The organism is Collinsella aerofaciens (assembly GCF_019131995.1).
Classification (GTDB): Bacteria; Actinomycetota; Coriobacteriia; order Coriobacteriales; family Coriobacteriaceae; genus Collinsella; species Collinsella aerofaciens_S.
Genome location: NZ_JAHONA010000003.1, coordinates 1 through 57,671, shown reverse-complemented (window position 1 = coordinate 57,671; position 57,671 = coordinate 1). Strand labels below are relative to the sequence as shown.

Here is a 57,671-nt window from a genome sequence, read left to right as displayed (position 1 = left end):
GAGGTCCTTCTCGCCGCGCTTTTTCTTTTTGTAGGACTGCTTGGCTCCCTTGGCTGCCTTGGGCTTGTCCTCGCCCTTGGCAAGGGCGGCATCCCAAGCCTCGTTGGCGATGACGGTGGCATACAGGCGACCGCCCTTAAAGACGGTCAGCTTAATGCAGTCGTCGAGCTCCTCGAGCAGCTCACGCGTGGACTCAAAGCCCAGGTCATAAGCGGTCATGTCGCCGGCGGCGAGCGCCTCCTCGACCTGTGTCATAAACGTTTGCTTGCCGCACCCAATCGCGTCGCGCAGCAGGCGATACAGATAGATGTGGTTGCCCAGCGAAAGCGTGGGCCTAACTATTGTCTTGCTCATGGCAAATCTCCTCTTTACACATGTAAAGCATCTTACCATCGCATAGCGTTCGCCATGGCGGCGCCCAAGGCAAACGGGCGCGAACCGCTTTCGATTCGCGCCCGTTGTACAGGTCGGTTATCTATGAGAGGCAAATGTACTTAGTTGCCCGATGCCGTGCCTTGGCTCGAGTTGTCAGATGCCGTGCCGGACGCGGTTCCACTCGAGCTGTTCGAGCTGTTGGTGTTGTTGCTGTCTGCTGTGCCCGTTCCCGAAGTGGTGTCGCTCGTCTGGCCGCCCGTGCTCGGCTGCGAACCGCCAGTCGTTTGGCTTGAGTCGGTCGTGCCGGACGGCGTGCTGCTGTTGGCCGTAGAGGAATCGGTGCCCTGCGATTGGTTTTGGGTGTTCGAGGACGAATTGGCAGAGGTAGAACTGTCTTGCGTATCGTCCGTCTGCGCCTGCTGATCTTGCGACTGGGTGTTGCCATTTGCATCGCTCTCGGTCGTGCGCGACGAAAGGATTGGCTCGGGGCGCTCGCCCAGACCCTCACCGGCGGTGGTTATAAGGATGGCGCCGGTGCAGGCGATGACCGCGACGATGGCGATGGCGATCGAGAAGACGATGACCTTCTTTTGCGTCTGGCTGCGCTCTGCCGCGGCCTTGGCGCGCAGGCTGTTAGGGGCGACGCGCGCCGTGGTCGCACGCCCCGCAACCTGGCGCATCTCCTGCGTAGTCGCGGCGCCGCCCAGGTGCTCCTCGGCATTAAGCTCAACGGGCTCATAGGCGCCGGCGGGGTAGTCGACGTCGGCGTGCGTACCTTTGAGGGCTTTGGCGCTGGCAGAGATAAAGTGGCGGTAGACCTGCGAGGACACAACGGTGATGACCGAGCTCACGGCGGCGCCAATTACTGAACCAGCGATGCCAATCTTGGAAGCAAGCGCGACACTTGTGGCGGCGGCTGCGGCGCCAGCGATGATCTGAGGAATGGAAATGTCATCGAACAGGCCCTTTTTGGGCGCGATGGCCATGGTCTGTCCGATGGAATGGTTTTCGTGCACGCCGTTGTTGAGCGCGGCCGGTGTCATGACGCGCGTGCGCGGCGCGTCGGTGTACTTGGTTGTCATACGGGGTCCTCCCGGTGTAAATCTGCTTCGTTTCATGTAGCCATCAGGGTACCCACCAGATGTGAATCGTACGTGACATTTAACAGATACCATCAACTCATCAATAGCTCACCAAGTTGGTGGGATGCGGTTACACCCGGCGGTTGAACTACAATAGGGCTTGCTAATTGTTGTGAATGGCGTCTACGCACGGGAGCATTCTTATGAATCTTCACCTTTCTCAGTCTGATGGCTTTTTGCGTGTGGCGGCGGCGTCGCCGCGGATTCGCGTGGCCGATGTCGAGGGCAATGCCGAGGTTGCGCTGGCGGCTGTTCGCGATGCTGCCGAGCGCGGCGTTCGCGCGCTGGTGTTGCCCGAGCTTAATCTGACTGGCTATACCGCGGCTGATCTGTTCCATAACCGCACGCTGCTGCATGCCTGCGAGACGGCACTTGTGCACATTCTCGATGAAACCCGCGATCTGCCGATTGTCTTTACCATCGGTCTTCCCGTTGCAGTTGCCGAGAATATCTACAACTGCGCTGCCGTGTGCTGCGCGGGCGAGCTTTTGGGTCTTACGGCCAAGAAGTATCTGCCCAACTATGGTGAGTTCTATGAGCGTCGCTGGTTTGCTCCATCGCCTGCGGATCCCGTGTGGGTCGAGTTTGCCGGTCAGGGTCCGGTTCCGCTGGGTTCGGGGCTTGCCTACCGCTGCTGTGATGAAGGTGCCGAGGATATGGTGCTGGGCGTTGAGGTCTGCGAGGACCTGTGGGTGCCGGCGCCCCCTTCGACCGAGATGGCGCTTGCCGGTGCGACGGTGATCCTCAATCCGTCGGCTTCGGACGAGATTATCGGTAAGGCGGATTACCGCCGCAGCCTAATCTCCAACCAGAGCGCGCGCCTGTACTGCGCCTATGCCTACGCGGACGCGAGCGAGGGCGAGTCCACGACCGACATGGTCTTTGCGGGCGAGAACCTCGTCTACGAAAACGGCTCCAAGCTCGCCGCGACCAAACTGCTTACCTGCGATATGGCCATCGCCGACGTTGACCTTGACCGCCTGGTTGCCGAGCGCCGTCGCTCGACGACGTGGACGCGCACCGACGATGCGCCGGAGGCCACGGCCGTTGAGTTTTCGTTTGAGGGCGTGCTGGCCGAAGAACCTGTCCTGCGCGATGCCTGCGATATCGACCGCGTTTTCCCGCGCGCGCCCTTTGTGCCGGCCGACCACGGCGACTTGGCCGAGCGCTGCGAGACGATCCTCGGTCTGCAGACTGCGGGCCTCAAGACCCGCCTCGCCCACACAGGTACCAAGGCTGCGGTCATCGGCCTTTCGGGCGGCTTGGACTCCACGCTAGCGCTGCTTGTGACCGTGCGTGCCTTCGATGCGCTGGGGCTGTCGCGCACGGGTATCACGGCGGTTTCCATTCCCGGCTTTGGCACGACGCACCGCACTAAGTCCAATGCCGAGTCGCTCGCTCGTGACTTGGGTGTGAGCTTCCGCGAGGTCTCAATCCATGCTGCCGTGGAACAGCACTTTAAGGATATCGAGCATGATCCGGCCGTGCAGGACGTGACCTACGAGAACAGCCAGGCGCGCGAGCGTACGCAGATTCTGATGGATCTGGCCAACCAGGCTGGCGGTTTTGTCATCGGCACGGGCGACCTGTCGGAGCTGGCGCTCGGCTGGGCTACCTATAACGGCGACCACATGAGCATGTACGCCGTCAACGCGAGCGTGCCTAAGACGCTTGTGCGCCATCTGGTGCGCTATGCGGCCGATGTGTTTGGCGGGCGTATTGCCGAGACGCTGCTCGACATCCTCGATACGCCGGTGTCCCCCGAGCTTCTGCCGCCCACGGGCGACGGCGAGATTGCGCAGAAGACCGAGGATTTGGTGGGCCCGTATGAGCTGCACGACTACTTCCTCTACTACCTGCTGCGTTTTGGCTTTGAGCCGGGCAAGATCTACCGCATGGCGCTCAAGAGCTTTGAGGGCGTCTACGATGTCAAGACCGTCCACACGTGGCTACGTACGTTCTACCGCCGCTTCTTTGCCCAGCAGTTTAAGCGCAGCTGCCTGCCCGATGGTCCCAAGGTGGGATCGGTGACGCTCAGCCCGCGCGGCGATTGGCGTATGCCGAGTGACGCTAGCTCGTGTCTGTGGCTTGCGCAGATCGACGCGCTCAATCCAATTGACTGAGGTTGGCCAAATTGAACCAATGCGGGGGTTGCAAGCGTTACACTTTTGCAATCTGATGGCCCGTATCGCGCGGCGCTCTTGTCGGAGCGCCGCGTTTTTTATATCGAAAGGTGGCACCATGCAGGCATCGCAGCGTCTCGACCGCTTTGGCGCGGAGGTCTTCGCCTCGCTCAACAACAAACTGCTCGCGCTGAAGGCTCAGGGCAAGACCATTTACAACATGAGCGTGGGCACGCCCGACTTTAAGCCGTACAATCACGTGGTCGAGGCACTCACGCAAGCAGCCCAAGATCCCGAGATGTGGAAGTATGCCCTGCGCGACCTGCCCGAGCTCAAGCAGGCTGTGTGCGATTACTATGAGCGCCGCTTTGGCGTTTCGGGCATTACGCCGTCCATGGTGCAGTCGTGCAACGGCACGCAGGAAGGCGTGGGTCATTTGGGTCTGGCCCTGCTCGACCCGGGTGACACCATCCTGGTGCCCGATCCGTGCTACCCGGTCTTTGAGGCGGGTGCCAAGATCGCCGATGCCAAGCTCGAGTACTATCCGCTGATTGCCGAGCACAATTACCTGCCCTATGTGGCGGGTATCGATCCCGAGGTTGCCGATCGTGCCAAGTATATGATCGTGTCGCTGCCCGCCAACCCGGTGGGCTCGGTGGGCACGCCCGAGGTCTACGAGGAGATCATCGCTTTCGCCCGCGAGCACGACCTGCTCATCGTCCATGACAACGCGTACTCCGACATCGTGTTCGACGGCGAGCCGGGTGGCAGCTTCTTGCAGTATCCCGGTGCGCTCGAGGTGGGTGTGGAGTTCTTCTCGCTTTCCAAGTCGTTTAACGTCACCGGTGCCCGCATTGGCTTTTTGGTCGGTCGCGAGGACGTGGTCTCGGCCTTTGCCAAGCTGCGCAGCCAGATTGACTTCGGTATGTTCCTCCCGATCCAGAAGGCTGCTATCGCGTGCCTTAATGGCCCGCGCGATGAGGTCGAGGCACAGCGTCTGAAGTACCAGGAGCGCCGCGATGTCCTGTGCGACGGTCTTGAGGGCCTGGGCTGGGAGCGTCCCAACGCGCATGGCTCTATGTTTGTGTGGGCCAAGCTCCCCGGTGGCCGCACCGATTCGATGGCGTTTTGCGAGGAGCTCATGGAGAAGGCCGGCGTTGTGGTGACGCCGGGCGCGAGCTTTGGTCCTTCGGGCGAGGGACACGTGCGCATGGCGCTGGTCTTGCCGCCCGACCAGATCGCTTTGGCTGTCGAGGCCATTCGCGAGGCGGGCCTGTATTAGAAAGCTATTTCGCCTCGTCAATATATCGAAACCGATTTCGTACAGTTATTTTACGAATTCTGCAAACAATTTCGGTAAACGGTCGATTTTTGGCTGCGAATAGGAGCATAATCAAAGTCCCGATTGGATGTATTGGGATTACGGCAAGCCGCTCGGGTCGTTCCCGGGCGGCTTGTTTGTGGAGAGAGATGGGAGTTTCTAATGGTTAACGAGAAGAAGGTCGCTATTGTCGGCTGCGGCTTCGTCGGTTCGTCTTCGGCGTTCGCTCTGATGCAGAGCGGTCTGTTCTCCGAGATGGTCCTCATCGACGTGGACAAGAACCGCGCCGAGGGTGAGGCTCTGGATATCGCGCACGGCATGACGTTTGCCGAGCCGATGAAGATCTACGCCGGCGATTATTCCGATGTCGCCGACGCCGCCATGATCGTCGTCACCGCTGGCGCTGCCCAGAAGCCCGGTGAGACCCGCCTGGACCTGGTCAACAAGAACGTAAACATCTTTAAGTCCATTATCCCCGAGATTAAGAAGTCCGGCTTTGACGGTATTCTGCTCATCGTCTCCAACCCGGTCGATGTTCTGACTTATGCCGCCATCAAGATGTCCGGCTTGCCCGAGGGCCATGTCATCGGCTCCGGCACCGTGCTCGACACCGGCCGTCTGCAGCAGATGCTTGGCGCCCACGTCGAGGTTGACCCGCGCGACGTTCAGGCCTACGTCATGGGTGAGCACGGCGACTCCGAGTTTGTCGCTTGGTCCAGCGCTCAGGTTGCCGGCGTTCCGCTGAACACCTTCTGCGAGCTTCACGGCCACCTGGAGCATGAAGCCGCCGAGAAACGTATCGCCGAGGACGTCAAGAACTCCGCCTACACCATCATCGAGAAGAAGCACGCCACCTACTATGGTGTCGCCATGGCCGTCAAGCGCATCTGCACCGCCGTCATGCGCGATGAGCAGACCGTTCTGCCCGTCTCCTCGCTCATGGTGGGCGAGTACGGCCTGTCCGATCTTGCCATCTCTATGCCGACCGTCGTTGGCCGCGACGGCGTTGTCTGCCGCGTCCCCGTGCCGCTGGACGATGACGAGCAGCATGAGCTCACCGCCTCCGCCAAGGCCCTCAAGGACATCATCGACAGCGTCGACTTCTCCTGCTAAATCAAGCTCGCTAGAGCGAAAAGCTACAATGAAGGCGTCCGAGTCCACGCGGCCCGGGCGCTTTTTTGGTGCAAAGTAACCTGACCCCAATGCACTATAGTCGATGGGAGGGCCATGTCGGATTCGCCTAATTTTTTGACCTATGCCCAGACGGCGTTTGATCCGTTTGAGGAGCGGCCGTTCTGCGCGGTGGATAGCCTGGTCTTTGCGTGGTTGTCCTATTTGCGTTTGCCGGGTGATATGGCGGAGCTGACGAACTGGCAGGGCCTAGACGTACGCGAGCTGCTGCGTGCCGAGTGCTATCGGGACATGATTGACGACTTGTGGGACCCGGAGGGGAGCAGGGCCTTGTTGGAGGCCGTGGCAGCAAGTCCTCGCTACCGTGGCGTGCACGTTTGCGGCTATCGTGCTGTGAGCGATGTGGTGGCGACGGAGCAGTTTGCAGCCATGGCGTTCCGGTTTCCGGCGGGGTTTAGTTACCTTTCCTTCCGGGGGACCGACAGCACGATTGTGGGTTGGAAAGAGGACTTTAACATGGCGTTCCGGTGTCCTGTGCCGGCCCAGGAATCCGCGGCACGTTATGTGGACGAGGCGGCGGATGCGATTGACGGGCCGCTTTTGTGCGGAGGTCATTCCAAGGGTGGAAACCTTGCGGTGTACGGTGCGGCAATGTGCTCCGATGTCGCCCGTGAGCGAATCGAACGGGCATATTCCCATGATGGTCCGGGTTTCGTCGAGGAGTTCCTGAACGGCGACGCCTTTGCCGATCTTTCCGGTCGAATCGACAAGACGCTACCTCGGTCGTCGATCTTTGGCATGATGTTCGAGACACAGGAGGACTATGCCATCGTTGAGAGCACCGAGTTCAGCCTGCTGCAGCACAATCCCTTTAGCTGGGTGGTTGATGGCCACGACTTCGTGTACTGTGAGCGCCTGTCTGCCGGTGCTCGATACGTTGATGGCTCCATTCGCGAGATGCTGCTTGCAGTGTCGCCCAGCGAGCGCGAGCGTTTTGTAGATGCGTTGTTCTCTGTGTTTGAGGCTACGGGTGCTGAGCGGTTTGCGGATATCGCTGGGAATCTGCGCGAGAGCCTGCCCGTGATGCTCCAGGCTGCGCAAGGCTTTGACAAGGATACGCGACGTTTTGTCTCGCAGACCATCGTGGCAATCCTTAAATGCGCACTGCTGCCCAAACGACCCCAGATCGACATGCCCGCTGCCGGCAAGAGTTTGGCAGAACAGCTCGAGGCTTGGCAGTCCGAGCTCCTGCGCTAGCCATTGGTGCAAAGCACCTGTCCCCGATGCACCAATCTTCGATGCGTCTGGGGCGGGCTCGACCGCTATACTGGTTCGTGCCGAAATCGATCTAGAACGGAATGCCGTATATGAAAATCAATCACGCGATTCTGCATATCCTGGACTTTGACTCTGCCGTCAACGTTATGAGCCAGCGCGAGTTGGATATCGAGAGCCGCACCGTGCGCAACTTCGTGACCACGCATCTGCGCCGCGCGCGCACCTCGGCCGACAATAAACGCGCCACGTTTGCCGAGAACTCTGCGTTTGGCGGCGAGCTCAAGGGCTATTTCTTTGGCGAGCGCGAGTTCGTGGACCTGTCGCAGCAGATTGCGGAGTTTATCTCCTCCGAGCTCACCAAAGCCGAGAAAGCCGAGTCCACCGACGTGCTCGTGGCCGATTTTGACGACGATGAGGATGCCCGCTGGTTTGCCGTGATGCTGCTGGGCTCCAAGCAGGCATTCATGCACGAAGTGGGCCGCGAGGAAGGGGAGGTGCGCAACGACATCGCGCGCCACTACGCCATTCTGCCGAACCCCTCGCAAAAGGTGCCGAGCTATGCCATCGTGCGCGCAAGCACCATGGAGATCGGCTACGTGGACAAGAAGCGCAAGATTGCCGGCGAGGACCGTATGCTTATCCCCGATGGCCTGCTGCAGTGCGACACGGGGGTATCGGGCAAGGAGGTCATCGACACCGTGACGCGTGTGGTCGAGGAAGTCGCCGAGGAGCACGGTGCCAACACGGCTGTAGCACTCGCCAAGGTTAAGGCTGCTGTTGCCGAGAAAGTTGAGGATGACGAGGAACTGCCCCCTTGGGATATCGTCGATGAGGTCTTTGAGGACGAGCCGGTTATCAAGGAGAGCGTGCGCGCGGCACTGACTGAGGAGAAGGTGCCTGAGCGTGTGCCCGTGGAGCGCAAGCAGGTCGAACGCGCGGCGGTGCGCAATCACAAGATCCGTACCGACACGGGCATCGAGATCAGCTTCCCGGCCGAGATGGGTTCGAACTCTGAGTACATCGAGTTTGTCAACGAGCCCAACGGCCTCATCTCCATCGAGCTCAAGAATATCGGCAGCATCGAGAATCGATAGTGCTTTTTTCTTTCGAATAAAAGTCTGGATTATATTTTGAAGTATACTTTGAAATATAATCCAGATTATTTTTTGGAGGTCAAAATGTCCCCACTTGTTCTGGAAAAACCGGTGTTTACAAAAGACCAGGTTGTTTCGGCTACCGAAGCAAGCAAGTCTTTATCTGCCATTCGTAAACGCGCAAAACGCGCACCACAGTTCATTGCCGATCATAACGATATCGATACCGTGATTATCGACTATGCCGCCTATGAGGAAATGTACGGCGCGCTGCAGTATCTGCACGAACTTGAGATAAATCGCATCGCTGCGGATCGAGTCAAGCATGGTCCGCATGAATTTGTTCCGTTTGAGGACGCCCTAACTACCGAGGAGCTCGCGGAGTTTGAATCGATGGATCCGGACGCGATTCCCGATGAGGATCTTTTCGAATGAGTGGGCATTTTGTCGTCGGCTTTTTGAATCGAGACGTCGAGAAGGAGTATCAAAAACTAGATGGATCTCAGCGAAGACTCGTCCGTATTGCAGTCGCGAAATTAAAGACGCGCGCTGATGAAATTGGAACGCCGCTTCACGGTGAGCTTGCCGGCTGCAAAAAGATCAAATGGCGGAATGCAGGACTCCGAATGGTTTTTCGAATCCGGGAGGACGGAACGGTTGAGATTGCCGAGATCGTGGCAATAGGGCGGCGCGACCGTTCCGAGGTCTATAAGACGGCCGCAGGGCGCCTGTCAAAGCGACCCGCCATGGTTGAATACGACGGAACCCTGAGATGATGAAAGCCGAAGCCCCGATGGGCTTCGGCCTTTTTTGTTTTCGGCTTGGTTGCTGACATTGCGCCGCAGGTTGAGCATACGTCAGCGAAAACGACCCAGAGCGAGCATGGTGACGTGAAAGAGGAGGACATTGACCTTTTGGTCATGCCCGACGATTGAACGTCAGATTGCCGCTCTGGGGCGTTTGCAGCGTCGAGTAGTTACGGCGTTTGGTAAAACGCCGTAACTATTAAAGTTGACGCAAGCCCTCTTCGAGGCCGGTCTTGCTGTCGGTCTTCTCGTCGCGCATCTTGATGACGCGGGCGGGGACACCGGCCACGACGGCACCGGCGGGGACGTCCTCGACGCACACGGCGCCGGCGGCAACGACAGCGCCCTTGCCTACGTGCACGCCCTCCAGGACCACGGCGTTGGCGCCGATCATGACATCGTCCTCGATGATGACGGGCGTGGCGCTGGCGGGCTCCACGACGCCTGCCAGCACGGTGCCGGCGCCGATGTGGCAGTTCTTGCCCACGGTGGCGCGGCCGCCCAGCACGGCGCCCATATCGATCATGGAGCCTTCGCCAATGACGGAGCCGATGTTGATGATGGCGCCCATCATGATGACGGCGCGATCGCCGATCTCGACGCGGTCGCGGATGATCGCGCCCGGCTCGATGCGGGCGTTGATGCCCTTGAGGTCGAGCATGGGTACGGCGGAGTTGCGGCAATCGTTTTCAACGTCGTAGTAATCGATGGAGTCGGCGTTGGCGTCCAGGATGGCCTTAAGCTCATCCCAGTCACCAAAAACAGTCTTGCCACGACGACCGCCATAGACGTGTGCGTTGCCCCACTGGACCTTCATGCCCGGCTTTTCGCGCACGTACAGTTTGACGGGCGTTTTCTTGGGCGCGGTGGCGATGTAGTTGATAATCTCCTGTGCATCCATCTCGGCTGCATTGCTCATTTGCTGTCTCTCCTTTGAGTGAATCCGGTTGATACCTGGTTAAGCAAACATGACCTGGTCGAACGTATAGAAGCCGGGCTCGCGGGTGACGAGCTTCTGCGCGGCTGCTAGGGCGCCGTTGACAAAGATCTGACGACTCGTGGCGCGGTGCGCGAGCGTAACCTCCTCGTCCTGGCCAAAGAAACTCACTTCGTGCACGCCGGCGACAGTGCCACCGCGCAGCGAGTGCATGCCGATCTCCTTGGGGTCGCGCGCTCCGCACATGCCCTCGCGGCCATAGACGGGGTGGTAGCCTGCCTCGGGCTCGGCTTCGACGACGGCATCGAGCAGCAACTTGGCAGTGCCGCTGGGGGCATCGACCTTTTGGTTATGGTGCGTCTCGACGATTTCGCAGTCAAAGCCGGGCAGCTCGCGTGTGGCCTGGGCCACCAGATGACGCAGGGCTGCGATACCGATGGAGTAATTTCCGGAGTGCATGACGCGGGCGTACTGACCCAGCTCGCGCAGGCGATCCATCTGCTCGGGTGTGTAGCCCGTGGTGCCCGAGACCAACGCCGCGCCCGTGCGCTCGACATAGGCGACGACAGCATCGAAGGTTGCAACGTTCGAGAAGTCGATGATGACGTCGGCTGCCGGGGCGTTCTCGAGCTCGGACAAGTCGAAGCCGATCTGGGCGACGATATCAAAAACGGGCTGACCGGCGGCGTCGACAACGCCCTCGGCGGTGGTGCGGATGAGCGAGCCCATGCGGCCCGTTCCCATAATGACGGTCTTAATCAAGCAGACCAGCTCCCTTCAGAGCATCGGTAAGTGCGGAGCGCGTGTCGTTGGCCATGGGGCACAGCGGCATACGGTAGTTTGCCTCGATCATACCTATTTGGGCGAGCGCTTCCTTGACGGGGATGGGGTTGACCTCACTAAAGAGGGCGTTGATGAGCGGCTGGCCGGCAATCTGGATATCGCGGGCACGTGCCACGTCACCGTCCAGATAGGCGCGGCACATGTCGTGCACGAGCTGCGGCTGAACATCGGCCCACACGCTGATGGTGCCCGAGGCACCCAGGCTCATGAGCGGCACGGTGAGGGCATCCTCACCCGAGTACATACGGAAGTCGTCGGACAGCAGGTGTGCGATCTTGGCCGCGTAGGCGACGTTGCCCGAGGCCTCCTTTATACCCATGATGTTGGGGTGCGCGGCCAAGCGCTCTACGTTGCGCTCGCTGATGCCGCAGCCGCAGCGGCCGGGGATGTTGTAGAGGATGCAAGGGATGTCCACGGCATCGGCGACGGTCTTAAAGTGCTGGTAGATGCCCTCTTCATTTGACTTGTTGTAGTAGGGGGTAATGAGCAGCAGACCGTCGGCGCCCAGGCCTTGGTAAGTGAGCGACTTGGTGAGCATGGTTTGCGTGGAGTTGGAGCCCGAGCCGGCGATGACGGGGACGCGTCCTGCAACATGCTTGACCACGGCGGCGACGACGGAGTTGTCCTCGTCATCGGTCATTGTGGCGCTCTCGCCGGTGGTGCCCAGGGTGAGGATGGCGTCGGTGCCGTTTTGCAGGTGGAAATCGATAAGGCGCTCGAGCGCGTCAAAGTCGACGCTGCCGTCCTTTTTAAACGGCGTGACGAGGGCGACGATTGAGCCCTCGAGGTTGCGGATATCCATGTTCTTCCCCTTCGCTTCCGCGATCTGGATGCGTTTGTTCCATTGGGCGGCGACGGCCAGGCGCTCGTCCTGAGCGCGACGACGAGCGCTTTCGGCACGCGATTTGGCCAGCAGCTCTCGGCCGCACGGCAGCACGTCGAGCGTGGCAAAATAGTCGCCCGGGCGCTCGGCGCGGCGGATAAGGTCGGCCGAGCCGTCGGGACGCAGCAGCACCTCGGCGGAGCGCAGGCGGCCGTTGTAGTTGTAGCCCATGGAGTAGCCATGCGCGCCGGTATCGTGGATCACGAGCACATCGCCCATGTCGATCTGCGGCAGCTCGCGATCGATGGCGAACTTGTCGTTGTTCTCGCACAGATTGCCCGTAATGTCGTATGTGTTTGTGACAGGAGCCGCGGTCTTGTCGGAGCCACCCGGCTGGCCCATCACCGTAATGTGGTGGTAGGCGCCATACATGGCAGGGCGGATCAGATCGACGGCGCTTGCGTCGACACCGATATAGTCCTTGTAGATTTGCTTCTCGTGGATGGCCTTGGTGACCAGGCAGCCGTAGGGGCCCATCATAAAGCGGCCCATCTCGGTGCAGATGGCCACATCGCCCATGCCGGCGGGAACCAGGATCTCGTCATAGACCGCGTGCACTCCCTCGCCGATGGCGTGAATGTCGTTGGCCTGCTGCTCGGGCAGATAGGGGATGCCGACGCCGCCGGATAGATTGATGAAGGCGACATGTGCGCCGGTCTCGCGCTCCAGGCGCACGGCAAGCTCAAAGAGGATGCGCGCAAGCTTGGGGTAGTAGTCGTTGGTGACGGTGTTGCTGGCAAGGAATGCGTGGATGCCAAAGTCCTCGGCACCCTTGGCCTTGAGCATGCGGAAGGCCTCGAAGAGCTGCTTGGTGGTCATGCCGTACTTGGAGTCGCCGGGGTTATCCATGATGCCGTTGGAGAGCTGGAACAGGCCGCCCGGATTAAAGCGGCAGCTGACCGTCTTGGGGATGGGTCCCGCAACGCGCTCAAAGAACTCGATGTGGCTGATGTCGTCAAAGTTGACGATGGCGCCCAGCTTGTCGGCGAGCTCAAAGTCTGCCGCCGGCGTGTCGTTGGACGAGAACATGATGTCATGGCCGGTGATGCCCAGCGAGCGGGCGATCATGAGCTCGGTATAGCTCGAGCAATCGCAGCCGCAGCCGTATTCGTTGAGAATTGAGATAAGGGCCGGGTTGGGGTTGGCCTTGACGGCAAAGTACTCCTTAAACCCCGGGTTCCACGCAAAGGCGTCGCGCACTTCTTGCATGTTGCGGCGGATACCCGCCTCGTCGTATAGATGAAACGGCGTGGGGAACTGCTCGACGATATGCTCGAGTGTCTCCTTGTCCACAAACGGCTGCTTGGCCGCATATGCCTCGTTGGGGGTCAATGCCATGTCCCGTAAACCTCGCTATCCAGACGGCGCCATCTGCGCATCGAATCCGCATAGCGTGGACCCAATGTCCGGATAGCGCTCCCGCATTGCTGCAGACAGTCCTGCGAGTGTTTCCCGCAGGCCCACCAGGCTGTTCGTGCCCGAAAAACCCAGTTCGGCGGGTTTCGCCTCCCCGCGGGGTCAAAGTCTGCCGACTCGCCCGCGGCTCTTCGTGCCCGCGCCTCTATCAAGTGGTAAAGACCCTACCACGTTGCACTTTACCAAACAAGAGTATTCGTATATAACGTTTAAAAAATGCAGCATCATGCTAGAAACGAGGGCGCCACAATCCTGCGTCACAATAGGTGACAACTGAGTTGCCCCATGAAAGGAATCCCCATGACCGAGCTCCAAGAACTCCGTCGCTATCGTCGCGACCTGCATCGCATTCCGGAGCTCGACTTCGATCTTCCGCAAACTATCGCCTATATCGAGGGCGTGCTCGCTCCGCTTGCCTGCGAGGTGATCCATCCGTGCCCTAGTTGCGTGTGCGCTTTCTTCGACGCTGGCACGGGTGCCTCGCATGCCACGGCGATTCGTGCCGATATGGATGCGTTGCCTATTGCGGAGACGACGGGCGCCGCTTTTGCCTCGACGCATCCCGGCAAGATGCACGCGTGCGGCCACGACGGGCACATGGCTATGGCCCTCGCGGCGGCAACTTTTGTCGACCGTACGATTCGTGAGCAGCCGGGCGTTATTAAGCGCAACGTGCTTTTTGTGTTCCAGCCGGCCGAGGAAACAACCGGTGGCGCTAAGACGGTATGCGAGAGCGGCGTGTTCGAGCGCTACGGGGTCGACCGCATCTTTGGCTTTCACGTGTGGCCCGATCTTCCTGCCGGTGCGCTGGCGAGCTGTCCCGGTCCGCTGCTGGCGCGCTCGAGCGAGACGCACATTCATATCCATGGCACGAGCATCCATATCGCCAAGACCTACGGCGTTCCAGTCGAGGAATCACATGACGCAGCGCTGGCGGCGGCAAAGTTCCTGGTTGCCGAGCGCGAGCTGATGGACGAGCTGGGTGCCGATGAGCCCTGCATCGGTAAGTTTGGCCTGCTGCAGGCCGGCACCGTCTGCAATGCGGTGGCGGGGGAGGCCCATGTTGCCGGTAGCTTGCGTGTGTTTACAGACGACATGTTCGACCGGGCACGCGAGGGCGTGCGCCGCGTGCTGGACGATGCCTGCGCCGCAACGGGCTGCACGTACGATCTCGATTTTGCCGAGGGCTATCCGCCGGTCGACAACGACCCCGAGTTATTTGCCAATGTCGCGTCTGCCTTGCCCGAGCTGCAGCTCGTGGATGAGCCTTTGCTGATTGCCGAGGACTTCGCCTTCTATCAGCGCCATCTGCCGGGCGTGTTCTTCCTGCTGGGCACGGGCGTGCCGGAGGCGCAAGAAAACCCGATTGACGCTGATGGCTGCCCAGCCTATGCGATGAGCGCTCTTCACACTGATACCATGCTCTTTGATGAGGAAATTTTGCTCAAGGGCCTCGATGTCTACAAACGATTGCTTGACTTGGAGTGATGATGAAGCGCCGACAGACTGTCGTTTATAGTCCCGGTGGGTGTGGATGCGGCTTGCTGCTGCTTCCGGTTATTGCTGTGAGCATTGGCGTGATGTTTGCGCTTGCTGGACTGGCGGCAGCGGCACTTGTGCTGTTGATTGTGGCCATTGGCGTGACGATTTGGCTCTGCCGCAATCGCGAGCAACGCCGTGCCGATGGTAACACCAATGCCGGCTGGGTCGTCTTCCTGATTATTGCGTACCCGCTGAGCATCAGTTACTTGGCGTTCTTTATCCTGCTGCTCATCAGCACCTTTACTGGGGAATCCGTCACGGTGGGGTAGGCTTCGATAAGCTTCTTGAGGATGAAACGAAAAAGGGGTCGGATGGGCGCTTTGCCCGTCCGACCCCTTTCGCACGGTAGTTAATTCGGTCTCCTACTTTGCTGCCTCGCGGCGAGCGACCTCGTCGATCAAGATGGCATCGCCGTGCTTGGCGGCGGCAATGCTCGCGGCCATAAACATGCCCATTGCCGTGATGTAGGCGAAGAGCATCGACGGCGCCACGTCCATAACGATGCCGGAGAGAATCGGTGTCGCCACCTGAGCCGCCATGCTCACGGTGTAGTAGTAACCGGAGTAGCGGCCCACGCTTTGGGAGCTGCAGCACTCCAGAATCATCGTGTACACGCACAGGTCCACGCCGCCCAGCGCAACGCCCATCAACAAAAAGACGCCGTACAGCACGGGCGAGAAACCGGGTGCCAGCCAAAGAAGCGCGGGGCATAAAACCATGATGACGGCGGTGCCCAGGGCGACCTTTTTACGGCCGATTTTGAGCGAAAGATTTGCCAAGGGAACGTAGCTTAGCAGCGCGCCTGCAATCGTCACGATATTGATGATGGCATAGGAACCGCCCTCCATGCCGTAGAACATATCGGCATAGCGGCTGATATTGGTGGTCATGGCGTTATAGCTCATGTAATAGAAAAACGTTGCGGCGAGCAGCATGATGATGGAGCGACGCACGCCGGTGTCTACAATGCGTTCCTTACCGCCGGCCTCGGGGGAGTCATCTTTGTCAATCTGATCCTCGTCGATGCCCATGGACAGCGATTTCTCGCGCATCTTTTCGACGAGGGCGGGCTCACGGACAAAGATGCCGTAGACAACGGCCGACACGAGGATAAAAGCGGCCTGCAAGATAAAGAGCGGAAGATAATCGGGTTTGTCGGCCTTGGGAACCATGACCGAGATAGCGACGAGCATAAGGCCCGTTCCCGCATAGCCGACGATCTTTTCGATCGAGTCCGCCTTGGTTCGCAGTGGGCGAGGCGTAATATCGGCCACGATGGCAACCGTCATGGTGCGGTAGGCGCATATTGCCAAAAGCGTGAGGATAATCGCGCCAAGGAGCAGAGGTAGGCTGCCCATGTTGTTGGCAATCGCGATGAGCGGGACGGAGAACATCGCCACCGCGGAGCCGCCCAAGATAAAGGGCGTTCGGCGCCCGAGTTTGCTTGTGCAACGGTCCGAGAGGATGCCAAAGAGCGGAAGCAGGAACAGACCAAAGACATTATCGATGGCCATGATCGCGCCGGTGAGCGAGTTGGATAGGCCAAAGGTCCCCGTGAGCATCTTGGGAACGATGCCGTCGTAGACCTGCCAAAAGCTGATCATGCCCATAAAGGGTAGAGAGGCGAGGGCGACGGCCTTGGTATCGAGCCGGGCCGCCCGCTTAAGATTCGGTTGGGTCATGCTGGTTCTCCTGGTCGGTAAAAGCGGGGAGGGGCGCTATCGGCCCTCCTGTCCTACAGTTGTTTAAGGTTGGCGAGAAACGCCACATAGAATTCGATGCCGCGCTTGTAGACGTCGACGCCGATGCGTTCGTTGGCGGCATGGATGAGCTTGCGCGCCTCGCCCGAGTAGATAAAGCCGCAGAAGCGGTAGACGCGATCGCAGATCTCGTTGAACTCGCGCGAGTCGGTGCAGGAGTTCTGCACGTAGGGGGCAAAGCCGGCCTCGGGATAGACACCAGACACGCAGCGATGGATGTAGTTGAAGGCGGCATCGTCTTCGTAAGGCGAGATGGGCGCGGGCTCGGTGTAGGGAATCGCCTCGTTGATTTCGACGGTGACATGGTCGGGGCTTACGCCCGAGGCGCGGCACTGCTGAGCGGCGAGCCTGCGAGCGCGCTCAACGGCATCGGCGATGGTCTCGAACGGAGCGATGCGCACGTTGAAATTGGCGCGAGCGACCGGTGGCAGCACGTTGTGCGCGTTGGAGCCTTCGAGCTGCGTGAGCGCATAGGTTGTGCGCAGCATGGCCGAGGTCTCGGGGCTGGCGGCCATGATCTTGGTAACCGCGGGGCGCGTGAGCCACAGGTTGCCAAAGATTGCCTGATACGTCGCGCTGCTACGGGCACCCAGCTCGGTCAGAGTGGCCTCGACGGCGGGCGTGAGCTGCGGCTTGCCGGGGTTGGCCGAGATAGTTTCGCATACACGGCAGAGAAGACGGCAGGCATCGTTTGCCGCAGGCGTAGAGGCATGGCCGCCGTCGGCGCGCGCCGTGACGGTAAGGTCGACGTGGCCCTTCTCGGACACGCCTACCATGGCAACGGGTTCGGTGACGCCGAGCGGGGCGTCGGTTGCCACGGCTCCACCCTCATCGAGCACCATATAGGGATGGATGTTATGCTCGCGAAGCCACTGCACTGCATGGGTTGCAGTAGGTGCGGCGATTTCCTCGCCATCGCTCGAGAAGAACCAGACATCGCGCGGGGGAACGAAGTCCTGGGCAATCAAATGCTCGGCGGCCTCGAAAAAAGCCGAGACGATGCACTTGGTGTCGAGTGATCCGCGGGCCCAGATTTCGCCGTCGATGATCTCGGCTCCAAAGGGATCATGCTTCCAGTCTTGGCCCTCGACGGGCACGACGTCCTGATGCGCCATCATGACGATGGGGTCCAAGGCGGAATCGGCGCCAGGCCAACGCAGGAGCATGCCAAAGTCGTCGACGCGTGTGAGCTCGGCGACTTTAAAGAAATGCGGATAAAGTCGCTGAAGCGTGGGAATCCACTGGCTGAAGGGCTCATCGTCGCGCTCGGCGATGTCCTCACGCGAAACGGTGGGGATGCGGAGCAATTCGCGAAAACGCTCGACGGCTGCCTCGTCTGCCTTGTAGGTGCCTGCATCAAGAGGCGCGCCCTGTGCGACCGATACCGATGCTCCCATGGTGGGACTCCTTTCGTGTTGTATATCGAATACGTCAAGATTATCGCCCGCACCGCGTGTGGGAAATGGCGAAACACGTTGTTCATCTGCGGGCGGTGGGTCGGATAGCCTTAGCCGACGATGACCGTGCCGTCTTCGGTCACGGTGATGGCGTCTCCCGTCGACGCGGCATCGAGAAACTCATCGCCCAGGTTGTCAATGGTGGGCATGGGGGTGTCGGTCCATACACCCGAGAGGATCGCGCCAGCGGCGGCAAGGCTGTCAATGGGTTTGGAAAACAGCAGGCATGCGGGTTGGCGCCCCATTTTGGTGGCGCAGAAGAGCACCATGCCGCCTGTGGTGGATCCGATAGTCTGCGGAAGGCACAAGGCACATCCCGCCAAAGGTTTGCCGTACAAGTCGGGATTGTTTTGGTCGGAACACGTGGCCTTTTTGTCGCCAAACATCAGTGCCTTCTGAAACGATGCGAGTGTGTTGAGCCCTCCGTGAGAGACAAGTGCCTTGGCGTGGGCAGTTCCGGGGACAACGACACGGCCGTGAAAGATTTTTTCCATGAGGAGTCGCCTTCCTATTTGATTGGTTTTCCGGTGGTGACGTAGGCGAGCACCTCGTCGTCGGTGTAGTAGCGCGATGCCGAGTACGTACGCAACTTGTTGGAGTTGGTGATGATGGGCATGCTGCCGCACAGCGGGTTGTTGGTGTACATAAGCGGGCAGATGCTCGAGACGACGGCGCCGGTAGTCGAGAGGCGTCTGTATGCCGCAGTCTTGCGGAAGGCGTCTGCCACGGATGGGGCGGCGGTCAGTACGGCTGGTACTTGCACGCGGCAGTTGCCGGAGGCGCTCAGCCCATCGCAGATGGCGTCTGCCCAATGGACGAGTTGTGCAGACGAGAGGTGGGGGCAGCCGATGAAGGCAAGCTTGGGGCGCGCGCCCGGGTTCTTCCACATAACGGGGTAACTCGAGCGGATGCGTTCCAACTCGGCGTCGTCAATGCGATAGATTTGGGCGTCTGGTGCTATGAGGTGTTCGCCTTGTTCGACGGCCTCGGGCGTGATGCCGTCCACGTGGTAGAGCCCGACAGCGCCGTTCGATGCACTGGCGGCGCCCATGTCCTTAAGGTAGTCCTGCGTGCCGGGTGTGAGTTCGCGGCCAAGCCAGCGGTCGAGGCCTTTAATGTAAGGGACGTCTTCCATCACCTTCATGCCGATGGCGCTGCCAAGCACTTGCGCTTCGGGCTTGCGCTTACAGTCGACTTCGATGATCCAGGTCGCCTTGCGGCCCTCATCGGTGAGCAAGCCGAATTCCGGGACAAAGCCGGCAATTGAGCCGAACATCTCGATGATGCCGGAGTTGCGATTGCAGCGAGCGCCCAACACGGAGTTGGCAAAGACCACCGCGCTGCTTTCTGCCCAGCTTAGGATGTCGCCACGCCGAGGTCGATTGCCAACTTCGGGCTGGTAGCAGGTGCAGGTGAAAGCATCGTTGTCCAATAGGCCCATGCTGCGCAGCTGTGCCTCATAATCGTCTTGTTTGGAATACATAATCTTGAACAGCAGCTTTTGCAGCGGGTTGGCCGGGACGGCGGGGTCGAGGGGTCTCGGGTCGACCGAGAATGACTGACCGGACAGGGCGCCGTCTTTCAGCAGCTCATCCATAAGATCATAGACTGGACCGAGCATGGAGAGGCCAAAACTTGTGACAAGATGACCGTTTGCGCCGGTCACGGGAACCATACGCTCGGCGCCAAAGCATTCGCCGTACATAACGAGGGTCTTGACCACTTTGGCCATGGCGGGGCCCTTGACGCCGTCGAGTAGGGCTTGTTGTTGGGAGGTCAGGTTCATCTGTGAGCCCATCCTTTCGTGTTAGATATTGGTGCCGAGCCGGTATGCCGCACGGACCGCTTCGAGCACACGGCCGGGTGCAAACCCATCGCCGATGCTATGCAGCTCGTCTGCGGCGTGTGTCTGCTGCAGTTTGTAGAACAGCGCGTCGTCGGGGTGTCCGCCGCAGGCAATGATTACCAGGTCGCAGGTTAGCTCGAGCGACTTCCGGTCGTTTCCGATTTTGGGTGCAAGCGGATTTTCGACGTTCTCGGGCAAGATCGGTGACCACGAGACGTAGGGGTCGGGAACGTTTTTGTGGCAGTTGCGACTCAAGTGGAGACGCGCGCACCTCGATGGGGCTCCAGACTCGCGTTTGCCGCCGACTTCCGCGCGCTCGACGCGTGTCATATTGAGGAGCCGCACATTGCGTCCCCTGAGCGCATGGAGTAGGTGGCCACGATTTGCCGTGCAGGCGCCCTGCATCATGTGAGGCAGCATTTCAATTACGCTGACCTGTGGTATGCCGTGTTCGACGGTGAGCCATTGGGCAACCTCGCAGCCCACGGCCCCTCCGCCAATGATGGCGACGGTTTTGGCGTTGCCAAGCAGCGCGGGTTGGCGCAGTAGCTGCGTTGCCTGCACGGCATGGCCCGATGCTGCAAGCTCCGTAAGGCCGGGGACGGGCGGTATCGCATTGGAAGTGCCTGTCGCGCACACGATTGCGTCGAAGTCTGCTTTTGCAAGATCTTCGGCGCGTGCCGCCCGTCCAAGTTCGAGTGTCAGGTTCCCGTTGGGTTTTTCTGCCTGCTCGCGCACCTGTCGAACAAGATAAGAGCGGTAATTATCGAGGTCGAACTTGATCCGGGCGGCGCTGGCGGAGAGGAGTTTTCCTCCAAGTTCATCTTCGGCGTCGATGAGCTTTACGTCGTGGCCACGACGCGCGGCGATTAGCGCACAGACCATCCCGGCGGGTCCGGCTCCTATCACCGCTATGCGTTTGGGTTCTATGGTGGGAGCGGGTGTCTGGGGCATGAGGTATTCAAAGCTGCAGCGTGGATTGACGGCACACTGCGGATGGCCCCCTTCGACAAACTCGTTGAGGCATCCTTCCTGGCATCCGATACAGGGGCGAATATCTGCCACGCGACCGGCGTACGCCTTGTTGGGCCACTCGGGATCCGCAAGCAGCGGGCGTCCGAGCATGATCATATCGGCGTCGCCATTGCGAAGGGCGCGTTCGGCAATGTCGGGGTAGCCCAACTTACCCACCGCGACAACGGGTACGGGAAGGCCGGCATTGGAGCGGATATTGTCGGCGGCAAAGCGCTCCCGAACGGCGCGCGCCACGGGAACGAAGCAGCCTGCGGGCATGCTCGCAGGCGGGTGGGGCATCCACCAGTTGTCATAGCAACCAAGGTCGACGTCAAAGATGTCTACTCCCGCCGCCACGAGCTCTTCCATATAACACAGGGTCTGTTCGACTGTGCGGCCGCCGCGCATGCGTCCCAGATAGGTCGAATTCATGACCTGCTCGTCATAGGTTTCCTCGAGTGCAAGCGAAAGGTCGATGCGGTACATGATGGGGTAGTCGGGCCCAACGCGGCGACGGATTTCTTTGACCATATCGAGGCCAAATTGACGCCAATCGGCATAACGTCCGAGCTTGCGATGGTTAAAGGCGGGGTTTCCGAGCTGCTCGATAAGATAACCCTCGTGCCCGTGCAAACAGACGCCATCGATGCCCATGGCATGGGCATCGGCCGCCGCTTGGCCGATATTGTTTACGATACGGCGCAGCTTTTGGTCCGAGAGGCGCATGCATGGAATGGCGGGGATGTAGTAGTTAGGCAAGAAACTCGCCGAGACCGGAAACTTCTTTTGCGTGATGAGGCATTGTGGGTTGCCCACGCGGCCGAGTCCAGCCGTAAGCTGGACAAAAATGCGCGATCCGAAGGCATGGACACCTTGGGCAAGGTCGCGCCAGCCTGCCATAACGGTTCGGCTTCGATCGATGCGCGGGAAATAGGTGAGCTTGTCCAGCTCGGTGACCGTGGTATCGATGCCGTGGCTTACCGGTACGAGTCCTGTTGTGATGAGGCCGCAGCCGCCTTTGGCGCGGGCGAAAAAGTACTGCAGCATCATGTCGCTGGGGCGACCAGTTTCCTCGCACATGTCGATATTGCCCATCGGCGCCATGACAATGCGGTTTTTGACGGTGAGCTTGTTGATTTTGATGGGAGAGAAGAGCTTGTCAAAAGGATAGAGCTCTTGTGTCATGCGGGACGATCCGCAACCGGTTTTTTTGGCGGGCCAGCTGTCGAATGAGTCGACGAGTTGCTGCACCAGTACGTCTTTTCCCAATGAGGTTCCTTTCAGATGTTGACAAGGTAACAAAGCAGTTTACGTCTAAATGTTTAATAGTCAACAACAAAGGCATGAGTTCGGTGAAGGAAAAAAAGGACTCAATGAGTGCCAGGTGGCAAGCTGTGTTGCGACATTAGCTCCCAGCTAATGAATTTGAGCTCGCTGCCTCCTACGATGTGCTGTGTGCCGGCACGGTAGCCGGATCGTAGGAAGGATGCATAATGGCAAAAGAGGGAAAGAAGCCGATCGGCAAGATCATTCTGGGCGTCATCGTGGTGCTCGTTGTTGCCGGCGTTGTAGGCTCTATGGGTGGTAACTCGTCTGATTCGTCAACGGGTGATGCAGCAAAGCCTGCCGAACAGACCCAGCAAGTCGAGGAACAAAAAGAGGCACAAGAACCCTATACGGTTTCGGATGAGGCCGGGGATACGTCTAATCAGTTCGCGTATATGATCACTGGCACGTTGACCAATAATACGGATAAAGAGCAAAGCTACATTCAGATTGAGTATGTTCTGTATGACGCAGACGGCAATCAGGTGGGAACGGCTCTTGCGAACACCAACCATCTCAAAGCGGGTGGCACCTGGAAGTTCGAAGCGATGAGCACGGTATCTCCCGACCAGGTTGCCAGCTGGGAACGTTCTGACGTGAGCGGTTTTTAACTAGAATTAAAAACATGGTTACTATGCGAGCTGGGGGTGAGGCCATATGCCCGATAAGAAGCTAACCGAAGAGTTGCTCAACGAGCTGCTTGATGCCCCGAGTATCGAGGGCTATATCAAAGAGCACGACTTTGCCGCCCCGTCGCTTTCGGACTACCTTAAGCAGCTGCTGCAGGAAAAGGGCTTAGAGCGTTCGCGCGTGGTGCGCATGGCCGACCTCAACGAGACCTTTGGTTATCAATTTTTTACCGGTGCGCGCCACCCAAGCCGTAATAAGGTGCTGCAGATTGCCTTTGCGATGGCGTTGACGCTCAAGGAGACCAACCGCGCCTTGACGGCGGCGGGCGCCAATGTCCTCAACTGCAAGGACCGCCGTGACGCCATCATCATTTTCTGTATCGATCGCGGCTGCAGCCTGCAAAAGGTGAACGAGGAGCTGTATCGCTTTGGTGAGGAGACGGTGAGCTAACGGTTGGCTGCCGGCGGAAGCGCCGTTCACGAGATTTAGAACGTGCGGGGCACGGGCGTCATGGGGCGTCCATGCCCTGCGTTATTATGGACGCTATGGATACTCAGAGCCCAACATATTCCGATGATGAGCTGACCGCTGCGCTCGCCGGACACCTGGCGTCACTCGAGCGTGATGACAGTTATCGCGTAGACCGTGTGCTCAAGCACTCCGACGTCGAGACGACCGAGCTCGTGTACTTTGAGGGCTCCGGCGGAGGATCTCTTGGCCCCTTTGTTCGCAAGCGCATCGACGCGTCGGCCCAGATTGGTGGGGCGTATGAACGCCTGTTTGCTGCCCAGCATGCCGGGCGACGCTACGAGCACTTGCCTCGGATTGTCGATTGCCGCCGCGTGGGCGACGAGCTTTGCGTGGTCATGGAATACATCGAAGGCGAAACACTCGGGGCCCTGGTGGGACGTTTGGGTGAGTCGCCCCATTATGCTTGTGAACTGTTTGGCGCCCTTTGTGATGCAGTTGCGGAGCTCCATGCCGGCTTTGCGTCGGCGGGGGAGATGGCTGCGCCGGTGATCCATCGCGACCTAAAGCCCTCGAATATCATCGTGTCGGGCGCGAGCTATACGCCCGATACGGGCATGACGTTTTCATCGCTGGTGATTATCGACTTGGGAATCGCTCGCGCGTGGCGTGAGGGAGCCGATGCCGATACCGTTAAGTTTGGCACGCGTCCCTATGCACCGCCCGAGCAGTATGGTTTTGGCCAGACGGGCGTGCGAAGCGATGTCTATGCGCTCGGTGCCCTGCTGTTCTTTTGTCTGACGGGGGCCGACCCCAAGCCGGGTCGGGGCATGCGCGAGCAATGCGAGGCATATGATATCCCCGCCTCGCTTGCCGATGTTATTTGCATGGCGATGGCACTCGATCCGGACAAGCGCTTTGCAAGCGCGAAGGCGCTAGGGCACGCTGTGCGCGCATCGTATGCGTTGTCCGCACCGACGCCGTCGTGCGCGCCGAATGCTGCTTCCTTCCAAGAGCCTCCGGAGCGGCGAGCTGTGTGCCCTGCGCCCGTGCTCCCCACGGATCAGTCTCAGGGTGGATTGCCGTTGGTGTCTGAGCGCTCGAGTTTACTTTCCCGCATTCCCGACACAATTGGGCGCATTTGGAACGCATTCGTCTATCTTTCGCTACTTGTTTTCTTTGCCGGAAGCCATGTTGCCGTTTTTCATCCCACGGGCGCCAACCAAAACTACCCGATGTGGTTTCTCGCGATTGAGTATTTTATCTTCGTCGACGGTCTCGTAGTGCTCATTCATTTTGCGATGCTCGATAAACGCCGCCTTCGCCGGCGGTTTGAACTACTCGATAGATATCGCGGTAAAAAGCTTGCAAAGCTCTGGCTCAAGGCCATGGGTGTGCTCTTGTTGGCAATGATTATCATTGTTGCCATCGCAAACGCGACTGGTGTCGTCGATACCTCCGTCGCGTAAAAGAAAAAGGGCCCCGATTGGGGCCCTTTGACGTTGATCTTAGATGCGGTTCATCTGGGCTGCAACCTTGTTGTACCAGTCCTGCCACGTGGGCGGGCAGTACTTTTTGGCGGCTGCCGGGGTAAGCGTGGAGCCATAGTTGGCGCCAAGGTAGGCAACGTGGGCAGAGACGCCCTCGCTCCAGCTGCCAAAGCTCCGCCAGCCGCCGCCACGGGCGCTCCAACCCCAGGCGTTATAGGAGCCGGCACAATAGAGGCCCTTGCTGCTCTCGATGCAGGCGATGGCGGGAGACCAGCGAGGGTCAACACCGGTGTTCCAGGCTGCCACGGCAAAGTTATGACCCTGGCCTGCCATGGGGGAGCCGGCGAGGTAGTTGTCGATGCGACTCGTCCACTCGTTGATAAACGAGTCGTAATCGGAGTTGCCGGTATTGGAGTTGTTCACCGTGGTGTCGATGGTGGTGTTGGCGTTATTGGCCTGGCTGTTGGAGTTGTTGCCGCTCACGCCCTCGCCCGAGAGCTTCTCGGCGGCAGCGGCCTTGTCGGCCTCGAGCTTGGCCAGCTCGGCGGCATTCTCCTGCTCGGCCTTTGCCTGGGCTTCGCTGCGAAGCTGCTGGGCCTGTGCCAGTGCGTCCTCGGCGGTTTTCTGCTCGGCCTCGAGCTGGGACTTGGCCTGCTCGAGCTCGGTCTTGTTCTGCTCGAGCTCGGTCTGCATCTTGTTGAGCTCTTCGATCTCGTCGACGCTCGAGCTCGTGATCTGGTTGGTGTACTTGCAGGTGGTGATGAACTCGCCCAGGCTCTGCGCGTTGACCAGGAAGCTCACGATGGGATTGGTACCCTTCTGATACTTATACAGATCGCGCATGGCGGAGCTCGCCTTGGCCTGTTGATCGGGAAGTTCGGCTTCGATCTTCTCGATGCTTGCCTCGTTGGTGTCGATTTGCTTCTGCAGATCCTCGAGCTTGGTGCGGGCCTCGTTGTAGGCGCTCGTGGCGGCTTCGATCTTCTGCTGGGCAGCGGAAAGCTGATCCTGCGTTGCCTGCGAGGCGGCATAGGCGGCGACGGGGGAGAGCATCGGCGCGGCCGTCAGTGCAACGGCGAGCGCGGCGCTCGTGATGATACGAGCCGGCTTCGACGCGATGAGCGCTGCGGTGCGATGGTTCGAATGCTGCATCCAGTCCCTCTGCAATCAATCGTAGGTTATGGTACGAAAGGTATTCTACTACTGCTTTCGACCTCAACTTGAACCTTAAAGGTTCTAAAGGGTCAAGTTGAACTTGAGGCTTTGGCCTTGACCTGCAGTTATAGTGAATTGTTGAGAAACCATAGAGTTCAACTTTAACGTTACGGAACCCTGCGGGCTCGATCATAAACGCCTGCTTGCCATAGATACGGTGGAGCTTTGGGTGCCGGCGGCTCGGCACGCTAGAATAAAACGGTTGCTCAAAGACCACCCGTTCTGGGGCAGTTCTAGATAGGAAGTTTCCATGGCATTGCAATTTACAGAGCGCGAGTTCATTCCCGTGCTGCTCGGTGGCGACATCAACGCCTATTCGGTGGCGCGCGCCTTCTACGAGGAGTACCAGGTCAAGAGTCTGGTCTTTGGCAAGTATCAGACGGGTCCCGCGTACCGCAGCCAGATTATCGACTACACGCCCAACGTGGATATCGACACCATGCCCGTGATGCTCAAAACCGTCAACGGCATTGCCCAAGCGCATGCCGACAAGACGATTGTCCTTGTGGGCTGTGGCGACAACTATGTTGCCCTCGTGGCTCAGGCCAAGGATGCTCATGAGCTGGCGGACAACATCGTCGCTCCCTACGCGCCCTACAGCATGCTCGAGCAGTGCCAGAAGAAGGAGATCTTCTACGAGCTGTGCGAGAAACATGGCGTGCCCCATCCGCACACGTTTACCTTTACCAAGGCGATGCTCAATGCCCAGGGTGAGGCGCCTGCCGAAGTGCTCGACCAGATCGATTTTCCTTACCCGATGATTCTGAAGCCTTCTGACGGCATCATGTGGTGGCAGCACGAGTTCGAGGGCCAGAAAAAGGCCTATGAGATTGCCGACCGTGCCGAGCTGGAACAGGTCATTCGCGACTCGTATGCCAGTGGCTACACCGACGACCTGATCTTACAGGACCGCGTGCCCGGTAACGACGAGTACATGCGCGTGCTCACCAGCTATTCCGACCGCAACGGCAAGGTGCGCATGATGTGCCTGGGTCACGTACTGCTCGAGGAGCATCAGCCCCACGGTGTCGGCAACCATGCCTGTATCATTACCGAGCCTAATGACGAGCTCATGGGCGGCGTGCGCAAGTTGCTCGAGGACCTTCACTTTGTGGGCTATTCCAACTTTGACGTTAAGTACGACGAGCGCGATGGCTCGTTTAAGTTCTTCGATTTCAACACGCGCCAGGGCCGCAGCAACTACTACGTTACCAACAGCGGCTTTAACGTTGCCAAGTATGTGGTGGACGAGTATGTGTTCAACCGCCCGTTTGCGCCGGAGTTTGTGACGGCGCAGGACGAGGCTCTGTGGATGGTCGTCCCCATGGGCGTCGTCGACAAATACGTCAAGGATCCCGAGCTGCGCGCTAAGGTGCATCGCCTGGACAAGGAAGGCAAGGGCGCCGACCCTTCGTTTATGAAGGGCGACTTTGTCTTTAACCGCTGGCTGCGCATGTGGCACACTAAGCTGCGCCACTTTAAGCTGTTCAAGACGTATTACAAGTAGATGAGTGCGGCGCCCGTCCGGTTTGCATCGGGCGGGCGCGGGTACGATACGCGCAATTGCGCAAGCGTCACCAAGGAGGCGGCGATGGAAAAGCTGGGAGTTATCGGCGGCATGGGCGCCGAGGCCACGTCGTATTACTACGACCAGGTGGTGCGTCATACGGCTGCTGCCTGCGATCAGGAACATATCGACATGGTGGTGCTCTCCAAGTCGACCATGCCCGACCGCACGTTGGCCATTAAGACCGGCGAGCATGCCAAGCTGCTGGCGACCATGAAAGAGTGTGCCCAGGCACTCGAGTCGCTGGGCTGTGCGCACATTGCCATTCCCTGCAACACGTCGCACTACTTCTACGACCAGATCCAGTCGTTTACGAAGGTGCCGATTATCCACATGCCGCGTGAGTCGGTGCGCTATGCCCTTGCGGGTGCGGTGATGGGGGAGTGCGAGTTCGACCCCAACCTGAGTATGCCGGCCGAGCCGGTGCACAAGATTGGCATTATGGGAACCGATGGAACCGTGGGCGCGGGCGTCTACGGACGCGAATGTAAGGCTGCGGGTGTTGAGGTTGTCTATCCCAGCGAGAAACGTCAGAACGATGTGATGTCGCTTATCTACGATGACGTGAAGGCCGGACGTGAGCCCGATATGGATAAGTTCGACCGCGTGATGTGGGAGTTCGCCCGTAGCGGCTGCGACCGCGTCATTCTGGCCTGCACCGAGCTCTCGGTGCTGCAGAAATACCGCGAGATGCCCGAGATTACCCTCGACGCCATGGACGTCTTGGTGCGCGAATCCGTCATCCGCAGCGGCGCCCCCTACCGCCAATAGCCCTCGATCTGCCAAAAAGGGACAGGTTTATTTTTGGTAGGTATTATCTGGGGAAACAGTAAAGGCCTCGGCTCGTTTGGTGCGAGCCGAGGCCTTTTGCGTTGGGTGGTTGCTGTCGGTGGTGAACTAGAACAGGAAGCCGATGGCGATGAGGGCGATGCTGACGATGAGCACGGCGATGTCCAGACCCTTGATGGGATAGCGCTTGTACGAGCTGGCGCGTGTGCGCAGATAGAAGCCGCGCTGTTCTGCCGCCAAGGCTGTGGCATCGGTCTTGCCCACGCTCGAGATGAGCAGTGGCACGCACAGTGGCAGCATGAGCTTAAGCTTCTTGATGGGGTTCTTGGTATCGTACTCGACGCCGCGTGCGGTCTGCGCCTCCATGATGGCATTCATCTCCTGACCAAACACCGGTACAAAGCGCAGCGCCGTGGTAAAGGTGAAGGCATAGCGATACGGCACATGCAGCACCTCGACGCAGGCGTTGGCAAGGTCGTTGAGCTTGGTCACCATGAGCATGAGGATGAGTGGTAACGCCACACCCAGCAGGCGCAGGCAGGCCTTCGATCCTGTGATGAGGCCCGTGTCGGTGATAAAACCCCACACCACGTTGCCATCGCGCATAAAGGCCAGCTGGAGCATCAGCATGATAAGCGCGAGCGGAATCAGCAACTTGAGCAGCGAGAACAGACGGTCGACGACGCCGGCGTAAGCTCCCAGTGCGAGCGTGAGCGCCAGAAAGCCCAGCAGCGCCACGTAGGTGTCGGACAAAAAGATGCCGACGATGATGGCGGCGGCGAGGCCCAGTTTGACGACGGGATTCAGGCGATGCAGCAGCGTATCGCCCGGCATGTAGTCGATGACGTTAACCACGGTGGACCATCTCCTTGGTAATTCGAACGACATCGGTGACCTCGCTCACCTGCGCAAAAGCGGGCGAGACGGAAGATGCCAGACGGCGCGAGAGTTCGATGACCTGGGGCGGCTCAACGTAGGCATGCTGCATGAGTTCGATGTTCGAGAACAGCTCGTGCGTGCGGCCGCGATCGAGGATGCGACCGTCGGCCATTACTACGATGCGCTCGGCAAAGTCGGAGACGACTTCCATGTCGTGGCAGACCATGATTACGGCGCAGCCACGCTCGGCCATGGTACGCACCGTTTCCATGACGGTCATGCACTCGCGGTAATCAAGGCCGCTCGTGGGCTCGTCGAGCACCACGATTTTGGGCTCTACGACCACGACGGAGGCGAGTGCCACCATTTGTCGCTGGCCGCGCGAAAGCGAGAAAGGCGCCTCGTCGGCCGGCAAGCCAAAGCGGTCGATGACGAGTTGGGCACGACGCAGAGCCTCGGCGCGGTCCATGCCGCCAAGCTCCAAGCCAAAGGCGACCTCGTCGAGCACGGTGTCCTTGCAGATTTGACGGTCAGGGTTTTGGAAGAGGGTTGCGACCTCGCGGGCAATGCGGCTCGTGGGGACGGTTGCGGTATCCAGTCCCGTGACGCGCACGCTGCCCGAGGCGGGCTTGAGCAGACCCGTGAGCAGCTTGGTGAGCGTGGTCTTGCCGGCACCGTTTTGGCCGACGATGCCCACGAGCTCGCCAGGATAGAGCGTCAGGCTAAGGTCGTGTACGGCGGCTCCGCCATTGGGATAGGCAAACTCAACATGGTCGAAGGTGAGTACGGGTTCGGCGTCCTTGGCATGAGGGCGCAACGACGGTGCATGCGGGGAACCGGCGGGCGCCTGGGCTTCGATAGCCGCGCGTGCGGGGTCGACGATGCCCGAAATCAGGCACTCGGCCTCATCGACATCCAAGCAAGGGGTACCGCTTACTAGACCATCGGTTTCGAGGCTATTGAAGATACGCGTGACGCGAGGGCAGTCGACGCCGATGGCACGAAGCTCGTCGGTATGCGCGAAGACCTCGTGTGGCTCGCCCTGCAGCGCGATTTCGCCATGGTTGAGCACGAGCACGCGGTTGCAGTACTCCGAGAGCAGGGCGACCTTTTGCTCAACGACGACGATGGTGATTCCAAGTGTGCGGTTTGCCTCACGCAACGTCTCGAAGACCAACGTGGAGCTGGCGGGGTCGAGTGCCGCGGTGGGCTCGTCGAGAACCAAGACGCGCGGACGCATGGCGAGGATGGCGGCGATGGCTACCTTTTGCTTCTGTCCGCCCGAGAGGGTGGCGATCTCGCGGTCGCGCAGGTCGCTGATGCCGACGGTCTCGAGCGTTTCGCTCACGCGCTGCTCGATCTGGTCGTGGGGAACGCCAAAGTTCTCGAGGCCAAAGAGCATCTCGTCCTCGACGACCGAGGCGACCATCTGCGTGTCGATATCCTGCAGCACACTGCCGACGATTTGCGACACGTCGGTCAGCGAGACCTCGCAGGTGTCGTGGCCGTCAACCATGACGGACCCAAAGAACGTGCCGGTGTAGTGGTGGGGCACGGCACCCGACAGGCAGGCGGCAAGCGTAGACTTGCCGGCGCCTGAGGGCCCGATGATGCCGATGAAATCTCCCTTGTTCACGCTGAGCGAGATGTGGCTGAGCGCCTGCTCGGTCTGCGTGCCATAGGAGAACGAGACATCGTCGACGTTGATGATCGTTTCCATGGATACCTTTCATAGTCATTGGGGACGTTCTTTAATGACTAGTCGTTTAAGAACGTCCCCAAAAGCTAGTCGTTTGGGACAGTCTTTGATGGTGAAGCACGGAGACGGCTTTACGAGGGGCCCCAGGTTGGCGCGAAAGAGGAGCGAAGCGTACTTGGGTACGCGAGCGACGAATGAACGCCAAGATGGGGTGGCTCGTAAAGCCGAGCGGGTTAGTTGAGCCTAAGGGCCTTCTGAATGGGCAGGTAGAGGGCGCCGACCAGAATGGCGTTAAAGACGGCGGTCATGGCGACGACGGGCAGCATGGCGGCGGCGAGCTCGCCTACCACGCCGAGCATGGCCATCTTGATGATCATGAAGATGACGCCGGAGACAAAGGTGGTCAGGAAGGTTGCGACAATGGCGATCGCGGGCTTGACCTGACCGTTCTTGCCGGCGGCGTTGACGATGCCGGCCATGAGCATGGCGGCGATGCCTTCGGCGGCAAAATCGACAAAGGGCGAAGTGGTGGTGATCTGGATCACGGCAGCCGAGATGAGGCCAATGACGAGCGCCTGACCGATGTTGGGGCGAACGACCAGGATGGTGAGGCAGAAGGCCGAGATGATGAACTCGGGGCTGATCATGCCGCCCGAGATGCCCGAGATTGCCTTGCCGACGGTGAAGTTGAGGATGAAGCCGGCGGCGAGCAGGATGGCGAGCAGGACGAGGGCGCGGACATCGAGTTTGCCGCGGTCGGCGGTCTGGACGGTGCGGGGCTGGGCGGCGGTGGTGTTCTGAGACATGGTGAAAATCCTTTCGGAAGGGGAGTGCAAGAGAAAAGCGGAGGCGCGTGATGCGAATGCGATCGGGCTCGAGATAGAAAAAGGCCCCCGGTCGAAACCGGAGGCCTTCCAATCACCTAGAGCGCAAAAACAGGCATGAGAGACTCACTGTCGACCGATCGTATTCGCATCACGCCACCACCAGTTGTTGAGAGACGTCATCGTGTCCTTCATATTGGTGACTCCTTTCGTGATGCCATGGCGCGGTCGCACCTAGTTGCTGTTGCGCTGCACTATAGCACAGCGAAGTGTGTACAGGGAAATCTTTTTTGAAAAGATTTCGGCGACGTTTCCCGCCGGTCGAACGGGCGGCTGGGTGGGCGGGCGACCTTGGCCTTCCCGCCCGCGCCTTAAGGTGAGGGGTTCTTAGGCCTTTTTGCGACGATAGAGCACGAAGCCGCAGACACCGATGACGACGACGGCGCCAACGGCCATGGCGGCCATGTTGTTGCCCTCGGACTTCTTCTCGGTGGCCTCTTCCTTCTCGACCTCGGGCTCGGCTACGTCCTCATCGGAGAGGGCCTCGTCGGCGTAGGTGATGGACTCGACCAGGCAGTCGTTGTCGGCATCATAGTCGCTCGGGACGAACTCCTCGGAGAAGTCGCCCTCCTTGAGGTAGTCGCGCATCTCCTCGAGCATGGCCTTGCACTTGACGTAGGTGTTCTTGGTGGCAGCCTTGCCGGCCTTGTTGGCCAGGGCGGTACGGGCCTCGGTGTCCTCGGCGGCCTGCATGGCCTCGTCGACGGTCAGGTTCTGCTCGATGAGCTCCTTCTGCAGCGCATCGAGGTAGGCGCGGACGCCGGTGGCGCAGTTGTCGCGGTTCTCCTCGGCGAGCGTGTTGATGTCCATGAGGACGTAATTGATGGAGTTCTTGGGCTCCTCGTTGTTCACGACGTCTTCCTCTTCACAGTGATCGAAGGAGACATCCTGATCGCTGAAGTAGGGGCTGACCTCGGTGAGCAGTGCAGAGTAGAAGGGAATAGCGACGGAGAACTCGGCGTTGGAGAGCATCTCCCACTGGATGGTCGCGATCTCGGGATCCATGCCCTGACGGATCTGGAAGGTGTGGATCTCGGTGTTGCGGTTGGAGCCGATGGCGTAGGCGCCGTCGGTGTTGGCGTTGAGGCCGGCGACATTCTCGCCGCGAGCGGCGAAGGAACGGATCATCTCAAAGGTGTTCCAGTCGGACTTGCCGGGCTGGAAGAACAGCGGCTGCATCTCGTGGACCAGGGCGCCGGTCGTGGCGCGAGCGTCTTCTCGCTCGTCCTTGACGATCTCGTAGTCGGTGCCTTCAGCCAGCGGGGTCATGAAGTAATCGCGACCCTGGATATAGCGCGACCACTGGTGCATACCGGCCTCGCCAATCTCCTCGCCGTAGGTCTTGGCGACGTCGAACTTGCTGTCGGTGTACTCGGCAAAGCCCTTCTCCTTAGGCATGGACTCGATGCCCTCGGAATGGAGACAGTTCTCGGTGTCATCGAGGTCGACGTTATAGGTGAGGTTGCCGATGTTGGGGTTGAGCGAGGCGATGTCATCGGCGAGCTTCATAGCAATCCACTGATGGCCGGAAAGCGCGGCGAACAGCCAGGTCTCGGTGCTGTCGGCGATGATGATCTGGTCGTTGGAGCAGACGCCCTGCTCGTCGATCAGGCTGCCGATGAGCTCGACGCCCTCGCGGGCCGTGGCGCTCTCGCCCAGGATGACGCTGGCATAGCTGTACTCGCCAATGCCAGTCTCCTCGGTGATGGGATCGGCCTCTTCGGCCTTCTCGTTATAGGAGGTGCTCAGCGTGGCAGAGCAGGAAACGCCCTTCTCGTTGATGCCAGCCTCGGAATATGCGTCGTAGCGATCTTCCCACTGCGAGGGGTTGTCGCGAACGAAGGTGTAGCGGTAGGTTGCGCCCTTGGACTTGTACTCAAAACCGGACTCGACCGAGGTGTACTCGTTGCCGTCCTTGTGTGCGGGCTCAATGCCAAAGTGCTTGACATAGCGCGGACCGAAGTCCTCGGAACGGCCATAGTACGTGTTGCCGTCTGCCGTGAGCTTGCTGCCCATGTAGATCTGGGTGCAGGCGAGCGCCGAAGTCGGCATGGCCATGATGGCCGCTGCTCCAAACGCAAGGCCGCAGCCGAGCTTTTTGAGCGTGTTGACAGGATGAGTAAACCTCATGATCCCTCCCAACCGTTGAAACCCCGCGGAACCGTGCAGGATTTCAGCTAATAAATACATCTATTAGCCTATCGGAAGTCTAAATAGTATTCATCTATTTCGATGAAATACTCGATGAGCGTCCTAAAATATGCGATGAGCGGACAAGAATACTCATTATCTAGCTTTAGTTAAATAAAGACGCCCTGCAATTACTGTACCTGAATAAAGCGCCTTGCACGGGGCGCAAAGAAAAATCCCCCGCTGTTTGGCAAATGCATAAACAACGGGGGAGACGATGATTGGATGAATATCATACCAGTGTGGAATTACTTCTTCCGGCGGTGGATTACGTTAATCGCATAGCCGACGAGCATGGCCAAGACGATGACGATAAAGCCAATCAGGGGGTTGTCGTTCATGGGGTCCTCCTATTTTCCGAGCGGGGAGAATTCGTCGACGATGAGGTCGAGGCATTGCGGAAGCGCGCGGGCTCCAAAGACGCCCGAATTGCTGGAGATAATCTCGCCATCGAACTGCATGCCCAGCGACGGGGTGCAGGTGATCTTGGCTTCCTTGGTCTGGATGATCTTGAACTGCGGGCGGCCGAGTACCTTGCCGGCGGGGTCGAGTGCGGCGGTGATCACAGTCGGTAGAAGCTGCACAGTTTTTACGGGTTCGATGACCGCAATGTCGACCATGCCATCGTTCATACGGCAGTCGGGGAACAGGTTGATGTCGTTTTGGATGACCGAGGTGTTGCCGGCCATGCAGCAGATGCCGTCGAGCTCCTCGACAATGCCGTCATGCTCAATCGTAAAGTGCGCCACCGTGGGATTGGGCGTGGCGAGCGCGGAGAGGAAGTAAGCGATCTCGCCGATGTCGTTTTTGGTGGGGGCGGCCTTCATCATGATCTCGGCGTCGAAGCCCGAGCCGGCGATGATGATGAAGCCGTGGCGCTTCTCGTTGCCGTTCTCGTCGAGCCAAAAGAGCTCGCCCATGTCGACTTTGACCGTGCGACCGGCACGGCAGGCCTTGGCGAGCGCCGCCGCCTCGGGGGCATTGCCGATGTTGTAGAAGAACAGGCAGGCCGTACCGGAGGGGAAGACGAGCGTGGGGACACCGCATCCGCGCATCTGGTCGAGCACGTTGGAGACAGTGCCGTCGCCGCCCGAAACGACCACGCGGTCAAACTCGCGCACGTCTGCCACGGCGTCCTCGGGTTCCATGCCATCGCCGATAAAGCGCATCACGACCTCGTCGCCGCCCTGTGCAAGGGCGTGCGTGAATGCGAAGATTTCATCTGAGCTGGGGCCCGATGCCGGGTTGTGGATGATAAGGCAGCGCATACTTACGTTCCCGTTCTGTGACTAACCGAGTATAGTTGTAAGGCAATGCCGATATCCTACCCGTGTTTTTCGGGCCTAACCTTATTCGATGGGTTGATATGTACATTTCCACACATCAGGCTCTACTCGACTTTTGCCAGCGCGCCCGTGAGTTCGACGCGATTGCCGTCGATACCGAGTTTTTGCGCGAGCGCACGTTCCATCCGCGTCTATGTTTGGTTCAGATTGCCACCCCTGCTGAGAGCGTCGCGGTCGATCCCCTGGTAATCGACGACCTATCGCCGCTGGCCGAGCTTATGGCCGACGAGAGCGTGACCAAGGTCTTCCACGCGTGCTCGCAGGATATGGAGGTCATGCTCCATACCGTGGGCGTGCTGCCACGACCGATTTTCGATACGCAGGTCGCCGCCGCCTTTTTGGGCGAGCGCCAGCAGATTTCGTATGGCGCGCTTGTTCAGACGTTCTGCGGCGTATCGCTGCCCAAGACCGAGTCACTGACCGACTGGTCGCGCCGCCCGCTGACCGATAAGCAGATTGAGTATGCGATCGATGACGTCAAGTACCTGATCGTCGCCTATACCGAGATGATGAGCCGCCTGCGCGAGCTGGGCCGTGTGGACTGGGTGCTCGACGAGCTGCACCCGCTGGCTGACGAGTCGCACTATCGCGCCGATCGCCACGAGGCGTTCCGCAAGGTCAAGCGCATCAATTCGTGCAGCCGTCATCAGCTGAGTATCGCGCGCGAGCTCGCCGCCTGGCGCGAGGACCGCGCCGAGCGGCGCAACATCCCACGCAAGTGGGTCATGTCCGACGACACGCTGCTAGCGCTCGTTAAGCGCAATCCCGTGCGCGTTGAGGAGTTCCGTAGCATTCGCGGTACCGATCAATTGGGGGAGCGCGACGTGGACGGTGCGCTCATGGCCATCAAGCGCGGTGCGAGCTGTCCGCACGATCGCCTGCCGCTCTTGGTGCGCGGACATCGTCAGATTTCGCCGGAGCTGGAGAGCGTGACTGACCTTATGTATGCGCTTATCCGCCTGGTTGCCGAGCGCTCAGGCGTTGCGACCTCGGTCATTGCCTCGCGCGATGACCTGGCCGACTACATTGAGCATCCCGAGCAGAGCCGCCTGCGCGAAGGTTGGCGCTTTGAGCTTGTGGGCTCGCGCCTGGACGATCTGCTTTCCGGCAATATGGGGTTGACGGTGAAGGACGGCAAAATCGAATTGCTGTAGGTATATAGTTACGCGGTTTTACCAAACCGCGTAACAGCTCGACGCTGCAAACGGCCGAGAGCGGCAATCTGACGTTCAATCGTCGCTCGCGTACCAAAGTACGCGTCGCTTCTCTTTCACGTCACCTTGCTCGCTCTCGGCCGTTTTCGCTGACATTGCCAAAACATCGATGTTGATTTGCTGGTCAGTCGAATGGGTAGAATGCCTCCAACGTGTAACTCGATTCGGAGGAATTCGCATGCCTTATTACTATGGATACGGCTTTGGCATTGACCCGCTGTACCTGCTGGTTGTTCTTGTCTGCACGGTGCTTGGCCTTGCCGCGCAGAGCTATATCAACTCGACGTACAAAACCTGGTCCAAGGTTCGCTCGGACGGCGACACGGGCGCCACGGTCGCTCGCCGCATGCTCGACGCCAACGGCTGCAACGCCGTGGGTATCAAGGGTGTCGCCGGCGAGCTCACCGACCATTACAACCCACAGGACAATAACCTGTATCTCTCGGATGCCAACCGTTCGGGCGGGTCGGTCGCAAGCGTTGCCGTCGCCTGCCACGAGGCGGGCCATGCCGCCCAGCGTCAAAGCGGTTACGCCATGATGAAGGTTCGCACCGCCCTCGTGCCGGTCGTCAACTTTACCCAGAACACCTGGACCATCGTGTTGCTCTTGGGCCTGTTTATGAACATCGCGGGACTCACGACCCTCGCACTGATCTTCTTCTCGTTTAGCGTGCTGTTCCAACTGGTTACGCTGCCGGTCGAGATTGATGCCAGCCGCCGCGCCGTGGCGTACATCGAGCAGTCGGGCATGAGCTCCAAGCAGGTCAATGGTGCCAAGAAGGTCCTGACGGCAGCCGCGCTTACCTATGTTGCTGCAGCGCTCACTTCGATCATTCAGCTGCTCTACCTGATGGCTCGCTACAACAGAAACTCCAACCGATAACAAATTGGCTTGACAGGCGCCGCGGAGATTTGTGTCCCCGCGGCGCTGTACTATGTGTTGGACTTGAATTTGCGCAGGGCCGGAGCCCTTGTGCACGATAACGAAAGGAGGCTGCGTGGCAGGCTGGAATCTGACCGGCAATGCCGTTTCCGCCGAGTTCGACGGTTCGGACGAGCAGGAGCGTAAGGAACTCAGCGTGAGCCAGGCGGTGGAGATCGCCGCCGGCGCGCTCGATGCCATTCCGCAGCTGAGCGTTTTGGGCGAGGTCACGGGCTTCCGTGGCCCCAACGCCCGAAGCGGCCACTGCTACTTTCAGATCAAGGACGACTCGGCGGCCGTCGACTGCATCATCTGGAAGGGTGCCTATCTCAAGCGCACGTTCGATCTGCGCGACGGCATGCAGGTGAGCTTTAAGGGCAGCTTCAATCTTTATAAGGCCACGGGCCGCATGAGCTTTGTCGCTCGCTCATTCTCGCTGGCGGGGGAGGGTCTGCTGCGTCAACAAGTGGCGCAACTGGCCGAAAAGCTGCGTCGCGAGGGCCTGATGGACGAAGCGCGCAAGCGCCGTATTCCGGTGTTCTGCTCCCGCGTGGCGGTCGTCACCTCGCTTTCGGGTGCCGTAATCGACGACGTCAAGCGCACATTGCGTCGTCGCAACCCGCTCGTCGAGCTCGTCTGCGTGGGCGCCAAGGTTCAAGGTGAGGGTGCGCCGGCTGAGCTCATTGAGGGCTTGCGCCGCGCCGCCGCCATCACGCCGGCGCCCGACTGTATTTTGCTGGTGCGCGGCGGCGGCTCCTTTGAGGACCTCATGACCTTTAACGACGAGGAGCTTGCTCGCGCGGTGGCGGCTTGTCCTGTGCCCGTGGTGACCGGCATTGGCCATGAGCCTGATACCTCGATTTGCGACATGGTGAGCGACCGCCGCGCCTCCACGCCCACGGCGGCGGCAGAATCGGTGGCGCCGGCTATGACGGAGTTGGCCGATGTGCTCGAGGCGCGCCATCAGCGTCTGGGTGCCGCGATGGCATCGATGATTGGGTCGAATCAGGTTGATCTGGAGATGCTCGACCAGCGCGGTCGCCGCGCCTGGGATACCTATACGGCCCGCTTGGGCGATGCGCTCGATGCGGCTGCGTGCCGCCCGTGCCTCAACGACCCAACGTTTATGGTCGAGCGTCGCGAGTCTGAGCTTGCCCTGACCGCCGATCGCCTGTCGGGCGCCATAGTACGCTCGGTCGGGACATTCCGCTCCAGCTTTGAGCGCCTGCCCGAGCGCCTGGTTGCAAGCACCTCGGGGCTCGATGGCAAGCGCCATGCGCTCACGCTTGCGAGTTCCCGTCTAGAGCATCAGGGGCGTACGATGCTCAGCAAACCCGCGTCCGACCTAGGCCGTGCGGCAGCCTCGCTCGATGCCCTGTCTCCGCTCAAGGTGCTTGCCCGTGGCTACTCCATCGCGTATAGCGATGACGGTGTGGCTACGAGCGCCAAGACCTTTAAGCCCGGCGACGCCATCCGCGTGCGCATGGCAGACGGCAACGTGGCTGCAACGGTCGATACGGTCGAGTAGGCCGCGTTTCATAGCGACAAACCTTTAGGAAAGGAAACAGATATGGCAGAGAAGACCCCGGTCGAGCAGCTTACGTACAAGCAGGCCTCGCAGGAGCTGGAGCTCATCATCCGCAGCTTGGAGTCGGGCGATATGGAGCTCGAGGAGTCGCTCGAGAGCTATACCCGCGGCGTAGAGCTCCTCAAGAGCCTGCGTACTCGCTTGTCCGATGCCGAGCAGAAGGTCTCGGTGCTCCTTAAGGACGTCGACGGCAACGACGTGCTCGCCGACGGCGAAGCCGCCAACACCGACGACAACCTCTCGTTCTAACCATCCCGACCAAATATAATTACCTTGGTCTGTGAGAAAGGAACCAACCATGTGCGATTGCATCTTCTGCAAAATTGCCAACCACGAGATCCCCTCGACCGTTGTCTATGAGGACGACCAGGTCATCGCCTTCGACGACCTCAATCCCCAGGCGCCGGTCCATACGCTCGTGATCCCCAAAAAGCACTACAGCGATATCGCCGATAACGTGCCGGCCGAGACCATGGGTGCAATGGCTCACGCCATCCAGGAGGTCGCCAAGGCCAAGGGTCTGGAGGACGGCTTCCGCGTCATCTCCAACAAGGGCGTCAACGCCGGCCAGACCGTCATGCACTTCCACATGCACGTCCTTGGCGGCAAGAACCTGGGCGAGAACCTCATCTGAGGACGCCTCTTCCGTGCAATGAAACGGAAGCTCAGGCACCGATAACTTATATATCAACGCAATAAACCCGAGCGCGAGGGCGTTTGGGTTTATTATTGAAGCGTATGTAACCTGGCGGCGCCACACCGCCTGTTAGTAGGGAGACACATGAACGTTCTGGTCGTCAACGCAGGATCTTCGACCCTCAAGTATCAGGTCATCGATACCAAGTCCCACAAGGTGTCCGCAAAGGGCTCCTGCGAGCGCGTCTGCTTTACCGGCGGTACCTTCACCCACGCTGCCAACGGTTCCAAGAAGGTGACCGAGAACATCGAGTTCCCCGACCACAAGGTCGCCATCGAGGTCGTCCTGAAGGACCTCGAGGCCAACGGCGTCAAGATCGAGGGTATCGGCCACCGTATCGTTCAGGGTGGTTGGTACTTCGGCGATTCCTCCCTCGTCGACGAGGACGTTCTCGCCAAGATCCGCGAGGTCGCTCCGCTCGCGCCGCTGCACAACAACCCCGAGGCCAACGTTATCGAGTACTGCCTCGAGCAGTATCCCGATCTGCCCAACGTCACGGTCTACGACACCGCTTTCCACTTCAACATGCCCGAGGTCGCCAAGACCTACGCCCTTCCCAAGGATGTTTGCGACAAGCTGCACATCCGTAAGTATGGCGCCCACGGCACCAGCTATCGCTACATCTCCAAGAAGGTCGCCGAGATGACCAACGGCGAGGCCCGCAAGGTCGTCGTGTGCCACATTGGCTCCGGCGCTTCCCTGTGCGCCATCGAGGACGGCAAGTGCATGGACACCACCATGGGCTTGACGCCGCTCGACGGTGTCATGATGGGCACCCGCTGCGGCTCCATCGACCCTGCTACCGTGTGCTACCTGCAGCGCGAAGGTGGCTACACCTTCGACGAGGTCGACGAGATGATGAACAAGAAGTCCGGCCTTTTGGCTGTGACCGGCGGCAAGACCAACGACTGCCGCAACGTCGAGGAGCTCGCCGCTGCTGGTGACCCCGAGGCCCAGCTCGCCTTCGATATGTTCGTTTACAAGATTGCCGCCAAGGCTGCCGAGATGGCCACTTCCATGTGCGGCATGGACACCCTGGTCTTTACCGCCGGCATCGGCGAGCACGCTCCGGCTGTCCGCGCCGGCGTGGCCGATCGTCTGACCTTTATGGGCGTCAAGATGGACCATGCCCGCAACGCTCTGCGTGGCGACGGCGCTTGGTGCCTGTCCGCCAAGGATTCCAAGGTCAAGATCTTCGTCATCCCCACGGATGAGGAGTTCATGATCGCCTCCGACGTCGAGCGCATCGTCAACAGCAAGTAATTGCAAGAGGGGAGGGGCTGGACGACCAAGTGCCGTTCAGTCCCTCTTTTGCGCTCGTTGGGCGATATGCCTGATAGCTATTTATCAAGATGTGATAACTTCTTATTAAAATGCGGTCGCCTTAAGAGGTCTGCGTCGACCGTATTGCACTGCAAAGGAGTCTCATGAACGTACTTGTTGTCAACGCCGGCAGCTCAAGCCTTAAATATCAGCTTCTGGATACCGATACCCGCGAGGTTTTCGCCAAGGGCAACTGCGAGCGTATCGGCTCGGACATGGGTATCTTTGGCCACTCCGAGAACGGTGGCGCCAAGCAGACCGAGGAGGTTCCCTTCCCCGATCATCGCTCTGCTATCGCTCGCGTGCTCGAGGAGCTCGAGAAGACCGACTTTACGATCGATGGCATTGGGCATCGTATCGTTCAGGGCGGCTGGCACTTCGATGATTCCGCAGTTGTTGACGACGAGGTCATGGCTAAGATCCTTGAGGTGGCCCCGCTCGCCCCGCTGCACAATTACGGCGAGGCCGCAGCAATCGAGTATTGCCGCGAGAAGTATCCGGAGCTGCCCAACGTGGCCGTCTTCGACACCTCGTTCCACATGACCATGCCCGAGGTTGCCTACACCTACGCGCTGCCCAAGGACGTGTGCGACAAGTACCACGTGCGAAAGTACGGTGCCCACGGTACGAGCCACCGCTACGAGTGGATGATGGCAAAGGAGATTCTGGGCTCGTGCTGCCACCGTCTGCTTTCGTGCCATCTGGGCAACGGCGCTTCGCTCGCCGCCATTGAGGACGGCGTTTGCCGCGACACCACGATGGGGCTCACGCCGCTCGACGGCCTGATGATGGGCACCCGTTGTGGTTCCATTGACCCTGCCACCGTGTGCTACCTCCAGCGCGAGGGCGGCTACAGCTACCAGGAAGTCGACGACATGATGAACAAGCAGTCTGGTCTGCTTGCCATCTCGGGCATCTCCAACGACGCCCGCGACATCCGTACACGCGCCTCCGAGGGCGACGAGCGCTGCCTGCTCGCCTTCGATATGTTCGCCTACAAGGCTATGCAGCAGGCCGGTTCCATGATTGCCTCTATGGCGGGCGTGGATACCATCACCTTTACCGCCGGCATCGGCGAGAACGACTGGTCGATCCGTAAGGCCTTCTGCGACTGCTTTGAGTGGCTGGGCGTGCGTATCGACAACAACAAGAACCGTGAGGCCGTGGGCAACGGCCCGCAGGTCATCAGCGCCGCCGGCTCTTCCGTCACGGTCATGGTCATCCCCACAGACGAGGAATACATGATCGCCCACGACGTCGAGCGTCTAACCAAGAACAACTAACGCGCGCATTTGCAAGTAGACGAAAGGTCTCCAGAGCAACAGCTCCGGAGGCCTTTTTTACTAGCAGGCGGAAATTCCAGTCCCAAAGTGATCACCGCCAGCAACGCCTGCACTCCCAACAACGGCACCCATCCATTCAGATTTTCAGCCCCAGCTCGTAGCCAAGCCGCCGTCCACTCCAGATGCCCCGATTGCCACGTAGCGGCAGGGACCCTACAGGGTAAAGCTCTGAAAATTTTCCGCAGGACGGAGGAAGCCCCCGCCGCGCGTAGCGCGCAGCGGGGGCTTCCGACATGTCCGAGGACGTTTTCAGAGCTTTACCCTGTAGGGTCCCGAGGGGATATGTCCGCTACTCAGCCATCTGAGCCTGGACGGCGGTGATGGCAACGACACCCACGATGTCGTCGGCAGAGCAGCCGCGCGAAAGGTCGTTGACCGGCTTGGCGATGCCCTGCAGGATGGGGCCGTAGGCGTCGGCGCCGGCGAAGCGCTGGACGAGCTTGTAGCCGATGTTGCCAGCCTCGAGGTCGGGGAACACGAGCACGTTGGCCTTACCGGCGACGGAGGAGCCGGGAGCCTTGAGCTGGGCGACGGTGGGGACGATGGCGGCGTCGAGCTGCAGGTCGCCGTCGATGGCGAGCTCGGGAGCCTTCTCGTGGCAGAACTTCACGGCCTCCTGGACCTTCTTGGCAACCTCGCCACCGGCGGAGCCCATGGTGGAGTAGGAGAGCATGGCCACGTGCGGCTCCACATTGCCCATGAAGGTGGACCAAGAGTGAGCGGAGGCGATGGCGATCTCGGAGAGCTCATCGGAGGACGGGTTGATGTTGAGGCCACAGTCAGCGAAGATCAGCGTGCCGTCGGTGCCGAACTGCGGGGTATCGGTGCACATCACGAAGAAGGCAGAGACCAGCTTGGTGCCCGGGGCGGTCTTGAGGATCTGCAGCGCGGGGCGCAGAGTGTCGGCGGTGGAGTGGCAGGCGCCGGAGACCAGGCCGTCGGCGTCGCCTATCTTGACCATCATGGTGCCAAAGTAGGTGGCGTCCATCACCTGGGCGCGAGCCTGCTCGATGGTAACGCCCTTCTTGGCGCGGAGCTCGGCAAACTTCTGCGCGTACTCCTCGTGCTTCTCGGCGTTGCGCGGATCGATGACGGTAGCGCCGGGAACGTTGATCTCGTCGGGGTTACCCAGGATGACGATCTTTGCCAGGCCCTCCTCGATGATCTTGGTGGCTGCGACGATGGTGCGCGGATCCTCGCCCTCGGGCAGGACGATCGTCTTAAGGTCGGCCTTGGCGGCAGACTTCATACGGTGTAGGAAATCGCTCATGTTACTCCTTACAAGCGTTTCGCTAAGCTCCAGGCGCCCGGCTGTTCACGAATAAACCCGCTGCTAGCGGGTTTACCTTTCAATTATGTTCGCCGCGGTGCTTGAGCTTTCCTTGTGTGGCAAGCTCATTATAGGACGCATTAGCGCTATAATCGCTCTGATAAATATGTCTCGAAGAATGTTCGAGAAAAGCCCAGCTAACGAGCCCGTGGCTTTTGACAAGGAGTATCGATGCAGATTACCTCAGGCCTGCCTGAAGGCTTTAACGCCGGCGCATACGACATGATTGTCGTCGGTGCCGGTTATGCCGGTGCCGTTTGTGCCCGCCGTCTCGCCGAGACTATCGGCTATCGCGTTGCCGTTCTGGAGCGCCGTAGCCACATTGCGGGTAACGCCTACGACTGCGCTGATGAGGCCGGAATCCTGGTCCACGAGTATGGTCCGCACATCTACCATACCTTTAATGAGCGCGTCCACAATTTCCTGTCGCGCTTTACCAAGTGGACGGACTACCAGCACAAGGTGCTTGCCAACATCAACGGTACCCTTATGCCCGTGCCCTTTAACCATGCGAGCCTCAAGCTCGCCTTTGGCGATGAGCGCGGCGAGGAACTGTACCAAAAGCTCGTGGAGACCTTTGGCAAGGACGTCAAGGTGCCCATCATGGAGCTGCGCAAGAAGAACGACCCGGATCTTGCCGAGGTCGCCGATTACGTCTACGAGAACGTCTTTTTGCATTACACCATGAAGCAGTGGGGCCAGACGCCCGACCAGATCGACCCCTCGATCACTGGCCGCGTTCCCGTCTTTGTGGGCGATGACGATCGCTACTTCCCGCAGGCTCCTTTCCAGGGCATGCCGCAGGATGGCTATACCGCGCTGTTCGAGCATATGCTCGATCACGATCTGATCGACGTATTCTGTGACGTAGACGCCCGTGACCTCTTTGAGATTGACGAGACTACCGTCAAGATCGACGGCAAGGTCTATGGTGGCGAGATCGTCTACACCGGTCCACTCGACGAGCTGTTCAACCTCGACCTGGGCGCGCTGCCGTACCGCACGCTCGATATGAAGTTCGAGACGCTCGATATGGACCAGTTCCAGCCTGTGGGCACCGTCAACTACACCACGAGCGAGGACTACACGCGTATCACCGAGTTCAAGAACATGACCGGTCAGGTCTTGCCCGGCAAGACCACCATCATGAAGGAGTACTCCAAGGCCTATACGCCCGGCTCGGGCGAGACGCCGTACTACGCTATCCTGGAGCCCGAGAACCGTGAGCTCTACGAGCGCTATCTTGAGCGTGTCCAGAACCTGACGAACTTCCACCCGGTGGGTCGTCTGGCCGAGTATCGTTACTACGATATGGACGCCGTGACCAATTCCGCCCTCGATCTTTCGGATGAGATTATCGCCTGCCATGCATAAAGTCATAACATTCGGTATTCCCTCGTATAACGCCGCCAAGGACATGGACCATTGCATCACCTCCATCTTGGAGGGGAGCAATTACGCCACCGATATCGAGATTATCGTGGTGGACGACGGCTCCAAGGACGAGACGGCCGCCAAGGCCGACGAGTGGGAGGCCCGTTATCCTGGAATCATCCGCGTGGTGCACCAGGAGAATGGCGGCCACGGTATTGCCGTCCTTTCGGGTCTGCGCGAGGCGCAGGGCACCTACTACAAGGTTGTCGACTCGGACGACTGGCTCGACGGTGCGGCGCTTTCGACCATGCTGTCGATTCTGCGTGGCTTTGAGGAGCGCGACCAGCGCGTCGACCTGTTTATCTCGAACTACGTGTACGAGAAGGTTTACGAGGGCACACATACCGCTATTGGCTACAAGTTTGCCCTGCCGCGCAAAAAGATTTTCTCTTGGGACCAGATCGGACACTTCCGTCCCGATCAGAACTTGCTCATGCACAGCCTGTGCTATCGCACCGATGTGCTGCGCGAGTCGAATCTGCCTATGCCGGCACACACGTTCTACGTGGATAATATCTACGCATATGTGCCGCTGCCGCGCTGCAAGACCATGTACTACGCAGACATCGACCTCTATCGCTACTTTATCGGTCGCGAGGGTCAGAGCGTCAATGAGGCCACGATGGTCAAGCGCCTGGGTCAGCAGTTCCGCGTAACGCGCATCATGATGGAATCGTTCCATCTGTACCAGGACGTCGAGTCCTCGCGTTTGCGTTCGTACATGATGGGCTACTTCACCATGATGATGGCGATTTGCTCGGTGCTCACCAAGCTTTCCGAGGAAGATTGTGCCGATGAGCGCCTGAAGACGCTGTGGAAGGATCTGAAGGCTTACGACGAGCGCATGTATCGTCACGCGCGCTACGGCGTGGTCGGGATCTTCACCAATCTGCGTGGACGGGCCGGAGACAAAACCACACTCGGCCTATACCGTCTTGCCTCTAAGATCTTCAAATTCAACTAACTGTTGAGTAATCGCTGCTGATAGGTTGACTGGGCCCCTTGGCCTTTAGTTTGCTACCGCGAACAGTCCTGCTCGCACGGAAAGCACATTAAGTGCTTTCCGGCTCGTGCGGAACTTGTATCAAACTAAAGGCCAAAGGGCCTCTGCTATAAATCGATTGTCAGATAGGTGAATTTGAAGATCTTCGACGCGCGGTACACAGGGGCCTGGGCTGAAAAGAATCTGGTTGGTAGGTTGCCCGGTGGGGCTTGGTTATGTTTGTCGCGAGTTCCGCACGAGCCGAAGAGCACTTAATGTGCTCTTCGTGCGAGCCAGGACTGTAGAGCAGCAAACATAACCAAGGCCCACCGGGCAACCGGACGAGCTAGTTTACTTTGCGGCACCAGGGATGCCGTGGGAGGTTTTGGCGGTTTTGGCTCCGTTTACGATGGCGGTCTGCAGGGCTCTTACGGCGAGCATGCCCAACAGGTCCAAGGGAACGGCGGCGCTTGTCTGAGCGTCTAGTTTGCCGCTGGCGAGGGTGTAGATGGTGTCGCCGTCGTTGGTGGTGTGCGTGGGGCGAATGGCGTGCGCATAGGCGTCTGCGGCCATTTGGGACACCTTGGTGGCCTGGGCCTTGGTGAGTTCCACATTGGTGACAATGCAGCTGATGGTGGTGTTGGTGCGGTCGAGCGGCATCTGCATGGATCCGGCGGCGGCAAAGGCGGCGAACTCCATGTCGACGATCTGGTTGCTATCGGCTGCGGCGCGCATGCCAGCGACCCACTCGCCAGTGAGGGGGTCGACGACGTTGCCGCAGGCGTTGACCGAAACCACAGCGCCTACCTTAACGGGACCGAGCGCCACGGCGGCAGCGCCAAGGCCGGCCTTCATGCAGGTGGCGGGCCCCATGAGCTTTCCGACGGTGGCACCCGTGCCGGCACCCACGTTGCCCTGCTCGAGCGTGGTGGGGGTATTGTCGAGCGCTTCGCGCACGGCGGTGATACCGGCCTCAATGTCGGGACGCACGGTGGGGTCGCCAAAGGCGAGGTCGAAGATGCAGCTGGAGCACACGATAGGCACCTGGGTGGGGCCGACGGGAAGGCCGATGCCGCGGCTCTCGAGCTCGCGGGCGACGCCGCTTGCGGCCTCCAGACCAAAGGCCGATCCACCCGAAAGGCAGACGGCGTGGACTTTGTCCACGGTGTTCTCGGGACGCAGCAGGTCGGTCTCGCGCGATGCCGGGGCACCGCCGCGAACGTCAACACCGCCGGTGGCGCCCTCGGGTGCCACGATTACGGTGCAACCGGTGCCGGCCTCCTCGTCCGTATAGTTGCCAAAGCAAAAGCCATCGACATCGCAAACGTCAATGGCCTCAAGCAGTGTGTCCATGTTTTACTCCTATCGGTTTTCCGCCGGGCCTTATGCCCGGTCGGGATCCGTACGGTACGCCGAAATTGTAGGCGCTGGGGGATACCCAGCGCCAGATGCAATTACGATAGTTTTTGAATCGCACGCGCGACGCGAGCGATGGGCAGGCCCACCACGTTGTAGAAGTCGCCCGAAATATCATGCACGAGCATGCGGCCGCCTGTGCCTTGGATGCCGTAGGCGCCCGCCTTGTCCATGGGCTCGCCTGAGGCGACGTAGCGCTCAATCTGCTCGTCGGTGAGCTCATAGAACGTCACGTCGGTCACATCGACAAACGATAGGCTCTCGGCGGCGTGCGGGGCTGTGGCGTCTCCGGCTCTAACGATGCAGACGCCAGTTGCGACCTGGTGCGTGCGCCCCGAGAGCTCATGGAGCATGATGCGGGCTTCGCCCTCGTTTGCCGGCTTGCCCAAAATCTTGTCATCGAAGGTGACGATGGTGTCGGCCGCGATGGTCAGCTCATTGGGCTCGGCGTGCTCGGCGGCAACGGCGGCAGCCTTAGCGCGAGCTAAGCGCTCGACAAGCGTAAGCGGGGTCTCGTCATCAAAAGGAGTCTCGTCGATGTCAGCGGGAATGACGCGGATGTCGTAGCCCGCTTCGCGCATCAACTCGATGCGGCGCGGTGATTGCGAAGCCAAAATCATAGCTGAATGCCCTCTGCAACCTTCTCGACAGCCTTGTCGCCGGCGAGCGTACGCAGCAGCTCAAGCGCAAAGGGGAGCGACTGGGCCATGCCGCTGGCGGTGATGATGTTGCCGTCGTGCGTGACCTTGTCGCCGGTATAGGCACCCTCGGGGAAACTCTTCTCAAAGCCGGGGAAGCACGTGGCGTGGCGTCCCTCGAGCAGGTCAAGCTCGCCCAGGATAAACGGGGCGGCGCAGATGGCGGCAACATGCTTGGTCGCGGCGAACTCGCAGACTACGTCACAGACGCGCTGGTCGGCGCGCAGGTTGGTTGCGCCGGGCAGACCGCCGGGCAGCACGACGCAGTCGTACTCGTCAAAGTTAATCTCGTCAAAGAGTGCGTCGCAGGTTACGGGAATCTGCAGCGAGCTTACGACCTCGCGCGTGGGCATGATCGAGACGAGCGTGGCACGCACACCGCCGCGACGCATGACATCGACCATGGTCAGGCATTCAATCGTTTCAAAGCCATCGGCGGCAAGAACGGCAACGCTGGGCATAAGGGTTCCTTTCGTAAGGCGGCATACAATTAGCCGTCTTATACCCCGACTACCCCCACTTGCCACGCTCGATTTCCCAATGATTTTTCTGAGCAATGATCATGTGTCTAGTTGCGCTTGAGGTGGACGACGGTTTCGCAGTGGAAGGTTTGCGGGAATAGGTCGACCGGCGTGATCTTGATGGGAGAGAAGGTGCCCTCCTCGACAAAGCGTTTGAGGTCGCGGGCCAAAGTTGCCGGGTCGCAGCTCACGTAGGCAACATCTCGGGCACTCGTACTCGCGATGAGGTCGATGGCCTCGGGCGCCAATCCTGCGCGCGGCGGATCGACTATCAGGACATCGGCGTCCTGATCGGGGAACTCGCGCACCGCGTCGCCGCCGATGACGTCGACGTTATCGAGCTTGTTGATCTCCAGGTTGCGACGCAGGTCGCGCACGGCCGGGCCGTAGGCCTCGACGGCGGCGACAAAATCACAGCGGCGGGCGAGCGGCAGGGTAAAGGTGCCGGCACCGCAGTACAGGTCCACGGCCAGTTCGTCTTCCTGCGGGTCGAGGGCGTCCATAACGAGTTCAATCAAAATCTCGGCGCCCTTGGTATTGACTTGGAAAAACGACGGAGCAGACAGGCGCATCTGACCCTCGGCGATATTCTCGGTCCATGAGCCCTCTCCGGCGAGCATTTCGACCTTGGAGACACGGCGGGCCTTCTTTTCGCCCTTGCTCATCACGCGCACGATGCTCGTGGGATGAGCGGCGTCCGCCAGCACGCGGGAGACCTGCGAGCGCGGAAAAGAGCCTGTGGGCGTCCAGAGTGCGACCTCGAGTGCCTTGGTGCGGCGCGAGGCGCGAATGCCCACGCGCTCCAGACCCAGGTTGTGGCTGCCGCTCAGATAGTTGAGCGCGCCGACGACTGACTTGAGCGCCTTGGGAAAACGCTTATCGAACAGCGGGCACGAATCGACGGTCACGATCTTGCTGGGGTCGACGCCGTGCATGCCAAGGCGCACGCGACCGTTGACGACGGTCGGTTCGAGCTCAATCTTATTGCGGTAGCCCCAGTCGTCCTTGGTGTGGCGGATAGGCTGGACAAGTTCGTTGACCTGCTCGGGGGTGAACTTGCCAATGCGCTCGAGCGTGGAGCGCAGGTTTTGCTCCTTGGCGGCGAGCTGTGCCGTGCGTGAGAGATTGCCCCACGAGCAGCCGCCGCAGATGCCCACGAAGGGGCAGGGAGGCTGAATGCGATCGGGGCTTGGCTCCAGAATCTCGGTGGTGCGGGCGCGCATGAACGACTTGCCGTCCTGTACGACCTCGGCCTCGACGGTGTCGCCTGCCACGGCACCCTGCACAAAGACGGCCTTGCCGTTGTCGGCGTGCGCCAGCCCGTCGGCGCCGTAGGTCATCGATTCTATAGTGAGCTTCATATTCCTGCCTGTCATTCGCGTTGTTGCTCGCACCATGGTAGCAGGGAAAAGCGCCCCGCATCCGAGGCTTTCCTTAAATGCGGGGCGCTTCTACAAACTGCTTCTACAAACGACTATTTCGTCTTGCCGGTAATGATCGTCTTAAGACCCAGGCCGATCAGACCCAGGCCCATGCGCACGCGGCCGGGGCGATGGCGCTCGATGGCCTTGGTCTTGCCGGCGGGCTTCTTGCGACGGGCGCTCGTTTCGGGTGCGGGCTTGGTGACCTGCGGCTCGGGCCGAGGTGCAGGTGCAGGCTCGGGCTCAATGACGGTCGCCTGGACCTCTTGGACCTTGGTTGTGGCCGGCTGCGGCTCAGGAGCAGGGGCGGGCTTTGCCTCGACGGCCTCGGCGTTGCGATAGGCACGCTCCAGTAGAGCTTCCTGCGAGTTGAAGGGTTTCTCACCCTCTGCACGCTCCACGGGGACCCAGGTGCCGTCGCTCGTGAGGCTGCGGGCCTTCACGTTGTCGCGCAGCTGCATGCCCATGTACTCGTGCACCAGGGCGCGGCAGGTGGGGTCGAGCACGGGGAAGGCAATCTCCACGCGGTGCTCGGTGTTGCGCGTCATCATGTCTGCCGAGCTCAGGTAAATCATGTCCGAGTCCACGCCGAAAGCATAGACGCGCGCGTGCTCCAAAAAGCGTCCGACGATGGAGCGGACATGCACGTTCTCGGTCTTGCCCGGAACACCGGGCTTGAGGCACGAGATGCCGCGGATGATCATGTCTACGCGCACGCCGGCACACGATGCCTCGGCGATCTTGTCGATAACCTCGCGGTCGGTCAGCGAGTTGAGCTTAAAGAACACGCGGGCGGGCTCGCCGGCAAGGGCGCGCTGGATCTCGCGGTCAAGCCCGCGCATGATGAGCGGTTTCAGTCCGACGGGCGCCACACCCAGGAAGCGGTAGTCGCCGCGCAGGTTGCCCAGCGACAGATTGCGGAAGAACAGGTTGGCGTCCTCGCCGATGCCGGGATGGGCTGTCATGAGCATAAAGTCGCTGTAGAGTTTGGCCGTCTTCTCGTTAAAGTTGCCGGTGCCCAAAAGCGTGAGGCGGGTGAGCGCCATGCCCTCGCGATAGGTGAGCTGGCAGATCTTGGAGTGGCACTTAAAGCCTTCGGAGCCGTAGATGACGGTGCAGCCTGCCTCTTCCAGACGCTCGGCCCACTCGATGTTGTTCTGCTCGTCAAAGCGGGCGCGGAGCTCCATGAGCACCGTGACCTCTTTGCCGTTCTCGGCGGCATCGATCAGCGACTCGCATAGGCGGCTCTGCTTGGCCACGCGGTAGAGCGTGATGCGCAACGAGATGCACTCGGGATCGTAGGCTGCCTCGTGTACCAGATCCAGGAACGGATTCATGGCCTCGTAAGGGTAGAAGAGCAGCTTGTCGTGCTGCAGCACCTGCTCGCGGATGGAGCGGGTCATGTCGATGGTGGGGTTGGGCTGTGGCTTAAACGGCGTAAAGAGGAGCTCGTTGCGCAGGTGCTCGGGAATCTTGCCCTCAATGCCAAAGACGTAGCCCAGGTTGAGCGGGATATCGCAGGTAAAGACAGAGCGGCGCGAAAGCTCGAGCGCCTTGCGGATAGTCTTGAGCGTCGCCTTCTCGAGCGACCCCGAGACCGCGAGCACTACCGGCTGCAGGCGCAGGCGCTTCTTGAGAATGCGCTTCATGTGCTGGCGGTAGTCCTCTTCCTCTTCGACGCCCTCGCCGTCCGGATCGATGTCGGCGTTGCGGGTGACGCGGATCAGCGCACGATCCAGCGGCTTATAGGAGCCAAAGCAGCTGTCCAGGCAGGCGAGGATGACGTCCTCGAGCAAGATGTAGGAGTAGGTGCCGGTGGGCGAGGGGATCTCGACCACGCGGTTCATCGAGGCGGGAATCTCGATAAGGCCCAGTAGGCTCTCCTCGTCGGTGGCGCTGTCCAGACCACAGGCCAGATAGAGCGCGCCGTTGCGCAGGTTGGGGAAGGGGTGGCGAGGATCGATGACCAGCGGCGAGATGACCGGCGACACGTAGGCCTGGAAGTAGCGGGTTACAAAGGTGCGCTCCTCGGGCGTAAGCGAATCGATGTGGGCGCGGTGAACGCCCAAGGTGTCGAGCTTGCCCTCGATGCTCTTAAAGATGGACTCCCAACGGGTAAGGAGCCCGGGCATTTCGGCCATGACAGCATCGACCTGTTCGGAGGCGGTCATATTGCTCTTGTTGTCGACAGGTTGTTTTTTGAGCTCCGCCAGATCGGACAGGCCGCCCACGCGCACCATAAGGAACTCGTCGAGGTTGGACTCGAAGATCGAGACGAACTTTAGTCGCTCGAATAACGGAACGGTTTCGTCGAAGGCTTCGTCGAGCACGCGGTTGTCAAAGCGTAGCCAGCTGAGCTCTCGGTTCTGCGTGTACGAGAAGTCGCGCGGCGGTTTGCGCAGCTTTGCGGCGGCTTGCTTTTTTTCGATTTTGCTCGGCATATGCATCTGTCCGTTCAGTCCCCGCAGGGGACGGTAGCCTAACCCTATTCACTATTGTCTCAATTTAGTCGACTTGTGGCACGGACGTATTGTGCGAACGGTATCTTTACCTACTTCTTACGCTGTCAAGGCATGCGACTAACTGCCCGACTCGTTTTGAAAACAATCTATATCCATACTCAATTGGTGAGGATGTATGAATAAGAATGATTGCGAGCTGAATATAATCGAATCCAAATTGAATCATGGACAGATGACATATATATGCAGAAAACAGTTTTAGCTATGCAATTCCTAAACATGAAATTATTTGTGCAATCTTGCTCAATTCCTTAGAAAAAAGAACGATTACCTTTGAAAACCTGCTTTAGAGAACTGAAGTGCATCATGGGGGAATCATATGCGATATACCGTTCATCGCACTTTGCTGACCGTTCGGGGGCGAGGTGGAATTGCGGGTGGTTTTTGGATATAACTAGAGCTGTCAGCAAGCAGCGTCCCATACGGAGGGGCGCTGATACATTCGGCCAGTAAGGCCCGAAAGAAAGGTAGGAGGCCATGACGAAAGGTCTGCACGTGCCTTCCGAGATCGGCAAGCTCAGGAAGGTCTGCCTGCACCGTCCCGGCGACGAGCTCCTCAACCTGCCGCCCGACGAGCTCGAGCGACTCCTGTTCGACGACGTCCCGTTCCTGGAGGTCGCGCAGCAGGAGCACGACACCTTCGCCCAGATCCTGAGGGACCAGGGCGTGGAGGTCCTCTACCTCGAGAACCTCGTCGCCGAGGTGTTCGACCAGGTCCCCGGCGCCCGCGCCGAGTTCACCGACCAGTACATCGCCGAGGCCGGCATCCGCGGCCAGCACATGCCGCAGATCGTCCGCGAGAAGCTGGACTCCATCGAGGACAACCTCGAGTTCGTCAAGAAGACCATGGCCGGCATGACCAAGTCCGAGATCGACATGCCCCTCACGGCGTCCACGACCCTCGACTCCCTGGTCAACTCCGAGTCCGAGTCCGACCTGATCATCGACCCGATGCCCAACCTCTACTTCACCCGCGACCCGTTCGCGGTCGTCGGCGAGGGCGTCAACCTCAACCGCATGTACTCGGTCACCCGCAACCGCGAGACCCTGTACGGCAAGTACGTCTTCAAGTACCACCCCGACTACAAGGACGTCTCGCTGTACTTCCGCCGCGACTGCCAGTTCCACACCGAGGGCGGCGACGTGCTGAACATCAACGAGAAGACCCTCGCCGTCGGCATCTCCCAGCGCACCCAGGCCGCCGCGATCGACGTCATGGCCCAGAACATCTTCTGGAACTCCGACTCCAAGGTCGAGCGCATCCTGGCCTTCGACATCCCGGTCTCGCGCGCCTTCATGCACCTCGACACGGTCTTTACCCAGATCGACGTCGATAAGTTCACGATCCACCCCGCCATCATGGGCACCCTGCGCGTCTACGAGCTGACCGCCGGCAAGAACCCGGGCGACGTGAACATCCGCCTGATCGAGGACACCCTCGAGCACGTCCTGGAGGACGCCACCGGCGTCGACCAGGTCAAGCTGATCCCCTGCGGCGGCGGCGACCCGATCGCGGCCTCCCGCGAGCAGTGGAACGACGGCTCCAACACCCTGTGCGTCGAGCCCGGCAAGATCTGCGTCTACGCCCGCAACACCGTCACCAACGACGTGCTGTACAAGGAGGGCCTGGACCTTCTCGTCGTGCCCTCCGCCGAGCTCTCCCGCGGCCGCGGCGGCCCGCGCTGCATGAGCATGCCCTTCTGGCGCGAGGACCTCTAAGGTCTTCAAGGACCCGTACAGGTCATAATACATACATCTAGCTGCCATTAGATGTCTCCCATTGGGGCGGTGCGGGTTTTCGCACCGCCCCAATCTTGTATGAGGGACGTCAACACGATTGGATGACTGCTTTTGTAAGGAGCTTGGCCATGGACATCAAGACGATTGGCGTTGAGGAATGGCTCAACGTTTGGGAGAAGAGTGCCACGTGGGACATCGCCCAGTCGACGATCTCGTCGCTCACCATGGGCGAGCTGCGCGCGCTCGATGAGCAGGACGGCGCCACGTTCTACGAGCGCCTGGACCGCGAGAAGATGAACTACGGCTGGATCGAGGGCTCGCCGGAGTTTAAGGCCGAGGTTGCCAAGCTGTATCGTCGCGAGGTCAATCCCGACCACATTCTGCAGACCAATGGCTGCACGGGTGCGAACCTCAACGCCATCATGGCCGTGGTCGAGCCCGGCGACCACGTTATCGCCGAGTGGCCTACCTATGCGCCGCTCTATGAGATCCCACGTACGCTCGGCGCCGAGGTCGAGTATTGGGAGCTTCGCGAGGGGCTCGGATGGAAACCCGATATCGAACAGCTCAAGCGCCTCGTTCGTCCCAACACGAAGCTCATCTGCATCAACAACGCATCGAACCCCATCGGTACGGTGCTCGATGCCGATATGCTCGGCCAGATTGCCGAGATCGCCCGCTCGGTGGGCGCCTATGTGCTGTGCGACGAGGTGTACCTGCCGCTTGAGAACACCGAGGCCTTTATGTCGATGGTCGACGTGTACGAGAGGGCCATTGTCACCAACTCGTTGTCGAAGACCTATTCGACGCCTGCGGCCCGCGTGGGCTGGGTCGTGGCCGACGAAGAGGTGTCCAACCGCATCCGTACCTATCGCGATTACACCATGATCTGCGGCGGTGTGTTCAACGACGCCTTGGCGACCTATGTGCTTGAGCACAAGGACAAGATCCTAGAGCGCAATCGCAAGATCGTGTTTGGCAACCGCGATATCGCGCAGGCTTGGATCGATACGCAGCATCGCGTTTCCTGGACGGCCCCACAGGGCGTGTCTACCTCGTTTATCCAGCTGGATATTCCCGAGGACGACGAGGAGTTCTGCAAGCGCCTGCTGTCCGAGAGGGGAGTGCTGCTGGTACCCGGCAGCCGCTTTGAGCTTCCCTGTGGCGCACGCCTGGGCTACTGCGCGAGCGAGGACGTTCTGCGCGAGGGCCTGAGGCTTTTGGGCGAGGCGCTGGCGGAGTTTGATCGCTAGGATTCCGATGATCTTCGAGGGCGTTATCTAAATTGGCCGAAGATAATCGAAAACGGACCCGTTTCCCTAGTGAAGCGGGTCCGTTTTTCTATACCGAGAAGTCAAGTTGTTACAAATGGGGCCGTAAAGCGAGCCGGTATCCGCTGGTCCTTATACTGAGTTTCCGGTGAACGGTATCAAGCGTCTGGTAAACGGTAATTTATTTACCAGAAATGAATAGGACAAACTTTTTTCTGAATAAAAATGAAAATGGTTGAGACGCGGTATGAACCGCTAATTCTATTCATAGCTTTAGTGGAAATATGCAATTTGAGGATGGTTTAACAAAGTTAAGTTCCATTTGATTTTAGGATTGAAAACGCGTTTAAGCACGTAAATACGCTTTATTAAGATGAAGTGTGCCATGCGTGAAGTATATGTGTATGCCGTTCACCCCCTATAAAAAACCGTTCGGGGGCAAGGTGGAAGTATGGGCTGATTTTGGATATAAATATGTCGTCAGCAATAACGCCTCACACGGAGGGGCGCTAACGAATCGGCCCTGACAAGGGCCCGAAAGAAAGGTAGGAGGCCATGACGAAAGGTCTGCACGTGCCTTCCGAGATCGGCAAGCTCAGGAAGGTCTGCCTGCACCGTCCCGGCGACGAGCTCCTCAACCTGCCGCCCGACGAGCTCGAGCGACTCCTGTTCGACGACGTCCCGTTCCTGGAGGTCGCGCAGCAGGAGCACGACACCTTCGCCCAGATCCTGAGGGACCAGGGCGTGGAGGTCCTCTACCTCGAGAACCTCGTCGCCGAGGTGTTCGACCAGGTCCCCGGCGCCCGCGCCGAGTTCACCGACCAGTACATCGCCGAGGCCGGCATCCGCGGCCAGCACATGCCGCAGATCGTCCGCGAGAAGCTGGACTCCATCGAGGACAACCTCGAGTTCGTCAAGAAGACCATGGCCGGCATGACCAAGTCCGAGATCGACATGCCCCTCACGGCGTCCACGACCCTCGACTCCCTGGTCAACTCCGAGTCCGAGTCCGACCTGATCATCGAGCCGATGCGCAACCTCTACTTCACCCGCGACCCGTTCGCGGTCGTCGGCGAGGGCGTCAACCTCAACCGCATGTACTCGGTCACCCGCAACCGCGAGACCCTGTACGGCAAGTACGTCTTCAAGTACCACCCCGACTACAAGGACGTCTCGCTGTACTTCCGCCGCGACTGCCAGTTCCACACCGAGGGCGGCGACGTGCTGAACATCAACGAGAAGACCCTCGCCGTCGGCATCTCCCAGCGCACCCAGGCCGCCGCGATCGACGTCATGGCCCAGAACATCTTCTGGAACTCCGACTCCAAGGTCGAGCGCATCCTGGCCTTCGACATCCCGGTCTCGCGCGCCTTCATGCACCTCGACACGGTCTTTACCCAGATCGACGTCGATAAGTTCACGATCCACCCCGCCATCATGGGCACCCTGCGCGTCTACGAGCTGACCGCCGGCAAGAACCCGGGCGACGTGAACATCCGCCTGATCGAGGACACCCTCGAGCACGTCCTGGAGGACGCCACCGGCGTCGACCAGGTCAAGCTGATCCCCTGCGGCGGCGGCGACCCGATCGCGGCCTCCCGCGAGCAGTGGAACGACGGCTCCAACACCCTGTGCGTCGAGCCCGGCAAGATCTGCGTCTACGCCCGCAACACCGTCACCAACGACGTGCTGTACAAGGAGGGCCTGGACCTTCTCGTCGTGCCCTCCGCCGAGCTCTCCCGCGGCCGCGGCGGCCCGCGCTGCATGAGCATGCCCTTCTGGCGCGAGGACCTCTAAG

At 59.9% G+C, this 57,671-nt stretch carries 48 protein-coding genes and 1 riboswitch (1 of these 49 running past the window's edge); of the genes, 26 read left to right on the top strand and 22 right to left on the bottom strand.

What is annotated here, in order from left to right; genetic code table 11:
- Together KSY82_RS01520 and KSY82_RS01515 are read right to left on the bottom strand one after the other, a co-directional pair.
- On the bottom strand, nt 1–354 hold the start of the coding sequence (locus KSY82_RS01520) for a hypothetical protein (protein ID WP_217749968.1). 942 nt of this gene lie to the left of the window's left edge; only the first 354 of its 1,296 coding nucleotides appear in the window; the start codon lies at nt 352–354; its stop codon lies beyond the left edge, outside the window.
- A gap of 140 nt (nt 355–494) precedes the next feature.
- Nucleotides 495–1,457 (bottom strand): hypothetical protein, encoded by a 963-nt coding sequence (locus KSY82_RS01515; RefSeq protein ID WP_217749967.1) that lies wholly within the window; start codon nt 1,455–1,457, stop codon nt 495–497.
- A gap of 203 nt (nt 1,458–1,660) precedes the next feature.
- Here KSY82_RS01515 and KSY82_RS01510 point away from each other — a divergent pair, with 203 nt between their 5' ends.
- The 7 genes from KSY82_RS01510 (at nt 1,661) to KSY82_RS01480 (ending at nt 9,240) form a co-directional block, all read left to right on the top strand.
- Nucleotides 1,661–3,640, top strand: a complete 1,980-nt coding sequence (locus KSY82_RS01510; protein ID WP_254881662.1) for an NAD(+) synthase — start codon at nt 1,661–1,663, stop codon at nt 3,638–3,640.
- A gap of 118 nt (nt 3,641–3,758) precedes the next feature.
- Nucleotides 3,759–4,922: a pyridoxal phosphate-dependent aminotransferase gene (locus KSY82_RS01505; RefSeq protein ID WP_217749965.1), complete on the top strand. Its 1,164-nt coding sequence runs from the start codon at nt 3,759–3,761 to the stop codon at nt 4,920–4,922.
- A 201-nt stretch (nt 4,923–5,123) separates the two neighbouring features.
- On the top strand, nt 5,124–6,074 hold the full coding sequence (locus KSY82_RS01500) for an L-lactate dehydrogenase (protein WP_117759056.1): 951 nt from the start codon (nt 5,124–5,126) through the stop codon (nt 6,072–6,074).
- A 114-nt stretch (nt 6,075–6,188) separates the two neighbouring features.
- Nucleotides 6,189–7,349 carry an Mbeg1-like protein gene (locus KSY82_RS01495; protein WP_217749964.1) on the top strand — a complete coding sequence of 387 codons (1,161 nt, stop codon included), beginning with the start codon at nt 6,189–6,191 and terminating at the stop codon, nt 7,347–7,349.
- A gap of 110 nt (nt 7,350–7,459) precedes the next feature.
- Nucleotides 7,460–8,464 carry a nucleoid-associated protein gene (locus tag KSY82_RS01490; RefSeq protein ID WP_022094136.1) on the top strand — a complete coding sequence of 335 codons (1,005 nt, stop codon included), beginning with the start codon at nt 7,460–7,462 and terminating at the stop codon, nt 8,462–8,464.
- Nucleotides 8,465–8,548: 84 nt separating this feature from the next.
- Entirely contained in the window at nt 8,549–8,899 is a 351-nt protein-coding gene (locus KSY82_RS01485) for a hypothetical protein (RefSeq protein WP_117759052.1), read from the top strand.
- The gene (locus KSY82_RS01480) at nt 8,896–9,240 is read left to right on the top strand and encodes a type II toxin-antitoxin system RelE family toxin (RefSeq protein WP_117759050.1); all 345 of its coding nucleotides are present in this window, start codon (nt 8,896–8,898) and stop codon (nt 9,238–9,240) included. Before KSY82_RS01485 ends, KSY82_RS01480 begins: the two co-directional genes overlap by 4 nt.
- A 229-nt stretch (nt 9,241–9,469) precedes the next feature.
- On the opposite strand, the gene dapD is transcribed toward KSY82_RS01480, so the two are convergent.
- Genes dapD through dapA form a run of 3 tightly spaced genes read right to left on the bottom strand, consistent with a single transcriptional unit; the run spans nt 9,470 to nt 13,271 of the window.
- Entirely contained in the window at nt 9,470–10,189 is a 720-nt protein-coding gene (dapD, locus tag KSY82_RS01475; RefSeq protein ID WP_117564410.1) for a 2,3,4,5-tetrahydropyridine-2,6-dicarboxylate N-acetyltransferase, read from the bottom strand.
- Between the two features lie 39 nt (nt 10,190–10,228).
- Nucleotides 10,229–10,969: a 4-hydroxy-tetrahydrodipicolinate reductase gene (gene dapB / locus KSY82_RS01470; RefSeq protein WP_217749963.1), complete on the bottom strand. Its 741-nt coding sequence runs from the start codon at nt 10,967–10,969 to the stop codon at nt 10,229–10,231.
- Entirely contained in the window at nt 10,962–13,271 is a 2,310-nt protein-coding gene (gene dapA / locus KSY82_RS10325) for a 4-hydroxy-tetrahydrodipicolinate synthase (protein ID WP_254881661.1), read from the bottom strand. The genes dapB and dapA overlap by 8 nt, the downstream gene beginning before the upstream one ends.
- A 65-nt stretch (nt 13,272–13,336) precedes the next feature.
- A riboswitch (Lysine riboswitch) is annotated at nt 13,337–13,505 on the bottom strand.
- Nucleotides 13,506–13,649: 144 nt separating this feature from the next.
- Here dapA and KSY82_RS01455 point away from each other — a divergent pair.
- Both KSY82_RS01455 and KSY82_RS01450 read left to right on the top strand, forming a co-directional pair.
- Nucleotides 13,650–14,837: an N-acetyldiaminopimelate deacetylase gene (locus KSY82_RS01455; protein ID WP_254881660.1), complete on the top strand. Its 1,188-nt coding sequence runs from the start codon at nt 13,650–13,652 to the stop codon at nt 14,835–14,837.
- A gap of 2 nt (nt 14,838–14,839) precedes the next feature.
- Complete coding sequence (locus KSY82_RS01450; protein WP_217749961.1) at nt 14,840–15,160, top strand: hypothetical protein; 321 nt, start codon at nt 14,840–14,842, stop codon at nt 15,158–15,160.
- A gap of 93 nt (nt 15,161–15,253) precedes the next feature.
- On the opposite strand, the gene KSY82_RS01445 is transcribed toward KSY82_RS01450, so the two are convergent.
- The 5 genes from KSY82_RS01445 to KSY82_RS01425 all read right to left on the bottom strand — a co-directional run bounded on the left by KSY82_RS01445 (nt 15,254) and on the right by KSY82_RS01425 (nt 22,237).
- Nucleotides 15,254–16,573, bottom strand: a complete 1,320-nt coding sequence (locus tag KSY82_RS01445) for an MFS transporter (RefSeq protein ID WP_217749960.1) — start codon at nt 16,571–16,573, stop codon at nt 15,254–15,256.
- A 53-nt stretch (nt 16,574–16,626) separates the two neighbouring features.
- Nucleotides 16,627–18,048 (bottom strand): M20/M25/M40 family metallo-hydrolase, encoded by a 1,422-nt coding sequence (locus tag KSY82_RS01440; protein WP_217749959.1) that lies wholly within the window; start codon nt 18,046–18,048, stop codon nt 16,627–16,629.
- Nucleotides 18,049–18,158: 110 nt separating this feature from the next.
- Nucleotides 18,159–18,602: an aconitase X swivel domain-containing protein gene (locus KSY82_RS01435; protein WP_217749958.1), complete on the bottom strand. Its 444-nt coding sequence runs from the start codon at nt 18,600–18,602 to the stop codon at nt 18,159–18,161.
- A gap of 14 nt (nt 18,603–18,616) precedes the next feature.
- On the bottom strand, nt 18,617–19,894 hold the full coding sequence (locus KSY82_RS01430; RefSeq protein WP_254881659.1) for an aconitase X: 1,278 nt from the start codon (nt 19,892–19,894) through the stop codon (nt 18,617–18,619).
- Between the two features lie 21 nt (nt 19,895–19,915).
- Nucleotides 19,916–22,237 (bottom strand): NAD(P)/FAD-dependent oxidoreductase, encoded by a 2,322-nt coding sequence (locus KSY82_RS01425; protein ID WP_217749956.1) that lies wholly within the window; start codon nt 22,235–22,237, stop codon nt 19,916–19,918.
- Nucleotides 22,238–22,461: 224 nt separating this feature from the next.
- Here KSY82_RS01425 and KSY82_RS01420 point away from each other — a divergent pair, with 224 nt between their 5' ends.
- The 3 genes from KSY82_RS01420 (at nt 22,462) to KSY82_RS01410 (ending at nt 24,861) form a co-directional block, all read left to right on the top strand.
- Nucleotides 22,462–22,905: an FxLYD domain-containing protein gene (locus tag KSY82_RS01420; protein WP_217749955.1), complete on the top strand. Its 444-nt coding sequence runs from the start codon at nt 22,462–22,464 to the stop codon at nt 22,903–22,905.
- A 46-nt stretch (nt 22,906–22,951) separates the two neighbouring features.
- Nucleotides 22,952–23,374, top strand: a complete 423-nt coding sequence (locus KSY82_RS01415) for an XRE family transcriptional regulator (RefSeq protein ID WP_217749954.1) — start codon at nt 22,952–22,954, stop codon at nt 23,372–23,374.
- A gap of 71 nt (nt 23,375–23,445) precedes the next feature.
- A complete protein-coding gene (locus tag KSY82_RS01410) occupies nt 23,446–24,861 on the top strand; it encodes a serine/threonine protein kinase (RefSeq protein WP_217749953.1) in 1,416 nt (471 codons plus the stop codon).
- Between the two features lie 39 nt (nt 24,862–24,900).
- Here the strand turns inward: KSY82_RS01410 and KSY82_RS01405 are convergent, their stop codons facing one another.
- Nucleotides 24,901–26,034 (bottom strand): coiled-coil domain-containing protein, encoded by a 1,134-nt coding sequence (locus KSY82_RS01405; protein WP_217749952.1) that lies wholly within the window; start codon nt 26,032–26,034, stop codon nt 24,901–24,903.
- 313 nt (nt 26,035–26,347) lie between these two features.
- Between KSY82_RS01405 and KSY82_RS01400 the strand changes: the two genes are divergently transcribed.
- Complete coding sequence (locus KSY82_RS01400; protein WP_217749951.1) at nt 26,348–27,604, top strand: carboxylate--amine ligase; 1,257 nt, start codon at nt 26,348–26,350, stop codon at nt 27,602–27,604.
- 84 nt (nt 27,605–27,688) lie between these two features.
- Nucleotides 27,689–28,435: an aspartate/glutamate racemase family protein gene (locus KSY82_RS01395; RefSeq protein ID WP_254881658.1), complete on the top strand. Its 747-nt coding sequence runs from the start codon at nt 27,689–27,691 to the stop codon at nt 28,433–28,435.
- A 126-nt stretch (nt 28,436–28,561) separates the two neighbouring features.
- Here the strand turns inward: KSY82_RS01395 and KSY82_RS01390 are convergent, their stop codons facing one another.
- From KSY82_RS01390 to KSY82_RS01370, 5 genes are all read right to left on the bottom strand, one after another.
- Entirely contained in the window at nt 28,562–29,308 is a 747-nt protein-coding gene (locus tag KSY82_RS01390) for an energy-coupling factor transporter transmembrane component T family protein (RefSeq protein ID WP_055309787.1), read from the bottom strand.
- Nucleotides 29,301–31,052, bottom strand: a complete 1,752-nt coding sequence (locus KSY82_RS01385) for an ABC transporter ATP-binding protein (protein ID WP_215673838.1) — start codon at nt 31,050–31,052, stop codon at nt 29,301–29,303. Before KSY82_RS01385 ends, KSY82_RS01390 begins: the two co-directional genes overlap by 8 nt.
- 212 nt (nt 31,053–31,264) lie before the next feature.
- Nucleotides 31,265–31,837 (bottom strand): hypothetical protein, encoded by a 573-nt coding sequence (locus KSY82_RS01380; RefSeq protein WP_195245723.1) that lies wholly within the window; start codon nt 31,835–31,837, stop codon nt 31,265–31,267.
- 405 nt (nt 31,838–32,242) lie between these two features.
- Complete coding sequence (locus KSY82_RS01375) at nt 32,243–34,045, bottom strand: C69 family dipeptidase (RefSeq protein WP_217749949.1); 1,803 nt, start codon at nt 34,043–34,045, stop codon at nt 32,243–32,245.
- A gap of 410 nt (nt 34,046–34,455) precedes the next feature.
- Nucleotides 34,456–35,373: a diacylglycerol/lipid kinase family protein gene (locus KSY82_RS01370; RefSeq protein ID WP_217749948.1), complete on the bottom strand. Its 918-nt coding sequence runs from the start codon at nt 35,371–35,373 to the stop codon at nt 34,456–34,458.
- A gap of 98 nt (nt 35,374–35,471) precedes the next feature.
- On the opposite strand from KSY82_RS01370, the gene rnd reads away from it, so the two are divergent.
- The 7 genes from rnd (at nt 35,472) to KSY82_RS01335 (ending at nt 42,478) form a co-directional block, all read left to right on the top strand.
- Nucleotides 35,472–36,605, top strand: coding sequence for a ribonuclease D (gene rnd / locus KSY82_RS01365; RefSeq protein ID WP_217749947.1), 1,134 nt, complete (start codon nt 35,472–35,474; stop codon nt 36,603–36,605).
- A 238-nt stretch (nt 36,606–36,843) separates the two neighbouring features.
- A complete protein-coding gene (locus KSY82_RS01360; protein ID WP_118081779.1) occupies nt 36,844–37,548 on the top strand; it encodes a zinc metallopeptidase in 705 nt (234 codons plus the stop codon).
- Between the two features lie 115 nt (nt 37,549–37,663).
- Nucleotides 37,664–39,115 carry an exodeoxyribonuclease VII large subunit gene (xseA, locus tag KSY82_RS01355; RefSeq protein WP_438265351.1) on the top strand — a complete coding sequence of 484 codons (1,452 nt, stop codon included), beginning with the start codon at nt 37,664–37,666 and terminating at the stop codon, nt 39,113–39,115.
- A gap of 42 nt (nt 39,116–39,157) precedes the next feature.
- The gene (gene xseB / locus KSY82_RS01350) at nt 39,158–39,424 is read left to right on the top strand and encodes an exodeoxyribonuclease VII small subunit (RefSeq protein ID WP_006234311.1); all 267 of its coding nucleotides are present in this window, start codon (nt 39,158–39,160) and stop codon (nt 39,422–39,424) included.
- 49 nt (nt 39,425–39,473) lie between these two features.
- Complete coding sequence (locus KSY82_RS01345) at nt 39,474–39,809, top strand: histidine triad nucleotide-binding protein (RefSeq protein ID WP_035137921.1); 336 nt, start codon at nt 39,474–39,476, stop codon at nt 39,807–39,809.
- 147 nt (nt 39,810–39,956) lie between these two features.
- Nucleotides 39,957–41,135: an acetate/propionate family kinase gene (locus KSY82_RS01340; protein WP_217749946.1), complete on the top strand. Its 1,179-nt coding sequence runs from the start codon at nt 39,957–39,959 to the stop codon at nt 41,133–41,135.
- A gap of 164 nt (nt 41,136–41,299) precedes the next feature.
- Nucleotides 41,300–42,478, top strand: coding sequence for an acetate/propionate family kinase (locus KSY82_RS01335; RefSeq protein WP_161159688.1), 1,179 nt, complete (start codon nt 41,300–41,302; stop codon nt 42,476–42,478).
- Nucleotides 42,479–42,827: 349 nt separating this feature from the next.
- On the opposite strand, the gene pta is transcribed toward KSY82_RS01335, so the two are convergent.
- On the bottom strand, nt 42,828–43,808 hold the full coding sequence (gene pta / locus KSY82_RS01330; protein ID WP_217749945.1) for a phosphate acetyltransferase: 981 nt from the start codon (nt 43,806–43,808) through the stop codon (nt 42,828–42,830).
- A 231-nt stretch (nt 43,809–44,039) separates the two neighbouring features.
- On the opposite strand from pta, the gene glf reads away from it, so the two are divergent.
- Together glf and KSY82_RS01320 are read left to right on the top strand one after the other, a co-directional pair.
- The gene (glf, locus tag KSY82_RS01325; RefSeq protein WP_217749944.1) at nt 44,040–45,242 is read left to right on the top strand and encodes a UDP-galactopyranose mutase; all 1,203 of its coding nucleotides are present in this window, start codon (nt 44,040–44,042) and stop codon (nt 45,240–45,242) included.
- Nucleotides 45,235–46,266 carry a glycosyltransferase family 2 protein gene (locus KSY82_RS01320; RefSeq protein WP_217749943.1) on the top strand — a complete coding sequence of 344 codons (1,032 nt, stop codon included), beginning with the start codon at nt 45,235–45,237 and terminating at the stop codon, nt 46,264–46,266. Before glf ends, KSY82_RS01320 begins: the two co-directional genes overlap by 8 nt.
- Nucleotides 46,267–46,635: 369 nt before the next feature.
- Here KSY82_RS01320 and KSY82_RS01315 read toward each other — a convergent pair whose 3' ends face one another.
- The 5 genes from KSY82_RS01315 to ppk1 form a co-directional block, all read right to left on the bottom strand.
- A complete protein-coding gene (locus KSY82_RS01315; protein WP_217749942.1) occupies nt 46,636–47,637 on the bottom strand; it encodes a P1 family peptidase in 1,002 nt (333 codons plus the stop codon).
- Between the two features lie 101 nt (nt 47,638–47,738).
- Nucleotides 47,739–48,320 carry a Maf family protein gene (locus KSY82_RS01310; RefSeq protein ID WP_217749941.1) on the bottom strand — a complete coding sequence of 194 codons (582 nt, stop codon included), beginning with the start codon at nt 48,318–48,320 and terminating at the stop codon, nt 47,739–47,741.
- Complete coding sequence (locus KSY82_RS01305) at nt 48,317–48,859, bottom strand: DJ-1 family glyoxalase III (RefSeq protein WP_118935286.1); 543 nt, start codon at nt 48,857–48,859, stop codon at nt 48,317–48,319. Before KSY82_RS01305 ends, KSY82_RS01310 begins: the two co-directional genes overlap by 4 nt.
- A 107-nt stretch (nt 48,860–48,966) precedes the next feature.
- Nucleotides 48,967–50,295 (bottom strand): 23S rRNA (uracil(1939)-C(5))-methyltransferase RlmD, encoded by a 1,329-nt coding sequence (rlmD, locus tag KSY82_RS01300; RefSeq protein ID WP_217749940.1) that lies wholly within the window; start codon nt 50,293–50,295, stop codon nt 48,967–48,969.
- 98 nt (nt 50,296–50,393) lie between these two features.
- Nucleotides 50,394–52,781 carry a polyphosphate kinase 1 gene (gene ppk1, locus KSY82_RS01295; RefSeq protein WP_254881656.1) on the bottom strand — a complete coding sequence of 796 codons (2,388 nt, stop codon included), beginning with the start codon at nt 52,779–52,781 and terminating at the stop codon, nt 50,394–50,396.
- Nucleotides 52,782–53,339: 558 nt separating this feature from the next.
- On the opposite strand from ppk1, the gene arcA (KSY82_RS01290) reads away from it, so the two are divergent.
- The 3 genes from arcA (KSY82_RS01290) to arcA (KSY82_RS01280) all read left to right on the top strand — a co-directional run bounded on the left by arcA (KSY82_RS01290) (nt 53,340) and on the right by arcA (KSY82_RS01280) (nt 57,670).
- The gene (gene arcA, locus KSY82_RS01290; RefSeq protein WP_006234281.1) at nt 53,340–54,581 is read left to right on the top strand and encodes an arginine deiminase; all 1,242 of its coding nucleotides are present in this window, start codon (nt 53,340–53,342) and stop codon (nt 54,579–54,581) included.
- A 149-nt stretch (nt 54,582–54,730) separates the two neighbouring features.
- Nucleotides 54,731–55,855: an aminotransferase gene (locus KSY82_RS01285; RefSeq protein ID WP_217749938.1), complete on the top strand. Its 1,125-nt coding sequence runs from the start codon at nt 54,731–54,733 to the stop codon at nt 55,853–55,855.
- Between the two features lie 573 nt (nt 55,856–56,428).
- Nucleotides 56,429–57,670 (top strand): arginine deiminase, encoded by a 1,242-nt coding sequence (gene arcA, locus KSY82_RS01280; protein ID WP_217752363.1) that lies wholly within the window; start codon nt 56,429–56,431, stop codon nt 57,668–57,670.
- The last annotated feature ends 1 nt before the right edge of the window (nt 57,671 follow it).

Excerpts from the sequence above, each read along its gene's own strand:
- KSY82_RS01515 (WP_217749967.1), bottom strand. The coding sequence starts at position 1,457 with ATGACAACCAAGTACACCGACGCGCCGCGCACGCGCGTCATGACACCG.
- KSY82_RS01510 (WP_254881662.1), top strand. The coding sequence starts at position 1,661 with ATGAATCTTCACCTTTCTCAGTCTGATGGCTTTTTGCGTGTGGCGGCG.
- KSY82_RS01505 (WP_217749965.1), top strand. The coding sequence starts at position 3,759 with ATGCAGGCATCGCAGCGTCTCGACCGCTTTGGCGCGGAGGTCTTCGCC.
- KSY82_RS01500 (WP_117759056.1), top strand. The coding sequence starts at position 5,124 with ATGGTTAACGAGAAGAAGGTCGCTATTGTCGGCTGCGGCTTCGTCGGT.
- KSY82_RS01495 (WP_217749964.1), top strand. The coding sequence starts at position 6,189 with ATGTCGGATTCGCCTAATTTTTTGACCTATGCCCAGACGGCGTTTGAT.
- KSY82_RS01490 (WP_022094136.1), top strand. The coding sequence starts at position 7,460 with ATGAAAATCAATCACGCGATTCTGCATATCCTGGACTTTGACTCTGCC.
- KSY82_RS01485 (WP_117759052.1), top strand. The coding sequence starts at position 8,549 with ATGTCCCCACTTGTTCTGGAAAAACCGGTGTTTACAAAAGACCAGGTT.
- KSY82_RS01480 (WP_117759050.1), top strand. The coding sequence starts at position 8,896 with ATGAGTGGGCATTTTGTCGTCGGCTTTTTGAATCGAGACGTCGAGAAG.
- dapD (WP_117564410.1), bottom strand. The coding sequence starts at position 10,189 with ATGAGCAATGCAGCCGAGATGGATGCACAGGAGATTATCAACTACATC.
- dapA (WP_254881661.1), bottom strand. The coding sequence starts at position 13,271 with ATGGCATTGACCCCCAACGAGGCATATGCGGCCAAGCAGCCGTTTGTG.
- KSY82_RS01455 (WP_254881660.1), top strand. The coding sequence starts at position 13,650 with ATGACCGAGCTCCAAGAACTCCGTCGCTATCGTCGCGACCTGCATCGC.
- KSY82_RS01450 (WP_217749961.1), top strand. The coding sequence starts at position 14,840 with ATGAAGCGCCGACAGACTGTCGTTTATAGTCCCGGTGGGTGTGGATGC.
- KSY82_RS01445 (WP_217749960.1), bottom strand. The coding sequence starts at position 16,573 with ATGACCCAACCGAATCTTAAGCGGGCGGCCCGGCTCGATACCAAGGCC.
- KSY82_RS01440 (WP_217749959.1), bottom strand. The coding sequence starts at position 18,048 with ATGGGAGCATCGGTATCGGTCGCACAGGGCGCGCCTCTTGATGCAGGC.
- KSY82_RS01435 (WP_217749958.1), bottom strand. The coding sequence starts at position 18,602 with ATGGAAAAAATCTTTCACGGCCGTGTCGTTGTCCCCGGAACTGCCCAC.
- KSY82_RS01430 (WP_254881659.1), bottom strand. The coding sequence starts at position 19,894 with ATGAACCTGACCTCCCAACAACAAGCCCTACTCGACGGCGTCAAGGGC.
- KSY82_RS01420 (WP_217749955.1), top strand. The coding sequence starts at position 22,462 with ATGGCAAAAGAGGGAAAGAAGCCGATCGGCAAGATCATTCTGGGCGTC.
- KSY82_RS01415 (WP_217749954.1), top strand. The coding sequence starts at position 22,952 with ATGCCCGATAAGAAGCTAACCGAAGAGTTGCTCAACGAGCTGCTTGAT.
- KSY82_RS01410 (WP_217749953.1), top strand. The coding sequence starts at position 23,446 with ATGCCCTGCGTTATTATGGACGCTATGGATACTCAGAGCCCAACATAT.
- KSY82_RS01405 (WP_217749952.1), bottom strand. The coding sequence starts at position 26,034 with ATGCAGCATTCGAACCATCGCACCGCAGCGCTCATCGCGTCGAAGCCG.
- KSY82_RS01400 (WP_217749951.1), top strand. The coding sequence starts at position 26,348 with ATGGCATTGCAATTTACAGAGCGCGAGTTCATTCCCGTGCTGCTCGGT.
- KSY82_RS01395 (WP_254881658.1), top strand. The coding sequence starts at position 27,689 with ATGGAAAAGCTGGGAGTTATCGGCGGCATGGGCGCCGAGGCCACGTCG.
- KSY82_RS01385 (WP_215673838.1), bottom strand. The coding sequence starts at position 31,052 with ATGGAAACGATCATCAACGTCGACGATGTCTCGTTCTCCTATGGCACG.
- KSY82_RS01380 (WP_195245723.1), bottom strand. The coding sequence starts at position 31,837 with ATGTCTCAGAACACCACCGCCGCCCAGCCCCGCACCGTCCAGACCGCC.
- KSY82_RS01375 (WP_217749949.1), bottom strand. The coding sequence starts at position 34,045 with ATGAGGTTTACTCATCCTGTCAACACGCTCAAAAAGCTCGGCTGCGGC.
- KSY82_RS01370 (WP_217749948.1), bottom strand. The coding sequence starts at position 35,373 with ATGCGCTGCCTTATCATCCACAACCCGGCATCGGGCCCCAGCTCAGAT.
- rnd (WP_217749947.1), top strand. The coding sequence starts at position 35,472 with ATGTACATTTCCACACATCAGGCTCTACTCGACTTTTGCCAGCGCGCC.
- KSY82_RS01360 (WP_118081779.1), top strand. The coding sequence starts at position 36,844 with ATGCCTTATTACTATGGATACGGCTTTGGCATTGACCCGCTGTACCTG.
- xseB (WP_006234311.1), top strand. The coding sequence starts at position 39,158 with ATGGCAGAGAAGACCCCGGTCGAGCAGCTTACGTACAAGCAGGCCTCG.
- KSY82_RS01345 (WP_035137921.1), top strand. The coding sequence starts at position 39,474 with ATGTGCGATTGCATCTTCTGCAAAATTGCCAACCACGAGATCCCCTCG.
- KSY82_RS01340 (WP_217749946.1), top strand. The coding sequence starts at position 39,957 with ATGAACGTTCTGGTCGTCAACGCAGGATCTTCGACCCTCAAGTATCAG.
- KSY82_RS01335 (WP_161159688.1), top strand. The coding sequence starts at position 41,300 with ATGAACGTACTTGTTGTCAACGCCGGCAGCTCAAGCCTTAAATATCAG.
- pta (WP_217749945.1), bottom strand. The coding sequence starts at position 43,808 with ATGAGCGATTTCCTACACCGTATGAAGTCTGCCGCCAAGGCCGACCTT.
- glf (WP_217749944.1), top strand. The coding sequence starts at position 44,040 with ATGCAGATTACCTCAGGCCTGCCTGAAGGCTTTAACGCCGGCGCATAC.
- KSY82_RS01320 (WP_217749943.1), top strand. The coding sequence starts at position 45,235 with ATGCATAAAGTCATAACATTCGGTATTCCCTCGTATAACGCCGCCAAG.
- KSY82_RS01315 (WP_217749942.1), bottom strand. The coding sequence starts at position 47,637 with ATGGACACACTGCTTGAGGCCATTGACGTTTGCGATGTCGATGGCTTT.
- KSY82_RS01310 (WP_217749941.1), bottom strand. The coding sequence starts at position 48,320 with ATGATTTTGGCTTCGCAATCACCGCGCCGCATCGAGTTGATGCGCGAA.
- KSY82_RS01305 (WP_118935286.1), bottom strand. The coding sequence starts at position 48,859 with ATGCCCAGCGTTGCCGTTCTTGCCGCCGATGGCTTTGAAACGATTGAA.
- rlmD (WP_217749940.1), bottom strand. The coding sequence starts at position 50,295 with ATGACAGGCAGGAATATGAAGCTCACTATAGAATCGATGACCTACGGC.
- ppk1 (WP_254881656.1), bottom strand. The coding sequence starts at position 52,781 with ATGCCGAGCAAAATCGAAAAAAAGCAAGCCGCCGCAAAGCTGCGCAAA.
- arcA (WP_006234281.1), top strand. The coding sequence starts at position 53,340 with ATGACGAAAGGTCTGCACGTGCCTTCCGAGATCGGCAAGCTCAGGAAG.
- KSY82_RS01285 (WP_217749938.1), top strand. The coding sequence starts at position 54,731 with ATGGACATCAAGACGATTGGCGTTGAGGAATGGCTCAACGTTTGGGAG.
- arcA (WP_217752363.1), top strand. The coding sequence starts at position 56,429 with ATGACGAAAGGTCTGCACGTGCCTTCCGAGATCGGCAAGCTCAGGAAG.